The organism is Algoriphagus aquaeductus, assembly GCF_003253485.1.
Taxonomy (GTDB): Bacteria; Bacteroidota; Bacteroidia; order Cytophagales; family Cyclobacteriaceae; genus Algoriphagus; species Algoriphagus aquaeductus.
Genome location: NZ_QKTX01000022.1, coordinates 1 through 57,671 on the forward strand (window position 1 = coordinate 1; position 57,671 = coordinate 57,671).

53 protein-coding genes and 1 rRNA gene (1 of these 54 running past the window's edge) are annotated in these 57,671 nt (G+C 43.5%); 22 read left to right on the top strand and 32 right to left on the bottom strand.

All coding sequences use genetic code 11. The features are described 5' to 3' along the window. The 6 genes from CLV31_RS19970 to rpmH all read right to left on the bottom strand — a co-directional run. Positions 1-72: ribosomal RNA gene (locus CLV31_RS19970) — 16S ribosomal RNA — on the bottom strand; the annotation flags it as partial. Between the two features lie 353 nt (positions 73-425). Then, complete coding sequence (locus CLV31_RS19975) at positions 426-935, bottom strand: DUF2480 family protein (RefSeq protein ID WP_111394857.1); 510 nt, start codon at positions 933-935, stop codon at positions 426-428. Next, positions 932-1,621, bottom strand: coding sequence for a tRNA (adenosine(37)-N6)-threonylcarbamoyltransferase complex dimerization subunit type 1 TsaB (tsaB, locus tag CLV31_RS19980; RefSeq protein WP_111394858.1), 690 nt, complete (start codon positions 1,619-1,621; stop codon positions 932-934). The genes CLV31_RS19975 and tsaB overlap by 4 nt, the downstream gene beginning before the upstream one ends. A 2-nt stretch (positions 1,622-1,623) precedes the next feature. Then, entirely contained in the window at positions 1,624-3,285 is a 1,662-nt protein-coding gene (locus tag CLV31_RS19985) for a S41 family peptidase (protein ID WP_181452677.1), read from the bottom strand. Beyond that, positions 3,269-3,661: a ribonuclease P protein component gene (rnpA, locus tag CLV31_RS19990; RefSeq protein WP_111394859.1), complete on the bottom strand. Its 393-nt coding sequence runs from the start codon at positions 3,659-3,661 to the stop codon at positions 3,269-3,271. Before rnpA ends, CLV31_RS19985 begins: the two co-directional genes overlap by 17 nt. 48 nt (positions 3,662-3,709) lie before the next feature. Continuing rightward, the gene (gene rpmH / locus CLV31_RS19995; RefSeq protein WP_111394860.1) at positions 3,710-3,868 is read right to left on the bottom strand and encodes a 50S ribosomal protein L34; all 159 of its coding nucleotides are present in this window, start codon (positions 3,866-3,868) and stop codon (positions 3,710-3,712) included. A gap of 138 nt (positions 3,869-4,006) precedes the next feature. On the opposite strand from rpmH, the gene CLV31_RS20000 reads away from it, so the two are divergent. Beyond that, positions 4,007-5,656: a M61 family metallopeptidase gene (locus CLV31_RS20000; protein ID WP_146250943.1), complete on the top strand. Its 1,650-nt coding sequence runs from the start codon at positions 4,007-4,009 to the stop codon at positions 5,654-5,656. Between the two features lie 56 nt (positions 5,657-5,712). On the opposite strand, the gene CLV31_RS20005 is transcribed toward CLV31_RS20000, so the two are convergent. The 8 genes from CLV31_RS20005 to rimO all read right to left on the bottom strand — a co-directional run bounded on the left by CLV31_RS20005 (position 5,713) and on the right by rimO (position 14,620). Continuing rightward, positions 5,713-6,444, bottom strand: a complete 732-nt coding sequence (locus CLV31_RS20005; RefSeq protein WP_111394862.1) for a LolA-like protein — start codon at positions 6,442-6,444, stop codon at positions 5,713-5,715. 68 nt (positions 6,445-6,512) lie between these two features. After that, on the bottom strand, positions 6,513-8,558 hold the full coding sequence (locus tag CLV31_RS20010; protein WP_111394863.1) for a M16 family metallopeptidase: 2,046 nt from the start codon (positions 8,556-8,558) through the stop codon (positions 6,513-6,515). A 26-nt stretch (positions 8,559-8,584) separates the two neighbouring features. Further along, positions 8,585-9,916 carry a M16 family metallopeptidase gene (locus CLV31_RS20015; RefSeq protein ID WP_111394864.1) on the bottom strand — a complete coding sequence of 444 codons (1,332 nt, stop codon included), beginning with the start codon at positions 9,914-9,916 and terminating at the stop codon, positions 8,585-8,587. A gap of 199 nt (positions 9,917-10,115) precedes the next feature. Further along, on the bottom strand, positions 10,116-11,111 hold the full coding sequence (locus CLV31_RS20020; RefSeq protein ID WP_111394865.1) for an adenosine kinase: 996 nt from the start codon (positions 11,109-11,111) through the stop codon (positions 10,116-10,118). A gap of 176 nt (positions 11,112-11,287) precedes the next feature. Then, on the bottom strand, positions 11,288-12,451 hold the full coding sequence (locus CLV31_RS20025; protein ID WP_111394866.1) for a hypothetical protein: 1,164 nt from the start codon (positions 12,449-12,451) through the stop codon (positions 11,288-11,290). A gap of 309 nt (positions 12,452-12,760) precedes the next feature. Then, on the bottom strand, positions 12,761-13,015 hold the full coding sequence (locus tag CLV31_RS20035; RefSeq protein WP_220084360.1) for a type II toxin-antitoxin system RelE family toxin: 255 nt from the start codon (positions 13,013-13,015) through the stop codon (positions 12,761-12,763). Continuing rightward, positions 13,015-13,224: a hypothetical protein gene (locus CLV31_RS20040; protein ID WP_111394869.1), complete on the bottom strand. Its 210-nt coding sequence runs from the start codon at positions 13,222-13,224 to the stop codon at positions 13,015-13,017. Before CLV31_RS20040 ends, CLV31_RS20035 begins: the two co-directional genes overlap by 1 nt. Positions 13,225-13,306: 82 nt before the next feature. Further along, a complete protein-coding gene (gene rimO / locus CLV31_RS20045) occupies positions 13,307-14,620 on the bottom strand; it encodes a 30S ribosomal protein S12 methylthiotransferase RimO (RefSeq protein WP_111394910.1) in 1,314 nt (437 codons plus the stop codon). Positions 14,621-15,104: 484 nt separating this feature from the next. On the opposite strand from rimO, the gene CLV31_RS20050 reads away from it, so the two are divergent. Beyond that, positions 15,105-17,108: an alpha-ketoacid dehydrogenase subunit alpha/beta gene (locus CLV31_RS20050; RefSeq protein WP_111394870.1), complete on the top strand. Its 2,004-nt coding sequence runs from the start codon at positions 15,105-15,107 to the stop codon at positions 17,106-17,108. Positions 17,109-17,265: 157 nt separating this feature from the next. After that, a complete protein-coding gene (locus CLV31_RS20055; protein WP_111394871.1) occupies positions 17,266-17,760 on the top strand; it encodes a GNAT family N-acetyltransferase in 495 nt (164 codons plus the stop codon). Between the two features lie 148 nt (positions 17,761-17,908). Here CLV31_RS20055 and CLV31_RS20060 read toward each other — a convergent pair whose 3' ends face one another. From CLV31_RS20060 to CLV31_RS20070, 3 genes are all read right to left on the bottom strand, one after another. Continuing rightward, positions 17,909-18,307: an endonuclease domain-containing protein gene (locus CLV31_RS20060; protein ID WP_111394872.1), complete on the bottom strand. Its 399-nt coding sequence runs from the start codon at positions 18,305-18,307 to the stop codon at positions 17,909-17,911. Positions 18,308-18,492: 185 nt separating this feature from the next. Then, positions 18,493-20,031, bottom strand: coding sequence for a sulfatase family protein (locus tag CLV31_RS20065; RefSeq protein WP_111394873.1), 1,539 nt, complete (start codon positions 20,029-20,031; stop codon positions 18,493-18,495). Between the two features lie 47 nt (positions 20,032-20,078). Then, complete coding sequence (locus CLV31_RS20070; RefSeq protein ID WP_146250944.1) at positions 20,079-20,855, bottom strand: tRNA pseudouridine synthase A; 777 nt, start codon at positions 20,853-20,855, stop codon at positions 20,079-20,081. Between the two features lie 83 nt (positions 20,856-20,938). Here CLV31_RS20070 and CLV31_RS20075 point away from each other — a divergent pair, with 83 nt between their 5' ends. The 6 genes from CLV31_RS20075 to CLV31_RS20100 all read left to right on the top strand — a co-directional run bounded on the left by CLV31_RS20075 (position 20,939) and on the right by CLV31_RS20100 (position 23,861). Beyond that, the gene (locus CLV31_RS20075; protein ID WP_111394875.1) at positions 20,939-21,511 is read left to right on the top strand and encodes a hypothetical protein; all 573 of its coding nucleotides are present in this window, start codon (positions 20,939-20,941) and stop codon (positions 21,509-21,511) included. Positions 21,512-21,541: 30 nt separating this feature from the next. Beyond that, positions 21,542-21,820, top strand: coding sequence for a hypothetical protein (locus tag CLV31_RS20080; protein ID WP_111394876.1), 279 nt, complete (start codon positions 21,542-21,544; stop codon positions 21,818-21,820). A 5-nt stretch (positions 21,821-21,825) separates the two neighbouring features. Further along, complete coding sequence (locus tag CLV31_RS20085; protein ID WP_146250945.1) at positions 21,826-22,278, top strand: PIN domain-containing protein; 453 nt, start codon at positions 21,826-21,828, stop codon at positions 22,276-22,278. A 66-nt stretch (positions 22,279-22,344) separates the two neighbouring features. Continuing rightward, a complete protein-coding gene (locus CLV31_RS20090; RefSeq protein ID WP_111394911.1) occupies positions 22,345-22,635 on the top strand; it encodes a nucleotidyltransferase family protein in 291 nt (96 codons plus the stop codon). A gap of 28 nt (positions 22,636-22,663) precedes the next feature. After that, positions 22,664-22,981, top strand: coding sequence for a HepT-like ribonuclease domain-containing protein (locus CLV31_RS20095; RefSeq protein WP_262510289.1), 318 nt, complete (start codon positions 22,664-22,666; stop codon positions 22,979-22,981). Beyond that, positions 22,962-23,861 carry a restriction endonuclease gene (locus tag CLV31_RS20100; RefSeq protein ID WP_111394879.1) on the top strand — a complete coding sequence of 300 codons (900 nt, stop codon included), beginning with the start codon at positions 22,962-22,964 and terminating at the stop codon, positions 23,859-23,861. Before CLV31_RS20095 ends, CLV31_RS20100 begins: the two co-directional genes overlap by 20 nt. A 149-nt stretch (positions 23,862-24,010) precedes the next feature. Here CLV31_RS20100 and CLV31_RS20105 read toward each other — a convergent pair whose 3' ends face one another. From CLV31_RS20105 to ilvD, 12 genes are all read right to left on the bottom strand, one after another. Then, positions 24,011-24,601 (bottom strand): hypothetical protein, encoded by a 591-nt coding sequence (locus CLV31_RS20105; protein ID WP_146250946.1) that lies wholly within the window; start codon positions 24,599-24,601, stop codon positions 24,011-24,013. Between the two features lie 274 nt (positions 24,602-24,875). Next, a complete protein-coding gene (locus CLV31_RS20110) occupies positions 24,876-25,964 on the bottom strand; it encodes a 6-bladed beta-propeller (RefSeq protein ID WP_111394881.1) in 1,089 nt (362 codons plus the stop codon). 56 nt (positions 25,965-26,020) lie between these two features. After that, positions 26,021-26,236, bottom strand: coding sequence for a hypothetical protein (locus CLV31_RS20115; RefSeq protein ID WP_111394882.1), 216 nt, complete (start codon positions 26,234-26,236; stop codon positions 26,021-26,023). A gap of 510 nt (positions 26,237-26,746) precedes the next feature. Further along, positions 26,747-27,814, bottom strand: a complete 1,068-nt coding sequence (gene leuB / locus CLV31_RS20120) for a 3-isopropylmalate dehydrogenase (protein ID WP_111394883.1) — start codon at positions 27,812-27,814, stop codon at positions 26,747-26,749. After that, complete coding sequence (locus tag CLV31_RS20125) at positions 27,783-29,363, bottom strand: alpha-isopropylmalate synthase regulatory domain-containing protein (protein WP_111394912.1); 1,581 nt, start codon at positions 29,361-29,363, stop codon at positions 27,783-27,785. Before CLV31_RS20125 ends, leuB begins: the two co-directional genes overlap by 32 nt. A gap of 75 nt (positions 29,364-29,438) precedes the next feature. Then, the gene (gene leuD / locus CLV31_RS20130) at positions 29,439-30,029 is read right to left on the bottom strand and encodes a 3-isopropylmalate dehydratase small subunit (protein ID WP_111394884.1); all 591 of its coding nucleotides are present in this window, start codon (positions 30,027-30,029) and stop codon (positions 29,439-29,441) included. Between the two features lie 41 nt (positions 30,030-30,070). Next, on the bottom strand, positions 30,071-31,477 hold the full coding sequence (gene leuC, locus CLV31_RS20135) for a 3-isopropylmalate dehydratase large subunit (RefSeq protein WP_111394885.1): 1,407 nt from the start codon (positions 31,475-31,477) through the stop codon (positions 30,071-30,073). A 2-nt stretch (positions 31,478-31,479) separates the two neighbouring features. Next, complete coding sequence (locus CLV31_RS20140; protein ID WP_111394886.1) at positions 31,480-32,988, bottom strand: 2-isopropylmalate synthase; 1,509 nt, start codon at positions 32,986-32,988, stop codon at positions 31,480-31,482. A 20-nt stretch (positions 32,989-33,008) separates the two neighbouring features. Then, the gene (gene ilvC, locus CLV31_RS20145; RefSeq protein ID WP_111394887.1) at positions 33,009-34,052 is read right to left on the bottom strand and encodes a ketol-acid reductoisomerase; all 1,044 of its coding nucleotides are present in this window, start codon (positions 34,050-34,052) and stop codon (positions 33,009-33,011) included. Positions 34,053-34,184: 132 nt separating this feature from the next. Continuing rightward, positions 34,185-34,685, bottom strand: a complete 501-nt coding sequence (ilvN, locus tag CLV31_RS20150) for an acetolactate synthase small subunit (RefSeq protein ID WP_111394888.1) — start codon at positions 34,683-34,685, stop codon at positions 34,185-34,187. Positions 34,686-34,694: 9 nt separating this feature from the next. After that, positions 34,695-36,377, bottom strand: coding sequence for a biosynthetic-type acetolactate synthase large subunit (gene ilvB / locus CLV31_RS20155; protein WP_111394913.1), 1,683 nt, complete (start codon positions 36,375-36,377; stop codon positions 34,695-34,697). Positions 36,378-36,391: 14 nt separating this feature from the next. Further along, positions 36,392-38,080: a dihydroxy-acid dehydratase gene (gene ilvD / locus CLV31_RS20160; RefSeq protein WP_111394889.1), complete on the bottom strand. Its 1,689-nt coding sequence runs from the start codon at positions 38,078-38,080 to the stop codon at positions 36,392-36,394. Positions 38,081-38,608: 528 nt separating this feature from the next. Between ilvD and ispE the strand changes: the two genes are divergently transcribed. From ispE to CLV31_RS20175, 3 genes are all read left to right on the top strand, one after another. After that, positions 38,609-39,415 carry a 4-(cytidine 5'-diphospho)-2-C-methyl-D-erythritol kinase gene (gene ispE / locus CLV31_RS20165; protein WP_111394890.1) on the top strand — a complete coding sequence of 269 codons (807 nt, stop codon included), beginning with the start codon at positions 38,609-38,611 and terminating at the stop codon, positions 39,413-39,415. A gap of 69 nt (positions 39,416-39,484) precedes the next feature. Continuing rightward, the gene (locus CLV31_RS20170; RefSeq protein ID WP_111394891.1) at positions 39,485-39,727 is read left to right on the top strand and encodes a ribbon-helix-helix domain-containing protein; all 243 of its coding nucleotides are present in this window, start codon (positions 39,485-39,487) and stop codon (positions 39,725-39,727) included. Between the two features lie 7 nt (positions 39,728-39,734). Beyond that, complete coding sequence (locus tag CLV31_RS20175; protein WP_245943455.1) at positions 39,735-40,046, top strand: type II toxin-antitoxin system PemK/MazF family toxin; 312 nt, start codon at positions 39,735-39,737, stop codon at positions 40,044-40,046. Between the two features lie 3 nt (positions 40,047-40,049). Here the strand turns inward: CLV31_RS20175 and CLV31_RS20180 are convergent, their stop codons facing one another. From CLV31_RS20180 to tgt, 3 genes are read right to left on the bottom strand one after another with little or no spacing between them, the layout of a single operon-like run. Continuing rightward, entirely contained in the window at positions 40,050-40,964 is a 915-nt protein-coding gene (locus tag CLV31_RS20180) for a DMT family transporter (protein ID WP_111394893.1), read from the bottom strand. Then, positions 40,965-42,038: an LptF/LptG family permease gene (locus tag CLV31_RS20185; protein WP_111394894.1), complete on the bottom strand. Its 1,074-nt coding sequence runs from the start codon at positions 42,036-42,038 to the stop codon at positions 40,965-40,967. A gap of 3 nt (positions 42,039-42,041) precedes the next feature. After that, on the bottom strand, positions 42,042-43,172 hold the full coding sequence (gene tgt / locus CLV31_RS20190) for a tRNA guanosine(34) transglycosylase Tgt (protein ID WP_111394895.1): 1,131 nt from the start codon (positions 43,170-43,172) through the stop codon (positions 42,042-42,044). Between the two features lie 123 nt (positions 43,173-43,295). Here tgt and CLV31_RS20195 point away from each other — a divergent pair, with 123 nt between their 5' ends. The 10 genes from CLV31_RS20195 to mnmH form a co-directional block, all read left to right on the top strand. Further along, entirely contained in the window at positions 43,296-44,435 is a 1,140-nt protein-coding gene (locus tag CLV31_RS20195; protein ID WP_111394896.1) for a glycosyltransferase, read from the top strand. Further along, positions 44,426-45,037: an RNA polymerase sigma factor gene (locus CLV31_RS20200; RefSeq protein WP_111394897.1), complete on the top strand. Its 612-nt coding sequence runs from the start codon at positions 44,426-44,428 to the stop codon at positions 45,035-45,037. Before CLV31_RS20195 ends, CLV31_RS20200 begins: the two co-directional genes overlap by 10 nt. Then, entirely contained in the window at positions 45,037-45,681 is a 645-nt protein-coding gene (rsmG, locus tag CLV31_RS20205) for a 16S rRNA (guanine(527)-N(7))-methyltransferase RsmG (RefSeq protein ID WP_111394898.1), read from the top strand. Before CLV31_RS20200 ends, rsmG begins: the two co-directional genes overlap by 1 nt. Positions 45,682-46,369: 688 nt before the next feature. After that, the gene (locus CLV31_RS20210; protein ID WP_111394899.1) at positions 46,370-49,183 is read left to right on the top strand and encodes an outer membrane beta-barrel family protein; all 2,814 of its coding nucleotides are present in this window, start codon (positions 46,370-46,372) and stop codon (positions 49,181-49,183) included. A 28-nt stretch (positions 49,184-49,211) separates the two neighbouring features. Further along, positions 49,212-49,955, top strand: coding sequence for a GLPGLI family protein (locus CLV31_RS20215; protein WP_111394900.1), 744 nt, complete (start codon positions 49,212-49,214; stop codon positions 49,953-49,955). 110 nt (positions 49,956-50,065) lie between these two features. Next, entirely contained in the window at positions 50,066-50,347 is a 282-nt protein-coding gene (locus CLV31_RS21890; RefSeq protein ID WP_111394901.1) for a hypothetical protein, read from the top strand. 139 nt (positions 50,348-50,486) lie between these two features. Continuing rightward, positions 50,487-54,782, top strand: a complete 4,296-nt coding sequence (dnaE, locus tag CLV31_RS20225; protein ID WP_111394902.1) for a DNA polymerase III subunit alpha — start codon at positions 50,487-50,489, stop codon at positions 54,780-54,782. Between the two features lie 131 nt (positions 54,783-54,913). Continuing rightward, positions 54,914-55,234 (top strand): thioredoxin, encoded by a 321-nt coding sequence (gene trxA, locus CLV31_RS20230; RefSeq protein ID WP_111394903.1) that lies wholly within the window; start codon positions 54,914-54,916, stop codon positions 55,232-55,234. A 543-nt stretch (positions 55,235-55,777) separates the two neighbouring features. Next, positions 55,778-56,824 (top strand): BF3164 family lipoprotein, encoded by a 1,047-nt coding sequence (locus CLV31_RS20240; RefSeq protein WP_111394905.1) that lies wholly within the window; start codon positions 55,778-55,780, stop codon positions 56,822-56,824. Between the two features lie 149 nt (positions 56,825-56,973). Beyond that, a protein-coding gene (gene mnmH, locus CLV31_RS20245; RefSeq protein WP_111394906.1) for a tRNA 2-selenouridine(34) synthase MnmH crosses the window boundary here: on the top strand, positions 56,974-57,671 show its 5' portion. 349 nt of this gene lie beyond the right edge of the window; the window shows 698 of its 1,047 coding nt (coding positions 1-698); its start codon is at positions 56,974-56,976; its stop codon lies off the right edge, out of view.

Genomic DNA, 57,671 nt, shown 5'->3' on the forward strand with positions numbered 1-57,671 from the left:
TTGCCGCTCGACTTGCATGTATTAGGCCTGCCGCTAGCGTTCATCCTGAGCCAGGATCAAACTCTCCATTGTAAAGTTTCTATTTTATAAGTCGTTCTACCAGTAAAGTATACCGGTAAAACCCCTCTACTCAGGTTATTTCTTTTTCGCCTTACATCACTTCAAAGAACTTGTCTTTCTCATTAGAAAGATTGTCGGAATCGTTATTCCGAAAGCGAGTGCAAAGATCGGATTTTGTTTTTTCTTTCCAAAAATCCTCGAGAAAATTTTCTCGTTTTTTTCTTCGCTTTGAACTCTTTTTTCAATTTGTTTCAGGCCTTGTTCCTGAATGGGAGTGCAAACATAGAAGAGCAAAGCGGATTACGCAAGCCTTTACCAAACAAAAATTCCAATCTTTTTATCCTTTAGATTTTATCCTTTAAAAATCAGGACTTTCCTTTTTTGAAAAGCGGAACAGTACTACACGGCTCTCCAAACATTAGGCTTTTTGCTTCCTTTTGCAGAAGAGAAATCAACCGTCCATAGGCAAAAAGTGGTATCGGGAATTTTGAACACCCCTTAATCACTACGGGGCGATCTTTGAAGTCAGTAGGATCAATAGCCATTAAAGTAAGTTCGGCAATATGCTGCTCAAGACTATCCAACTCTCCTACGCAATACCCTTTGGCCACATCTTCCAGGTAGGTACAGACAAGCATATAAGCCCAGGTAGGAATGATAGCATCTACTGAACAAGTGACGGCAACCCACTTTTCAGAATAAACTGACCAATCAAAATCCTTCAAGGCTTGACGAAACTCCTTTTCACGTAAGATCAATTGTTGGAAAAGGAAATCCTTTAAATCAAATATTACCCTCTCCTCCTGTGGGTAGAACTCCTCCATATTCAGCGATATGATAGAACTGCTTGCCACTCGGTTGATTATTTCACTCATAAGCTTAGTAGAGGATTCTTTTTGGAATGGAGAGCTTTAAACTCTTTCAAATAGTTTGGAACGAAGTACGCAATATCTTCAAATGATTTTTCCGAAAATTTAGCATAAGCTAATTTTCCAAGATTCTTTGCTGAGACCGCTGGGGTTTCTAAAAAAACAGCATTTTGATGCATAATCACACTCCTAACTTTGGAAACTGCATCTCCGGAAAAGTAAACTTTCCCATTCTCCAAAAAGTCTTGATAAGCAAATTCATCTAAAACAACAGATTCGATAGAACTCAATTCTGCAAGATTCTCTCCAAAGACTTGGCTAAACACCTCCATCCTACGTGCATCCAAAACGGCAATACCAACTTCTCCCTGTGCATAGGTATGACCCGAGGCAATTGCCTGCAAGGTATTGATTCCTATTAAAGGTTTCCCCAATGCGAAAGCCAATCCTTTAGCGGTAGAAACACCGATGCGCAATCCCGTATAGGAACCCGGACCTTCAGATACAGCAATCGCGTCCAATCCATTATAACTAAGCCCTGCCTCAGAAAGAACTAGATCAATCAACCCCATCAGCTTCTCTGCATGCGCTCCGGATTCATTCAATTCCTTCAGACAAGTCAAATTCCCAGCATTATGCACTGCAACTGAGCAAACGGAAGTCGATGTCTCTATGGAAAGGATTTTTCCCATGATTATTTTGCAGAGGCAGTAAGGGTCTTAATGTATTTTGAAGATGTGTTGAGAAAGCTTTTTGCCAACTCGACTGCCGGATCTTCATCTAAGCCGGCTTCTATCATTCCTTCTTGGAAATAATATCTGGACACAATCTCTTCGCTTAGAATTTTCCGGATCTCCTTTTTGTGGGTATCGACATCATTTTCCTTACTGTGATTTACTTTGGCCTTGATAGCTTCCATCTGAGCCTTAATTTCCTCGTAGTAAGGTTCCTTCTCCACATACTTTTCCAAATCACTCAGAGATTTCTCAGTGTAGGTGGTATAATCGTAATCCTTGCCAATAAGAAACTTCTTAAAATCCTCATAATCCTGGTCGGTAATCTGGAAGGTCATGGGATTGGAAATTGACTTGTTTTTATAAAAATACTGAGTGGCAAAATCAAAGATATGATTTCCAGCCACAAGTGTGTAGGAGATCGGCGCATAGGTTATCTCCGAGACTTTTTCGTCAGGTTCGATGCCAGCCCCGTCCAATACAACTCTTCCATTAGCTGTCTTAAAAGCCTTACGCAAAGAATCCGGTACCGTAGTCACCGATCCATTTTCTCTTGACTGAGCATAATCGATCGCCTGAATACATCGCCCGCTGGGGATGTAATACTTTGCTGTGGTAATTTTTGCCTGGGCATTATAGGTCAATGGGATAGTCGTCTGTACAAGCCCTTTTCCAAAAGATTTTCTTCCCACCAAAACAGCCCGGTCATAATCCTGAAGTGCGCCTGCGACGATTTCGGCCGCCGAAGCACTTCGCTCATTGATCAACACCACCAATGGAATTTCTTTATCGATGGGAGTCTTGGTCGTTTTGTAGGTATAATTCACATTTTGAAGCTTTCCGATAGTTTTTACTACCTCTTTCCCTTTAGGAATAAAAAGATTGACTATTTCAACCGCTTCATTGAGCAATCCGCCTGGATTATCCCTCAAATCCAAAATCAATCGGTCAGCCCCCTGCGCTTTCAGAGCGACCAATGCGTTTCGGACTTCGGAAGAAGCATTGGTCGTAAAATCTGCCAATTTGATATATCCAGTTTTATCGTCAAGTTTTCCGTAAAAGGGAACATTCTTAAGGCTGATTTTCTTTCTGATCAATGAAAATTGAAGCGTATCCGTATTCCTTTTTACAGTCACCTTTACAGAAGTATTCGCAGGACCTTTTAAAAGCTCTGATACTTCCGAGGTAGATTTCCGAGCCACATCGATACTGTCAATCTTGATGATGAAGTCTGCGATTTTCAAACCTGCATTTTGAGCTGGAAAACCCGTATACGGCATCAAAATCATATTGCCCCCACCTCTATTTCCGATCAGGGCGCCTACACCCGCATACTCCCCAGTTGTCAACATTCTGAAATCATCGGATTCCTCCTCAGGAATAAACTCCGTGTAGGGGTCCAATTCTTCAAGCATGGCATTGATACCAATGGTCACCAATTCATCCGGATTGATCTCATCTACATAATAGGAATCTAGCTCCCGAATGAGTGTTGCGAAAATATCAATGTTCTTTGCCAAGGCAAAAAGCTTGTCATTCTTGACTTGAAATGCCAGAATTCCCGAAAAGAGGACCAACACAACCGGGATCCAAACGACCGGTCTCTTAAATTTTTGAATCATGCTCAGAGTGATTTTGGGATATTTCCTTTTGGAGTTTCTCAAGTGCCAGTTTCATTTTTGGCTCAATTTCTGAAAAACTCATTTCGGGATTTCCAACAAATATCAAGCCCAGCAAAATCCCATTTGAAGACAGAATTGATTTATTGAGTCGATATGCCTCTCTCATTCTCCTTTTTATGAAATTTCTACCACTGGCCTTTTTTATTTTCTTCTTGGAAACGGAAAACATTACCTGATTAGTTTGGCCATCAAGCTCTTTTTTGTTCAGAAAAAGAACTTTGAAAGGGTACAAAAAAAAAGAGGAACCTTCGTTAAAAAGTTCCTTGATAAGCTTTTCGGCATTAAGCCGCTCTGATTTTGGAAGTTTGAAATTCATCGCAAGGACTAGACTCGTATGTGAACATACGAAATGCCATCCAAAGAATTACTTCTTCAATGTCTTTTCGTCAGACACGGTCAACTTATGTCTGCCTTTTGCTCTTCTGGCTCTGATTACTCGTCTACCATTAGCAGTAGCCATTCTTTCTCTGAAGCCGTGCTTGTTTTTTCTTTTTCTGCGAGAAGGCTGGAATGTTCTTTTCATGATCGAATATCGTTATCTATTTGCTTCTATTGACTTTACCCCTTGGCATTGACCCCAAAAAGGACTGCAAAGATATGTACCATTTTCTTAAATACAAATCGGCTCTCTACATTTGTTTTGAGCATCAATCAGAAAGGCATGATTCATTATAAATTTTCCTGTTCCAACCCTTCCAGTCAGTTCTTAGAAATCGAGCTTTCCCTGGATTGCAAGGCAAATGAACACATTTTCCTCCAATTACCGGCTTGGAGAGCAGGGAGATATCAGTTGGCAAATTATGCCCAGAATATCAGGAGATTTAGGATAAAAGATGCCCAAGAGGAAAATGTTCTCTTTGAGAAAGCTTCCAAAGACCGATGGGAATTCCAAACTACAGAAAGCGGAAAAGTAACCGTTTGCTATGAGTATTGGGCAGGTAAAATGGACGCAGGGAGTGCTTGGGCAGATGAAGAGCAGATCTATGTCAATCTGATCAATTGCTGCTTTGAAGTATCGGGAAGGAGTGAGGAGGAGATCGAAGTTTCTTTGGATCTGCCCAAATTTCCAGAGCTAGTAAGTACTCTTTTGCCCAATGGCGCCTCAAGATGGAAAGCAAGAGACTTCCAAATGCTGGCCGATTCCACCATTTTGGCTGCTAAAAGCATCACCCATTGGAAGTATCAAATAGAATCAACTCTATTTCACATCTGGATTCACGGAGAGGTTCATTTTGACCAACAGCTTATTCTCAACCGATTTAAATCCTTCTCAAGGAAACTGATAGCTGATTTCGGAGAATTCCCGGAATTGGAATATCACTTTATCTTCCAACTCCTACCCTATGCCCATTACCATGGCGTGGAGCATCGTCGTGGTACGATCATCACATTTGGTCCAGCCGAATCCTTGATCGACCCAAATCAAATGGAGGAACTTTTGGGGATCAGCTGCCACGAGCTTTATCACGGATGGAATGTCTGTAGAATTCGTCCCCAGGAACTACTGCCCTATGACTTTTCAAAAGAGACTTACACCCGTACAGGCCTCATACTCGAGGGAATCACCACCTACATGGGGGATTTATATTTACTCAAATCAGATGTCTACGATTTACCCACCTACCTCAAGCATCTTGAAAAAATAATCGCCAGGGAATCCTCCAATTTTGGATGGAAAAATTACAACATCCTGGAATCCTCCTATGATTTATGGCTTGATGGATATGTGCCGGGGATTCCTGACAGAAAGGTAAGCATCTATACCCGTGGAGCTCTTTTAGCCTTGGGAATTGACATTCTTCTGATCAAAAACGGAAGTTCCCTAAGTGAAGTCATGAAACTACTTTGGGAAAAATTCGGCAAGCCGTTTATTGGATACCACTGGGAAGATTTTGAAAGTCTTATTTTCGGATCTTTCTCAGACCCTACAGAAATCCAAAGGTATTTTTCTGATTTTGTCTACGGATACCAAGACCTTTTTCCACAACTAAAATCACTGCTTGGTGAAATCGGATTGGAATTGAATGAAAAAAACGGAGAAGACAGACTGCTGCATAATTGGGGAATCCGAACCAATAAAGAGGGGCAGATCACCCAAATCCATCCTGATTCCAAGGCTTACTCCTCTTTGATGAGAAATGACAGGATTCTTGGCTATTCCGAACATGATACCCCATCCCTTAATTTGAAAATTGACCGATTGGGAAGAGAACTTCCTATAGAAATCCCCTTTGAAACCGGAAAATTTTTCCCTGAATTCAAACTGGAGATAGCCGAAAAAACAGCGCTGAGAGAAACATGGGGAAAATAAAAACAGCCTTCCAAATTGGAAGGCTGCATTACTCTTGAAACCGGAGTCAGAAAATCTTACTGGAAATCTGCCTCAGTAAGGGCCTGATTGAATTTTACTGAGGTCATTTGGGTAACTAGGGCCTCAGGGAGCATAGGATTCTTAATTTTCAATGTCATTGGAAATTTTACTCCATCTACCTCCTGGTAATTGCTATAGGTCACATCTCCTGTAGCGTCAGAACTAGTCCGAATTTTCAGATTGGATTCTGCTGAATAATACTCGAAAGTGACCATTCCATTTGGAGCAGAAATCTTGATTTTATGCGTCACCTCTTCTTCAATCTCTTCTGTCCCTTCATAAGAAAGTTCATATCCCATTTCTTCATATCTGGGTTCTGGAAAAACATAGGTCTGTGTTTTGATCATAGCAGTCAATTCGTCTGGAACCTCTTGGACCTGACCCATAGCCATAATCTGGGCTTTTCCATTCATCAATACGGTCTGCTGCATTACATTACCTCCTACCGAGGTTGACTGTAAAAGCCGTTCATTTTCACTGTCTGCCACGGTCTTGATGGTGATGGATTGTCCCATAAACGACGCTTCTCCAGTCATCGTCGCATTCTTGATAGAGGCAACCTTCTCCTTACCGCCCACAGCTTTGATGTAGTTGGAGATGATGGTTTGAGGATCGTTTTCTAGCAAGGGTTGCACAATCCCATTTTCAGCATTGGGCCCTTTGGCAAGAAGATCGCCTTGGATCGCAGAGATCAGCAAGGCTGAGACTAAAAGTGATTTGATATTCATAAGAGTTTAAATTAGTTGTCAAACAAAAAAACAAAAAGAGAGGAAAACCCTCTCCTTTTGACCTTAAATTAATTGATATCGCTGTCAGCAATTGGGACGTTTAGTTCCATCTTAGTCACTTTTGCCTCAAGAGGAACAGGGATCATGGGTGATTTGATGGTCCAAGTCATTGGCAAAAGGACTCCTTCTTTTTCCTGATAGTCGGAGTAGAAAGTATCACCTGAAGCAGGATTTTCATATTTGATTTTCAATCCTGACTCTTGAGCATAGTAATTGGTCAATTTGGCACCCGAAGCACTGGCTATGATGACCTTATAAGCAGGAGTACCGTCGACATCTTTGAGTCCATCAAATGTCAAGGAATACCCCATATTCTGGTAGATGGCCTCCGGAAAAAGGAAAGAATTCAACACCGCTTCTTCATATTGAGCAGGTTGCATTTCCTGATTTTGTCCCTGCATGGTCAGTGCGCCTTTACCATTTTCAATTTTGGTTTTAATCAGGACGTTACCACCAACAGACTGCTTCTGCGCATAGCGCTTGTTTTCCTGATCGTACACAAAAGAGATGTTTAGCGCAGTGCCCATCACACTGGCATCCATGGAGATTTTTGCCGTTTTGATTTGGGAGACTTTTTCTTTCCCGCCGATTGCCTTCAGGTAGTTTTCGATCACCTTTTCCGCAGTCATGTCTGCATCAGCTACCAACTGTTTGGCAGGCTGTCCCATGTTGTCATACTCAATGACTTCACCAAATTGAGCCAGTTTTTCTCTAATCTCGGAGCCATTGCCCACGGTAGTGATAATGAATTTGTCCGGATCGATCAGTCTCTTGGCTGTAGCGTTGATCTCATCGACCGTCAAGGCATTCAGTTTTTGCAAATAAGTGGCATAGTAATCTTTAGGGAGCTTGTATCGCTCCATATTCAAAGCAAAGTTGGCTACAGTGGCCGGCGACTCGAGCGATCTACCGAAGCTTCCAGCCAATTCAGCTTTTGCTTTTTGAAGCTCATCTTCGGTGACCCCTTTATCAACCAGATTTCGGATTTCGTAGATGAATTCATAAACAGCCGAATCCGTCACCTCTGTGCGCACCGAGGCACTGGCTGAAATGGTAGCCACCAACTTGTCCGCTCCGATGGAAGAATAGGCCCCGTAGGTATAACCTTTGTCTTCACGCAGATTCATAAAGAGCCTGGAAGCCGAACCGCCACCCAAAATCTGATTCAACACGCGGCTGGAAATGTAGTCAGTATCTCCGATTTTCATCTGAACGGGTTGAGTTACATTGATCACGGACTGCACAGATGAGCTTCGGTCCACCAAAGCCACCGCCTGCTTGGCAGCCCGCTCTGGCATAGGATAGGTGAAGGTAGGCACGTTTCCTTTTTCCCATTTCCCAAAGTATTGATTGACTACTTTTTCGGCTTCAGCCTTGGTCATGTCACCGACTATAGCCAAGTAGGCGATATTGGGTTTGAAATAGGTTTGGTAATATTTTTTGACGTCATCGACCGTGATGTTATTGATAGTCGCTTCTGATTGTGACTCTCCATAAGGATGATTCGGTCCGTAAAGTACCGCTCTGGAAAGTCTTCCAGAGATTGCATTTGGATTGTCTTTGCTCTGTGCCAATCCTGTCAGCGCCTGCTTTTTTAATTTATCTAATTCCTCCTGGGGAAAAACCGGATTATAGAGCACATCGGCCATCAGTTCGAGTATTTTTCCCTGATGTTTTTTCAGTGAAGAGGCAAACATTGATGTGGAAGAGGCACTGAGGCTCGCACCGATAAAGTCAATTTCCTGATCAAGTTGATCTTTAGTTCGGTTGGTTGTACCTCCCATCATCATTTCTCCGACAAAACTGGACATTCCAGCCTTGTCTTTTTCCAAAATGGGGTCCCTTTCCAACACTAGGGTAAATGATACACGGGGAAGTTTGGTATTGTTGACTACAAAAACCTTCAGGCCATTTGCCAAGGTAAAGGTTTCGGCGTCTTTGATTTTGATTTCAGGAGCAGGTCCTGCCGCAGGAAACTTGCTTCTGTCCACTTGCGCCATCAGGCCAAAAGAGACAAAAAGCAGCATTACAAAAGATATAGCTAATTTTTTCATTCTGATTTTTCGTTAAGTCCAAACAATTATTCAGTGGCTGGTTGAGCAGATTTAGGCAGGTAGTAAAGAACCACTCGGCCGTCCAAGTTCATATATTCCTTGGCCACACGCTGGATGTCTGCTTTGGTTACTTTGGCAAACTGATCCATCACCTGATTGATGTAATTGGTGTCACCGAAGATAACTTTGGCTTCAGCAAGATTTTCTGCCACACCAGCAATGGTCGAGTTGCTGCTCACTAGATCATTTTCAATTTGGTTTTTCAGCTTCGCAAAATCCTCATCGGTAATTCCGTTTTCCTGTACTTGCTTGAGCAATTTATCGATTTCCGTTTCGAGATCTTTGGCCTCCACTCCCATGTTGGCGATCCCGTACATCAGGAATAGGCCTCCATCTTCCAATTCCAAAGGAATAGCTGCTACTGCAAGTGCTTTTTGCTGCTTATCCACCAATTCTTTAGTCATCAACGATGAGTTACCACCGGTCAGGTAAGTCGAAAGCATGGACATCGCGTAGCTGTCGGGATGGTTTCTTGGAGGTAAATTGTAAGCTTGGATGACCGCAGGGATCTGGATATTGTCGTAAACGATGTCCCTTACTTCAGCCGTTTTCTTAGGCTCGGTCACGTTTGGTCTGTAGATTTCTTTGGCTCCTTTTGGGATTTCGGCGAAATATTTTCTCACCAAGTCCTCCGTCTTTGCATAGTCAATGTCTCCTGCGATCGTCAATGTCGCATTATTTGGCACATAGAAATCCTTATAAAACTGCTGAAACTCCTCGATGGTAGCTGCATTCAAGTGATCCAAAGAGCCGATCGGTGCCCAACGATATGGGTGTACGGTGTAAGCTCGGGCCAAGGTTTCGGTCAAAATCGAGCCATAAGGCTGATTGTCAATTCGCTGACGTTTCTCTTCTTTGACGACTTCTCGCTGTGTCTCCACACCGGTGATATCCACTTTGGAATGAAGCATTCGCTCGCTTTCCATGTAGAGCGCCAATTCCAGTTCGTTGGAAGGAAGCAACTCATAATAGTACGTGATGTCATTGGAAGTATAGGCGTTAAGTGTGCCTCCACGACCCTGAATGGTCGTCATAAACTCGCCCCGACCGATATTTTCAGATCCTTCAAACATCAAGTGCTCGAAAAAGTGTGCAAAACCTGTTCTTTCGGGGTTTTCATTCTTTGAACCTACATGATATAGTACCGAGGTGACCACGATCGGGGTGGTATTATCTTGATGCATGATTACATGCAGTCCATTGTCCAAGGTAAATTCCTTGAAATCAATCTTGTTTTGGGAGTAAGAAGGCCAAGCAAAAAGGCCTACCAACAATCCCAGAAGTATAGTTTTTTTCATGGTAAAAAGATTGGGTTAGTTATTCTCAAAAGGATAATACTGCAAGAAGCAATTTTTTGTTTAATTACAACTAAACATCCTTGTTAAGTTTTGATACAAGTTGGAAGGATTAATCTGAATTCTAAATTCCAAATCCATCATTGCAGAAATCCAAGGACAAGCGAAGAGGCTGCCCTTTTGAGAACAGCCCCTTTGAAAATTACGGATTAAGTCTGGCCAAAATCTCTTTGGCTTCATGCCATTTCAGTCTCGGCCCAAACTGACTTACTATTTTAGAGCTCGCCATAGAGGCCAGTTTTCCGCTCGAGGCATAGCTGTGTCCGTTGGTAATCCCATATAGGAAAGCTCCAGCAAACATATCTCCAGCCCCGTTGCTGTCTATGGCGGTGGTTTTGTAAGGCTCGATATCAATAAAGGTGTCCCCATCAAAGATCATTGCCCCGTTTTTACCCATCGTGATCACAAAATGCCTCGCATATTTTTTCATTTCTTCCCGTGCTTCAGCCAAGTTGTCTTTACTGGTGTAAAGCATCGCTTCTTCCTCATTTGCAAAAAGCAAATCCACACTTGGGCCAATCACATCATCAAAGTTGGCTTTGAAATACTTCACCATGGCAGGATCGGAAAAGGTGAGGGCGACTTTGGTGCCTGCTCCCTCCGCCACTTTTTTAGAGTAAAGCATCGCCTCTTTTCCATTGGGAGAAGTCACCAGATAACCTTCTATAAAAAGGTATTTGGAGTCTTTGATGGCAGATTCATGCACATCTTTAACCGAAAAATTTTGAGTAATCCCCAAAAACGTATTCATCGTCCGTTCGGAGTCTTCGGTTACCATCACCAGACATTTTCCCGTTATTCCATTTTCCAGACGCTCTGGAACCAAGGCAATATCCACTCCTGAATCATTCAGGTCCTGTAGATAAAAATGTCCCAATTCGTCATTGGCAACCCGGAAGCAATAGAAGGACTTTCCCCCAAACTGACTCACTGCCACGATGGAATTGGCCGCAGACCCACCGGCCTGCTTCTTAGCTTCGGTAGCATTTATGACATTCATCAGGGAGTTTTGGCGCTCTTCATCGACCAAGGTCATCAGGCCTTTTTCCACTCCGTTTTCAAAAAAGAACTGATCTGTGACTTTGAACTCAATATCTACCAAAGCATTTCCGATGCCTGTTACGTCGTATTTTTTCATTTATGTTTAATTGGAAAATTTAAAGATTGCAAAATTGGAAGATTGGTCAGAAAGCTGGGTTTTACTTCATAATTCGAAATTCGATGTTCGCTATTCGACATTAATCTTGGTAAGCTCAATTAGGAGAATCAGGTTTGAGGTTCGAAATTGTGTCGTAAATCGTCCTTCGTAAATCGTCAATCAAAGATCGGGTGTCTTTCAAACGGCTTTTCCCGATCAAACAAGTATCGATAGGTATGATGAGTCTTGTAGATCGTTGCCAGCAGCTGTTCACAAACCCGCATCATCTTGGGATTGAAGTCCCCGATCCAGTTCATTTCGATGGTTTTATAAGGGAAAGACGACTTGCCACTCATCTTGTCGTAGCTGATGATCATGGCGCTTTCCACGCCTTTGCCCTGATGCTCCGGCACTACGCCAAAGACCAGACCGAGCATTTTATTGGGCGGAAAAAATGTCTTGTACCAAAGGAACTTCAGCTTTCCGATCAGGTCCATTTTTCCATTCACATGCTTGAAAATCTGATTGATCTCAGGGATTTGGATGAAAAAGCCCACCGGTTCCCCTTTGTGAAAAGCAAAGTAGATCAATCGCGGATCGATGATCGGTTTCATCTTGCCAAACATCAATTGGGCCTCCTTCAAGGCGATCGACTTGCCCATGTGGCGAGCCCAAGCTTTGTTGTATACGGTCATGAAGTACTCCGGTGCTTTTTCCTGAAGCTCTTTTCCTTGGATGTACCGAAAGGAGTAATCCGGATTAGCCATGATGGCATTGGCCCGCTGGATCATTTTCTCATCAAAACCCAAATCCTGCACCGGACGCATGTAGGTGTACTGCTTAAAATAGAGTTGGAAGCCGTAGTCCTCGAAGAACTTCTGGTAGTAGGCGAAGTTCCAAGGCATGTTGTAATTCGGTTCGGAAAATCCATCGACCAACAGCCCCCACCACTTATCCCGCTCTCCGAAATTGATCGGACCATCCATCGCCTCCATGCCTTCGCTCTGAAGCCAAGCTTTTGCGGTATCGAAAAGGAGAAAAGCAGCTTCCTGGTTGTCGATGCATTCGAAGAAACCCACACCTCCTGTAGGCTGCTTTTCCTTCATCTTGGGATTGATAAAGGCGGCAACTCTGCCAATAACTTGTCCCTTTTCATCCTGTAGTAACCATCTTTTGGCTTTGGCTCCGTTTCGGAAAAGTTTGTTGGTCTCGGGTTGAAAAAGTCCCTCAATGTCATTGTCTAGCGGTCGGATCCAATTTTTTTCATTCTTGTAAAGCCTCACCGCCATTTCGATAAACTCTTTCTGATGGGCGGGAGTGGTGACTTCGATCAGCTTCATTCGGGGGATTTTAGATCGGCTAAATTAGGAGATCGGGGGGAAAGGGCAAAAAGTAAGTACTAAGGTTGGCTTGCTTCTACAGATGCATGACTAAGTCAATTCTAAAACCAAATCAAAATAACCAACTCTCTCATTACCATAATCAGACCACATGCCATCAATGCGTAGATGAATGCATTTCTCTGGAATTTGTATAAGAAATTGAATTTGTGAAATCCTACTTTATCGGGCTTTATGACCTGTCTATACCTATAATAACCCCAGCCGAAAAGAACTAATCCAATTAAGATTTTTAAAAAAACAGGAAGATCATTCATAAATATCCCTTCGATGTCCAATAGCAATAACCTCAATGGTTAGGATGCTATCCTCTATTTCATAAATAATTCGGTAATCCGATACTCGAATTCGAAAGGCGTCTCTGCCTTTCAACTTTTTATATCCTACAGGTCTTGGATTTTCAGCCAAATTATAAATGGCCTCTTTTAAGCTTGAAAAATAAGGTTCTGGAATCTTGGAAAGAGATTTAATCGCAGACTTCTTTATGGCTATTTGGTAAGCCATTATTTTTCTTTTCGGAGAGTTTCGATCATTTCAAAAGCCTCGTCAATGGGAAGGGAGGATTCATCGGAATTCTTGACTTGGTCATAAAGTTTGATATCCTCCAATTCTTCGATCTTTTCAACCATTGCTTCAAACTCTTTTAAAGAAATCACCACGGAAATCTTATTCCCTGCATGGTCTGTGATGTATTTAGGATTGATTATCAGCATGATGAAAGTTAGCAATTTTGCTGTATACTCCTAAAACGAAAAAAGGGAGAATTCAGCTCCCAATTCTCCCTTTTCTTTTTGTTTATTCCTCCACCGTCGCATACAGATCAAACTCCGTCGCATCAAATACCTTGGCTTGCACAAAATCTCCCACTCGGCAATAGAACTTGGAGGCATCGATCAGCACTTCATTGTCCACTTCGACAGAGTCAAATTCGGTTCGGCCGACGAAGTAGCCTCCTTCTTTTTTATCGATCAGGACTTTGTAAGTTTTGCCGATTTTCTCTTGATTGAGGTCGTAGCTGATTTGCTCCTGCACTTCCATCAGGTGATTAGCGCGGTCTTGCTTTTCTTCCTGTGAAAGTTTGTCTTCCATCGAGTAGGCATGGGTATTTTCCTCATGAGAATAAGTAAACACACCCAATCGCTCAAATTTCATCCGCTCCACAAAGTCCACCATCTCCTGGAATTCTTTTTCACCCTCACCCGGATGTCCGGCAATCAGAGTCGTACGAATCGCAATCTCCGGAATCATCTCGCGGATGCTGTGGATGAGTTCTTCCTGCTTCTCCCGGGTGGTACCTCGACGCATAGCCTTCAGCACATCAGTCGAACCGTGCTGCAAAGGAATATCGAGGTACTTGCAGATATTCGGACGCTCTTTCATCACCTCGATCACATCCATCGGGAAACCCGTCGGGTAGGCATAGTGAAGGCGAATCCAGTCGATTCCCTCCACGTCGGAGAGGTTGCGAAGGAGTTCGGCAAGATTTCTTTTTTTGTAAATATCCAAACCGTAATAGGTGGAATCCTGGGCAATCAGCAATAATTCCTTGGTTCCATTGGCGGCTTTGTGCTGGGCTTCTTTGACCAATTCCTCGATGGGTCTGGAGATGTGTCCTCCACGCATCAAAGGAATCGCACAGAAGGAACATGGCCGATCACAACCTTCGGAAATCTTCATGTAGGCGTAGTGGGCCGAGTGAGTCAACAGACGCTCACCCACCAACTCATGCTTGTAGTCTGCCTTAAATTTTTTCAAAATCGCAGGCAAATCACGCGTGCCAAAAAATGCATCCACCTGAGGGATTTCCTTTTCCAAATCGTCCTTGTAGCGTTGAGAAAGACAGCCGGTCACGTACACCTTGTCCACCAAACCCTGCTCCTTGGCATCCACATACTGGAGGATGGTATCGATCGACTCCTGCTTGGCATTGTCGATGAATCCGCAGGTGTTGATAATAATGATGTTGTTGTCATCGGAGTTGGACTCGTGGCTGGCGTTGATGCCGTTTCCTCTGAGTTGGGTCAGCAGGACTTCGGAATCCACCAGATTTTTGGAGCAACCCATGGTGATGATATTGACTTTGTCTTTCTTTAATGTTCTCGCTTTCACAGAATTCGCTTCGATTTGGGTGGGCAAAGGTAATTAAAAAAGGGTTGAAAAGGTTCGCTGGTTCAAAAGTTCTGAAGTTGCTTCGTCCTCAGAGCATAGCAATTTTCCAATATTTCAATTTTTCAATCTTCAAATCCTCCCACTTAACACTTTGATAAAACAAGCTTAACGCAAGATGTCGTACTCGGGGAAAAGCTTTGTCTAATTTTGAACCGTACAGCAAATACTTTTTAACTCCTTGCATTTACTTTTTGCCCCGATGTGAATCGGGGCGCTATGCAAGGGAGTTTCGATTTCGGATTTTTTGATTTCGGATGTCGGATTTTAACTACCCAAACAACAAAATTTAAATCTGTGTAAATCTGTGACTTTTTCTGTGTCCATCTGTGGGAACCCCTGGCCTATCAATCTAAAAATCTACAATCCCAAAAATCTTTTGCCGATTTCGGGGCATAGAGTACCTTAGATTCCCAAATCGAATCGTATGGAATTCACTGCCCCAAATGCCCAAATACTGACTTTTGACAGAAAAAATTACTCCGACCAAACCCTCCTCAAGCTCTACGAATCGCTGATCATGCCCCGTCGGATTGAGGAGAAAATGCTTATTCTCCTCCGTCAGGGAAGAATAAGTAAGTGGTTTAGCGGATGGGGACAGGAAGCCATCTCCATCGGTGCGGTGAATGCCTTGGCGCCCGATGAATTTATCCTGCCCATGCACCGAAACTTAGGAATTTTCACGGGTCGGGACATGCCTTTGGAGCGGTTGTTTGCACAGTTTCAGGGGAAAAAATCAGGCTTCACCAAAGGTCGGGATCGCTCGTTCCACTTCGGAAGTATCGAGCACCACATCGTGGGAATGATCTCCCACCTCGGTCCTCAGCTAGCCATCGCAGATGGGATCGGTTTGGCACATAAACTTACCGAGGAAAAGAAAGTAACGCTGGTCTTCTCCGGAGACGGGGCAAGTTCAGAAGGTGACTTTCACGAAGGATTGAATGTGGCGGCAGTTTGGAAATTGCCGGTGATTTTTATCGTCGAGCACAATGGCTACGGACTTTCCACCCCTAGCGAGGAGCAGTTTGCCTTCAAATACTTCACCGAAAAAGGCCCTGGCTATGGCATGGAAGCAGTTCGGGTGCAGGGAAACAATGTCCTGGATGTCTATGACACCATTCTAAGATTGGCGGAAGACATCCGCGAAAACCCAAGACCTGTTTTGGTCGAAGCCATCACCTTCCGAATGCGTGGCCATGAAGAAGCTTCCGGTACCAAGTACGTACCCAAACACCTGATGGAAGAATGGGCTCAACTCGATCCGGTGGACAATTACGAAGCCTATTTGGAATCCATCGGGGTTCTCGATGCTGCGACCAAAGAGAAATTGAATAAAAAGGTCAAAAAAGCGATCAATGATGCCTTGGAGATCGCCTTTGCCGAGGAAGCCATCACGCCAAACTTGGAGGAAGAACTGGCAGATGTCTATGCACCATTTACCCAAATAGTCATCGCTCCGGAGGGCCCAAGTACCGAAAAGCGCTTCATCGATGCCATCAGCGACGGACTTCGTCAATCCATGGAAAAATATCCCAATCTGATCCTCATGGGTCAGGACATTGGAGAATATGGAGGTGTGTTCAAAATCACGGATGGCTTCAAAGCCCAATTCGGAGGTGAACGGGTCCGCAATACGCCACTTTGCGAAAGCGCCATTATCGGTGCTGGACTCGGGCTCTCGATCAAGGGCTACAAAGCCATGGTCGAGATGCAATTTGCAGACTTTGTGAGCGTGGGCTTCAACCAAATCGTGAACAACCTGGCCAAAATCCACTATCGTTGGGGCCAAAATGCAGATATGGTGGTTCGGATGCCAACCGGTGCCGGAACGGCTGCAGGACCGTTTCACTCTCAATCCAATGAGGCCTGGTTTTTCCATACTCCGGGATTGAAAATCGTCTATCCCTCCAATCCACACGATGCGAAAGGCCTACTCAATGCGGCTTTGGAGGACCCCAACCCCTACCTCTACTTCGAGCACAAATTGCTTTATCGTTCCATCTCGGGACCTGTACCGGAGAGCTACTACACCGTGGAAGTAGGAAAGGCAGCTTTGGCACAAGAAGGCACCCAAGTTTCCATCATCACCTATGGCATGGGCGTACATTGGGCGATTAAAGCAGTCGAGGAACTCGGGATTTCAGCAGACATTTTGGACTTGAGAACCCTCCTGCCTTGGGATCAGGAAGCGGTAGCTGCGACGGTGAAAAAGACCGGAAAGGTGATTTTCCTCCACGAAGACACCTTGACGGGAGGCATCGGCGCGGAGATCTGTGCATGGATTTCCGAGCATTGCTTCCGCTGGCTGGATGCTCCAGTGATGCGGGAAGGTAGTTTGGATACTCCTGTACCTTTTGCTCCGAGTTTGGAAAAGCAGTTTTTGCCGGCGGAGCGGTTTAAGGGGAAGTTGAAGGAGTTGCTGGAGTTTTGAGAGTTGGGAGGTTAGGAAGCATTTTTAAATTTTCAATGATCAAACTCAATGAACAATTAACAATGAATTACCTTGAAAATTGAGAATTGGTGATTGAAAATTGGACATTGAAAATTGGTCATTTTGTCCGTCGTAATTCTAAAATCGTAAATCGTACATGATAATCAGACAGCTATCCAAAGAAGAACTCACCAAAGTTCAGTCCATCGCTCTCCGCACCTGGCCATCGACTTTTGCCAATATTCTGAGCACGGAGCAGATCGAGTACATGCTCAATTGGATGTATTCGATCGAAATGCTGGAATCACAGTTTGAAAAGGGACATACCTTTTTGCTTGCTGAAGAAGATGGAAAAGAACTCGGATTTGCGGGTTTTGAACTGAATTATGCTGAGGGACCAAAGGCCAAGCTGCACAAAATCTATCTTTTACCGGAAGCGCAGGGAAAAGGAGCCGGAAAGGCCTTAATCCTCGAAGTAGCCGACCGGACCAGAAAAGTAGGTCAAAAAAGCCTACTCCTCAACGTAAATAAGTACAATCAAAAAGCCATTGATTTTTACTTGAAAATGGGTTTTCAGGAGATTTACAAAGAAGTAATCGACATCGGAAACGGCTATGAGATGGATGATGTGGTCATGGAGCTTGATCTTTAAGGCACTTATTTATGCTACTTCTCCGAAAGCAGAATTTTCATCCAGTTTCCGGAAAAGCAGGGCTTCCATAAAAAAGGTTTGAAGGCAAGAAAAAGGTTGAAATCTGAATGGAGCCAACTCCCCCTTTTCAAGGGGGCAAGGGGGATTTTTAAAGAAATGAAGTTTTATCTACCCTATTCCTCAACTCCCAATCATCGATAAAACTGTCAATTTCCCTTAATACCAATGGCATTGATTTCTTTACTTCGATATCCAAAAATCTCAAAAACGACAATCCCATACTTTCAAGAATTCGCTGCCTCTCCAGATCCTCCCCTACTGTTTCTTCATAGAAATGCGAGTCTCCATCAATTTCAATTACCAGATTGAGTTTTCGACAATAAAAATCGACAATGTAGTTACCCAAAGGTTTCTGACGATTGAATGAATACCCTCTGAATTGACTTGCTCGAAGCTTTTGCCATAATAGAATTTCAGCCAAGGTGGAATGAGACCTAAGCTCCCTTGAAAAATCCTTTAGGTTTTTGTTATAGGGTAAAAATTGCATGGAACAATTTAAGAAATGTGGCTTAAAATCCCCCCTAGCCCCCTTGAGAAGGGGGAATTGCCTCGAACTGAACTTCAAGAATAATTGAAAGAATCAATCATTTATTCAATAAAGTCAATATCTCCACACATAGTTAAAGCTGCCAAAAAAAGCCCGAGAGTCTCAATTCCCGGGCTTTTGCTTTTTTACTTCAACTCTACCTGCTCGATCTTACTGTTATCTCCTCTGATCTCCTGATACTTTTTCTTCATTTCTTCCAGTTTTTCGGGGTTGGATTGGGCAAGGTTGGTTTTCTGTCCTGGATCTTCTTTAAGATTGTACAGCTGATAATCCGGAGAATTCCCCATTTCGATATTGACATTCTTCTCTACGGCTGGTCCCGGATAGGGAGGAATCATCACCCAATCTCCCGCTCTCAGGGCAGTTTTAGTGTAAGCTTCTAACACAAAGGAATCCCTTCCTTTTTGGCTTTTGCCCATAAATACTTCCAGCAGGTTTTGGCTATCTGGACCAATTTCTTCGCTCCCCACCAGAGCAGCCAAGGAAGCCAATAGATCAATCTGCGTCACCAACGCATCTGATACCCCATGCTGGATGATTCCTTTCCAATAGGTTACAAACGGAACACGTGTACCTGCTTCGTACAGGGAATATTTACCTCCTCGGAATGGCCCTGCAGGAGTGTGATCTCCAAGCTTTTCTACGGCATCATCGTAGTAGCCGTCATTCAATACGGGACCATTATCGCTGGAGAAAATAATCAGGGTATTTTCCAAAACCCCTTCTTCTTCCAAGGTCTTCAGCATTTCTCCAATTACCCAATCCGCTTCCAAAATCACATCCCCACGAGGTCCCATCCCGGATTTCCCTTCAAATCTCGGATGTGGAGTTCGCGGTACATGTGGCTGCTGCATGGGGAAAAACAAGAAAAACGGTTTGTCAGATTTAGCTTTTTCATGGATATACGCTTTTCCCTTCTCAAGAAAATGATCCGCCATATCCACATCACTCCACTTGGCACTGTCGCCTCCTTTCATATAGCCGATTCTTGGAATACCATTCACGATGCTGTTATTGTGGCCGTGATGCCACTTCATGGTTAGCAGTTCCGGATTGGAAATAGCCGTAGGTTCGCCATCAAAGTTTTTGTCGTAATCTACCTGAATTGGGTCTTTAGGATCCAAATTCACCACACGACCATTTTCGATATACACAGTAGGAACCCGGTCCTGAGTCGCTGCCAAAATATGGGAATGATCAAATCCCACATGGTTGGGACTTGGGGAGATTTCCTGATTCCAGTCCACGAAACCAGTACCTAAACCTAGGTGCCACTTTCCGATCACGGCAGTTTCATAGCCCTGTTCTTTTAGCATTTTTGGAAGCGTCATCTGAGCCGTATCGATGATCAGAGGGGCTGTGCCGGGGAGAATTTTGGCATCTTGATTTCTCCAAGGATAAGTTCCGGTCAAAAGTGCATAGCGGCTGGGCGTACAGGTTGCGGATGAAGCATAGCCGTTGGTGAATCTCAATCCTCCATTGGCCAAGCGGTCCATATTCGGAGTCTGAAGTGTACCTACTCCATAGGCGCTGACATCGCCATAGCCAAGGTCGTCGAGGTAGATCAACACAATGTTTGGTTTTTGCTGGGCATTAGTTTGGATGACTAGAATAAAGAAAAAAATAAGAGCAGGAGACAAGTTTTTTCTGATCCATGAAAGCATAAATTCTGAAGGTTATTTTGGGAAAATGATCTCCCTAAATTGAATCTTTAACTATCCAAATCCAATACCGTCTCCCAAAGTACCAAACCATTCGCGGAAGCAGTAGGAACCGTCTCCCATTCGTGAGTAGGATTTTCTAGACGACTTTTGATTTCTTCTAGGGAAAAATACCAAATGGCATAAACCATTTTACGGACTTGGTGATAGAGAAAACCCGTTCCAGTCACTTCAAAGCAATAGATTTTTTCGGGTGAAAACTCAGTAGAAAAAGCTTCGGTCTCGAAGATTTTGGCTTCTAAGATTTCTCTGGTGAAATCAATCTTATTTCCCGAAATTCTGCAGAAAGCTCTGAAATCATGCTTTCCCACAAAAAGCGAAGCATTTTCCTGCATTCGTTCCAATGAATTGATCTGGGAAACCGAAGTCAAAAAAGCTGAGGCAAATGGATGAAAAGATTCAGAATCTGAGAAAAAGTAACGGTACGTTTTCTGTTTGACCGAGTGGATCAGATTGAAGTCTCTGGGAATTGGCCGAACTGAATTGAATCGGATTTCTCCATTCAAATTCAGGTTCAAGGCTGCCAAGATCGGTTCAAAATCCACCTCTTCCCGAAGGAAAATCTGAACAAAACCCTGCCTACAACTCACTCCTGAATCGGTCCGACTCGATCCGATCAAGCGTAAATCCTCGTGACCCAACACAAAGCGAACCACCCGCTCCAATTTCCCCTCCACTGTGGGCTGCTCTTTCTGCTTGGCCCAACCCTTGAATCGGGCACCGTAATACGAAATGGAAAAAAGGTAGGAGAAAGGACGAGAAAGCATTTGAGATAAGGAGATGATTTGGGCGGAGAATTTTATTTCCCTCTGATCTTGGGTAACTTGGAACAAACCCAAAAATACGCGCTATGAAAACATTTCTCAGCCTCCTGCTCCTTTTTATCGGTTTTTCAGCATTGTCCCAAACTGTACCAAGTAAAGACATCCAAATCAAACTGGCTGTCCTGGCAGCTCCGGAAGATCAGCGGGCCGGTGCCACGGTGTATGCCTTTGACGGCGCCTTGCTTCGAAAAGGCACCAATCAAACCGTTTGCTTAGGTGATGACCCCGGCCGAGAAGGTCTTTCGGTTTCCTGCTACCATAGCAGCGCACAGCCCTTTATGGAGCGAGGATGGGCGCTCCGAAAAGAAGGCAAAACTGCGGATGAAATTTTCAAGATTCGGGAAGCGGAATCCAAAGCCGGGAAACTCAAACTACCCGATCAGGGAAGCTTGCTCAATGCCTTGACTGCCGAGCATGCCGATGTCAACTGGACTACCGGTGAAGCCAAAAACACCTACACCCGCTCGGTCGTCTATATCCCATGGGCCACGGCCGAAAGCACCGGATTGCCACTGAAACCAGCCGGTCCCGGTTTACCTTGGATTATGGATCCGGGCACACATCGGGCGCATATTATGATTAATCCGGCGAGGGATTGAGTTATTCGTTAAATTTGAAAAAATTCGATTATGGAACTTTCATTAAAAGAGGTATTTGAGGCGTCCAAAGGTGTGCTGTCCGAAATAGTTGATCTTTCAGACCCTGACTTCAGATTAGAACAGGTTGAATTTAAAAAAGATGAAAAAATTTGGGATGTAGTTGTCTCATTTTTAGTCGCAAACAAAAATAAACCTGTTGGAATTACTCCAATAACTTTTTCTTTCCCGGTTGAGCGAGTTTACAAAAGGCTAAAAATCGATGAAAACAAAGAAGTGCTGGGGATTTACATGTTTTCAGAGGCAGGATGATTTTTGTGGATACGAATGCGCTGATCCTCTTAGTAGTCGGACTTATTGATAAGTCTCTAATTTCATCGCATAAACGTACTTCTATTTTTGAATCGATTGATTTTGAGAATTTGGCTTTTCTGATCGGTGACTTGGAGAAAGTGGTAACTACTCCGAATGTTTTGACAGAAGTGGATAATCTGCTGAATAATTTTCAAAGAGGCCATCGATGGGCCTATTACCAAGTAATAAGAGAATTGATAGCAAAGTCAACAGAGAAATTTCTTGAGTCTAAAAAAATGATGGACTCCAATGCTTTTTTTGAACTAGGACTAACAGATTCAGGAGTTCTGGAAATTTGCAAAGAGTGTGATTTTTTGATTACCGGAGATTCCAGACTTTCAGACTATGCCAATGCTTATGGTATAAAAGTGATAGACTTAAAAAAAATCAGAAATGAGCGATTAACTTCACTTTGATTCTGAGGAGATTGTCATCTCATGATTTTGAATCTACTTAGGGAAAAAAATTATTTAGGTTTCATTATGAAAAACTTCAATCAAATCAAATCCAAACTGGAAATCCACAAAAAGGAGCTTTTTGAAAAGTATCCGATCAAGGACTTGGCGATTTTTGGTTCCTATGCCCGCAATGAACAAAAAGAAGCGAGTGACCTGGATTTGATGGTAGAGTTTCATAGCCGTGTAGGTTCAGAGTTTATTGAATTGGCGGATGAACTGGAGGAAATCCTTGGAATCAAAGTCGATTTGGTCTCCAAAAAAGGAATCAAAGAGCGGTATTTTGAGCGGATTAAAGGGGATTTGATTTATGTCTAGGAGAGACATCGACTTGCTTCTCATGGACATGAAGGAGTCCGCAGAGAAAATTTTGAAATATACAGAAGGGCTTACCTATGACGATTTTTTAAGGGATGACAAAACAATCGACGCGGTAGTTAGAAACTTCGAAATTATTGGAGAAGCATCAATCCGGATTGAAGATGATTTCAAACTTGATCATCCGCAAATCGAATGGAAAAAACTACGGGGATTTCGAAATCGAATCGTTCATGAATATTTTGGAATCGATTACGAAATAGTTTGGTCTATCATTGAGAGTGACCTTGAAGAATTGATTTTTCAACTTGAAGAAATTTTAAAAAATGGCAAAGAAGAAAAATAGTAAAGCGGAATTCATAAAATATTTCGGGCCAGTCCTTGAAGCTCTAAAAGCTTTAGGGGGCTCTGCAAAACCAAGAGAAATATCTGAATGGATTGGTGACCATTATCAATTACCGGATGAGGTATTAAATGAAAAATATGAAAAGTCCGGTCAATTAAAATTTCCTAATCAGATCGCTTGGGCAAGACAATATTTGGTATGGGAAGGTTTACTTGATTCGTCAAAACATGGGATTTGGGCTTTAACCGAAACAGGATGGAAAACTAGCTTGGATGAAAAACAAGCGTATGATATTTTTTTGAAATGGGTTAAGATTTTTCAAGACTTAAGGCAGAACAAAGAATCAATTGATCAAGAGGAGAAAAATATAGAAAAAGTGATAGAAACTACTGAACCGGAGGAAGGACAATCAGTAGTAAAACCAACACTATTGGAAGTTTTACAAAGCATTTCACCAACAGGCTTTGAACATCTTTGTGGTCGACTACTAAAGGAATATGACTTTGAAAATATCGAAATAACCCAACGTTCCAATGATGGGGGAATTGATGGCTACGCAACCTTGAAACTAAATCCATTTGTCAGTTTGAGCGTTTTCTTTCAATGTAAAAGATTCCAAGGTACAGTACCGACTGAGAAGGTTCAGGCATTTATTGGCGTTATGGAAACCAATAAAAGAAGTGTAGAAAAAGGATTAATAATTACTACTGGGAATTTTGCTAAGGCGGCACACGAGATAGAAAAAGCTAACATTAAATTAGAACTTATTGATGGGGCAAAATTGGTGGAAATGTTTGAAAGAAAGGAACTGGGAGTAATTCCAAAAACCATTTACGACCCTGACATGAAGTTTTTCGAGAGATATAGAGAAATGAAGTAGGGCAAAGAAACCACCCCATCCCTGAGGTGGTTTCTTTGTTTACACAGCTAAATTCTTACCCCAAAACCATGGCTATCAGCCAATTTTGCAATTAACAAGATTAAAAGCATTTCATTGATTCCCTTAGCTTAATTGTTAATTAAATTTATTCACTCTTTCAAAAAGGTTAACTCAACAGCAGGATGGAACTTATCAGAATTGAAGACTCCAATTTCACCTCCGGTTATATAGAAACCCAAATCAATATCTTTACTGACACCTTGATCTGCCAATGCAAATTTGGATTTGGGTTCATTTTCCAATAAATCAAACACAATAAATAAGTCTTTCACTCCCTCCGGTATAAGTACGGATCCATCTAAATTCACCTTCATCCATCCTGGTTTAGATACTTCTACCACTTTATTACCCTGCAATAATTCCGAGAAGTCTTTAATTGAATTTATCTTACCCTGGTAAATTTGAAAGCCTTTTTTGGGGACTAGTATCCGAATTGATACATCTACTTTTTCTTCCAAAACTTTAGACACATAAAACTTAATTTCATCCAAATAAAGCTGTTTCTTCTTCGGTATTTTGACTCTGATGGTGTATCGATAAAACTCTCCCTTGGAACCTCTCACTGTTACTATGGGATTTGATACCTCCCGTACCTTACCTGAAGCATTTCCAATTTTTAGCTCACTTAGGACAGTTGAGTTAATGGCAATCACCGGAAGTTCAAATTCCTTGGCTTTCAAAAAAATCGCGCCCACCTCCCAAATCCTCTTTACAGAAAGGAGAGTATCATTGATCCCATAGCCTGAAATGTTGATCAAGGAGTTCTCTGGGATTTCCTTTTTTAGGTATTCTAGTTTACCAGTCAAATCAGTAAACCCCATGAAACTCCCTCCCTCCACCTGTACCCTGAGATATGCAAGAGGCATGCGCTCATTTGAAGAATAGAAATAGGTAGTACTTCTCTCTTGCCCAAAAGACTGAACGAAGATCAAAAAAAACGGAACGATCAAATATTTATTTGCCGATTGTATAAGACACCAAAATGGGTTTTTCATAGTCAACTTCAGTTAAATCTAATAGCTCAATGACCTGCTCATCATACTCACCTGGCAATAGAACAGTATGAAATAAACCTTCGCGAACAGCTATTGGCTTTAAGAAAATCTCTTTTAAGTCAGAATCAATCGAAAAACGGAAGGCTTGTCCATTTTGAATTAATCCAAAATTTACATTGTCTATAGTTTCGTTGAAAAAATTAAACCCAATCGATTTTTCACCAATTAATAGATTATGAGGAGCAAAATAATAGGTGCCATTTTTTAAAACAGCCCAAAAATCCTCTGCATCCACAACCTCCGATGTTTTTTCTGGTATTTTCTTTACTCCAAAATCAATTTTGAATTTGACTGATAAGGAATCACTGAATATTTGAAACACACTATTGCTAAAAGGCTGCACCAAAAACGAATTCCCTGAAAAAAAAGAAATACTCTGTGCTAAAAATGCCTCTATATTTCCCGAAAATTGAGGTTTATAGTTTGAATTGGCTAATTCTGCATCAAAAAACCCGTATCCCTTATATACTTCACCTTCCAGTTCAGAATCTGAAACCAAAAAAACTCGATCCTCGGCAAGACCGCCTATTCCTCCCAAGAAATAATCTTTGGCTTTGTATTCCTGAAAAACAGAAAAGTCTGATTTTAAATAGTTGATAAGCTTTTGGTAAGACCGATCATAAACTAGAATCGAGTTTTCTCTTAATACAAAAAACTCAATTTTGGAATACTCACCTGGCCCTGTCCCTAATTTTAAAAGTTGCTTTTTAAATCTTCCCTCCCTGTCGAAAAGAAGAATGGAGGAATTTATTCCGTCTTCAAGTACTAATATATCAGAATCAGAAAACTCAACTTGCATCACTTTACCAAAAAGAATTGAATCGTAAACGTCCAATTGTGTAGTTGATTCAATTTTTATCCATTCTTCAATTTCACTTTCCATTATTTTGGAATTTGAGAAATTAAGAAGTTCTATGTTATCCGCATTTTTTTTTAAAGAGCAGGAAAATAAGAACGGCATTATTAATAAAAAGAATTTTGTCTTCATGGAGAAAGAAAAGTTGCCCCAAACGAACCCATTTGGGGCGAAATATTCAACATTTATTATAAACTAATGTCTGGGACATTTGGCTGGTCACAACGCAAGAGGCATCTATATCCTTCTTTGGGCTTACAACCTGAAACTAAAAACTGTTTCTTTTCATTCGGATAGGCCTTATCACAATCCCCAGGTTCAGCATTTACTTGTGTTGGCATCACTGAAAATGATAAGATCCCAGTCATCAAAATGGTAATAATTAAATAGACTTTCTTTTTCATTTTTTAAAACGATTTAAGTAAAACAATGATTAATAGGCCTTTAATGTGCACACCAAAAAATACTCCCCCCATATTTAAATTGTCAAGTGGAAACCTAAAGAAAACTTAATAAAATTTACAACTAATTGATAATCAGAAATAAAAATTAATTTTTGAAATCTATAGAATTTACTTATAACCCTGTAAATCAACCTATTATATAATTTTTTCTTATGTTACACATAAAAATTCACCAACAAGTAAGCCTGAGGTGGCTACCTTAATTTACCGGGAAAAAAATCTAATCCTAAAATCTTGGCTGCCAGCCATCCAAAACCCGATTTAATCTGAATCTAAGCAGCTTGGATGATCGAAAGAATTTTTCCAATATGCTTACTTCAACCTAGTTTGAAAAAGCTCAGGCCTCTGATAGGTATTAAACACCGACATGACATAAACGGGTTTATCAATCATCGAATAAAAAAACCACCCCATTCCTGAGGTGGTTTCTTCCTACATAAGTAGAAAATCTTATCCCAAAATCTTCGCTGCCAGCCAGTCTCCTACTTCAGAAGTCTTGTAAGCTTTGCCGTCTTCTGCGATATCTTCTGTCACCACTCCTTCTGCCAATGAAAGATTCACCACATCACTGATCAGTTTGGCTTCTTCCGCCAGTCCAAAGGCATAATCAAACATCATCGAAGCTGAAAGCACCGTTCCCAACGGATTGGCGATATCTTTTCCTGCTGCCTGTGGATACGAACCGTGAATCGGTTCGAATAGCTTCACTTTGGAACCCAAGGATGCCGAAGGCATTAAGCCCATGGAACCGGAAATCACTGATGCTTCGTCGGTTAGGATGTCGCCGAATAGGTTTTCGGTAATCAACACATCGTAAGCTTTTGGCCACTGGATCAATCGCATCGCTACCGCGTCAACGAATTCGTATTCCACTTTCACATCCGGATACTCAGGCGCAAGTTCCTGCACGGTTTCTCTCCACAGTCTGGAAGTTGCCATCACGTTGGCTTTGTCCACGCAGGTCAGGAGTTTTCTTCGCTTCTGCGCAGCTTCAAAGCCCATTCTCGCCAAGCGCACAATCTCTTCCTTGCTGTACACATTCGTATCGAAGGCTTTGGTACCCTGCTCATTTCGGCCTCTTGGCTCACCAAAGTAAACTCCGCCGGTCAACTCTCTAAAAAACACCAAATCCACGCCATCCACTCGGTCGAGCTTCAATGGAGACTTATGCACCAAAGAAGGGAAAGTAAAGGTTGGTCGCACATTAGCGAAAAGACCCAACTTCTGTCTCATTCTGAGCAAACCTTGCTCAGGGCGGACTTTGGCTTTGGGGTCATTGTCGTATTTGGGATCACCGATCGCTCCAAAAAGGACTGCATCCGACCCTGCGCAAATCTCATGGGTAGCATCCGGATAGGGATCTCCCGTAGCATCGATAGCGCAAGCACCGACTAGTCCTTCTTTGAAAGTAATCGTATGACCAAACTTTTTTCCTACAGCTTTCACTACTTTGACCGCCTGGGCGATGACCTCAGGACCGATGCCGTCACCCGGCAATAACGCGATATTCATTTCCATAATAGGTGGATTCTTCTTTTTCTGGTTGGTAAGTCATGTTTTCGATGATGTTGAGCATTTTCTCAGTGGCCATCATCGCTGCCACGGTTTGGTCAGGGTCAAGCCCCTTGGTTTTGAAGATTTTGCCATAATCCCAGGTAATCACCGTTTCCACAAAGGCATCGGTTTTACCTCCCGGAGGAATAGACACATGGTAATCCGTCAATTTGGGGAGTTCCCGACCGAGTGATTTGTAGATCTTTTTCAGCGCACGCATAAAAGAATCATACTGCCCATCTCCGGTGGCACTTTCATCATAAAACTTACCATGGATATTCATCCGTAGTTGCACGGTAGGCTTTAATCCCTTGGAATGGGTCATGTGATAGCCTTCGATGCTGATCGTTTTGGCAATGGAGTTGTTTTGGAGCACATCGGAAATGATGTAAGGCAAATCCTCTGTGGTCACCCGCTCCTTTTTGTCCCCCAATTCAATGATTCGTTGGGTCACTCGGGTGAGTTCCTCTTTTTCCAGGGAAATACCCAACTCCTCCAAATTCTTGAGAATATTAGCTTTGCCGGAGGTTTTTCCCAAGGCATATTTTCGCTGGCGCCCAAATCGCTCGGGCATCAGGTCGTTGAAATAGAGGTTCTTTTTGTTGTCTCCGTCGGCATGAATTCCGGCAGTTTGAGTAAAGACATTTTCGCCCACGACCGGCTTATTGGCAGGAATATGATGACCGGAAAACTGCTCTACCAACTTGGAAACGCGGTAGATTTTCTGCTCCTGAATTCCGATATCGAAATCAGTAAAATCCTTGATCACCGCCACGACGGATTCTAAAGGAGCATTTCCTGCTCGCTCCCCCAAACCGTTGATCGTGGTGTGGATTCCAGAAGCTCCATGATTTATGGCCTCCAGGACATTGGCAACCGAAAGATCATAGTCATTGTGCGCATGGAAATCGAAATGAACTCCCTGAAATTTTTCCGTGATCTGTGTCAGGAAAGTTTTTACTTCTTCTGGAGAAAGCAATCCCAAAGTGTCTGGAAGCATGATTCGCTTCACGGGCTGCTGAGTGAGAAACTCGATCAGGCTGAGCGTATATTCCGGAGAATTTCGCATGCCATTGGACCAGTCTTCGAGGTACACATTGACTGCGATTCCCTTTTCCTGGGCATAGGCAATGCTTTGGGCGATTTCGGCGAAGTGTTGTTCCGGCGTTTTTTTGAGCTGATGAACCAGGTGATTCAAAGAACCTTTGGTCAGCAGGTTGAGCACTTTGGCACCCGACTCTACGATCCAATTGACGGAAACCGGGGTATCCACAAAGCCCAATACCTCCACGCGGTCGAGATATCCTTTTTGTGCTGCCCAGGTTGTGATTTTCTGGACTCCTTCCAGTTCTCCTTCGGATACACGGGCCGAGGCAACCTCAATACGGTCCACCTTAAGCTCCTCGAGAAGTAATTTGGCAATCTGGAGCTTTTCCGAAGGCAAAAAGGAAACCCCTGAGGTCTGTTCGCCATCCCTCAGCGTGGTATCCATGATTTCTATGCGTCTGCCCATAGAACCCTCCAAGGGTTTGAAACCCTTGGAGGGTCGGGATGCATGATTTCCTGTTGCCTCCATTTTAAGCATCATTTATCTGGATGCAGCAAATGCATCGATTTCAGACGACATGTTCAACAGGTAATCGATGTCATCGAAGCCATTGGTCATGTTGTCTTTTTTGTATTCATTGATATCGAAAGATTCAGATTCTCCTGTAGCGAGGAGCTTGATCTTTTGCTCGGGAAGATTGACCTCGATTTCGGTCTTAGGATCGGCCTCGATGGCAGCAAAAAGTTTTTCGGCAAATTCAGGGGAAACTGTCACCGGAAGGACTCCGATATTCAGACAGTTATTTTTGAAGATATCTGCGAAAAAGCTGGACACCACACAGCGGAATCCATAATCATAGATCGCCCAGACGGCATGCTCCCGGCTGGAACCTGACCCGAAGTTTTTGCCGGCAACCAAGATTTTCCCAGAGTAGGTTGGATTATTTAGGACAAAGTCCTTCTTTGGATTGCCCTCTACATCGTATCTCCAGTCGCGGAAAAGGTTGTCTCCAAAACCTTCCCGCTCCGTTGCTTTCAGGAATCGGGCAGGGATGATCTGATCGGTGTCCACATTTTCAGTCGGCAAAGGAACTGCTGTACTGCGTAGGACGGTGAATTTATCGTAAGCCATTGTTTCGAATTGTAAAATTGAAAGATTGGAAGATTGAAAAATTAATTTTCAAAGACTTCCCTAGGATCGGTGATTCTGCCGGTGATTGCGACCGCTGCCACAGTCAAAGGTGAGGCAAGCATAGTGCGGGCACCTGGTCCTTGACGACCTTCGAAGTTTCTGTTGGAAGTAGAAACCGCATATTTCCCTGAAGGAATCTTATCATCGTTCATCGCAAGGCAAGCAGAGCAACCCGGTTGACGAAGTTCAAATCCCGCTTCTTCGAGGATTTTCACCAAACCTTCTTCGTGAGCCATTTTCTCTACTTCACGAGATCCAGGTACAATCCAAGCAGTGATGTTATCTGCTTTTTTATGCCCTTTTACAAATTGAGCAACTGATCTAATGTCTTCAATTCGGCCGTTGGTGCAGGAGCCTACAAAGACGTAGTCGACGAGTTTTCCTTTGACCGGTTCACCCGGAGCAAAGCCCATGTAATCCAAAGATTTGAGGTATGAAGTTTTATTGGAACCTTCCATTCCCTCGGTAGAAGGGATATTTCCCACTACTTTGATTCCCATACCCGGATTGGTGCCGTAGGTAATCATTGGTTCGATATCCGCTGAATCGAAAACCAATTCTTTGTCGAAAACTGCCCCTTCGTCGGTTTTTAAAGTTTTCCAATAAGCCACAGCTTTGTCCCAATCCGCTCCTTTTGGAGCATATTGTTTTCCTTTCAGGTAGTTGAACGTCGTCTCGTCAGGAGCAATCAGTCCACCTCGTGCACCCATTTCGATGGACATGTTGCAGATGGTCATGCGGGCTTCCATGGAGAGATTTCGGATGGCCGAACCGGCATATTCCACAAAGTAGCCTGTGGCTCCAGCTGCAGAAATTTTCGAGATGATGTAAAGAATGATGTCCTTGGAAGTCACTCCTTTTCCGAGATCACCTTCCACCGAAATCCTCATTTTCTTGGGTTTGGACTGCATGATACATTGAGTTGCCAAAACCATTTCCACCTCAGAAGTACCGATACCAAATGCAATCGCTCCAAAAGCGCCATGAGTTGAGGTATGGGAATCCCCACACACGATGGTCATGCCAGGCTGAGTCACTCCGAGTTCAGGACCGATCACGTGCACGATTCCATGGTGGGCAGAACCCAAGTCATGAAGCTCGATCTCGTATTTTTTGCAGTTTTCTCGGAGCTTTTCCACCTGCATGCGGGAAAGCTTATCCTTGATCGTCTGATCCTGATCTACCGTAGGCACGTTGTGGTCAGGAGTAGCGATTGTTCGGTGAGGATATTTTACTCCGATTCCTCTTTTCTCCAAGTTGAGAAAGGCCACCGGAGAGGTGACCTCATGGATAAAATGTTTATCGATGAAGAATACATCCGGGCCGGCAGGGACAGATTTCACCACGTGAGAATCCCAGATTTTATCAAATAATGTTGTCTTTTCCATAATTAAGCAGTCGCGTATTCTTTGACTGGTATTTTATTGAGTGCATCGACAAAGGCTTGGGCAGATGCCAGGACAATGTCTTGATTGGAGGCAAAACCGTAGTAGGGTTTGTCGGATTTGATCAGGCGCATGTGAACTTTGGCCACATCATCACTTCCGTGAGTGATCGCCTGAATGAGGAATTCTTCCAAATCAACCTGTGGCTTCACGATTGTCTCGATTGCTTTAAGCACTGCATCCACCGGACCAACACCTGATGAGGAAGCTTGATGGGTTTCATTGCCTATTTTGAGCGTTACTTCAGCGTTGACCGAGCCATTGGATGAATAGCTGACCTTTTCCAGTTCGATGAAATTGGACTCGTCTAGGTATTTACCGACCAATTCCAACAGGTCCTTTCTTCCGATATCACGCTTGGAATCAGCCAAAACCAAGAATGCTTCATAGACTTCTCTCAGCTCTTCTCCCTCGAGTTCGACGCCCAAAGCGTCCAAATGGTGTTTCAAAGCAGCGCGTCCTGATCTTGCGGTCAATACGATGGATGACTCCTCTACCCCAACCTCTTTCGGATCGATGATTTCGTAGTTTTCTCGATGCTTCAATACCCCATCTTGGTGAATTCCGGAAGAGTGCGCAAACGCATTTCTTCCCACGATCGCCTTGTTGGGTTGGACCGGCATATTCATCAGCTTGGATACCAAACGGCTGGTTTGGTAGATTCTCGGAGTGACGATATCGGTATAAACAGGAATGGATTTATGACATTTGATCGCCATGACCACTTCTTCCATAGAAGTATTTCCCGCTCTTTCTCCGATTCCGTTGATGGTCACTTCGACCTGCCGGGCACCATGCTGTACGCCGGCTACGGTATTGGCAGTAGCCATTCCGAGGTCATTGTGGCAGTGGGTAGCGATGATGGCCTTGTCAATGTTTGGCACATTGTTTTTCAGACTGGCTATGATCGCACCATATTGCTCGGGAAGGCAATAGCCTGTGGTATCTGGGATATTGACAACCGTGGCGCCGGCTTTGATGACTTCTTCGATGATTTTGCAAAGAAAATCAGGTTCGGATCGTCCGGCATCTTCCGCATAAAACTCCACATCCTCCACAAAGCGCTTGGCAAATTTTACCGCAGCGACACCACGCCGGATGATTTCATCCGGAGTAGAGCGCAATTTGTATTGAATATGATAAGGAGAAACCCCGATTCCGGTGTGAATTCGGCCCTTTTTGGCGTATTTGAGTGCAGCAGCGGCTACTTCGATGTCCTTTTCTACAGCTCGGGAAAGGGCACAAATGATCGGATTGGAAACGGCCTTCGAAATCTCCTGCACGGAATTGAAATCTCCCGGACTGGAAATCGGAAATCCCGCCTCAATAATATCCACGCCCAGCTCCTCGAGGGCCTTGGCTACGATGATCTTTTCCTGGGTATTGAGTTGGCACCCGGGCACTTGCTCCCCGTCACGCAGGGTCGTATCGAATATCCACAGCTTATCACTCATTATATTTCGGGTTTGGGTTTTTAATTATTCTCTGGTCTCAACTGACGGACGACCGCACCGGCCTGCCACATTTCAGACTCACGCAATTCTTTCAATTCAGCTTCAAGCTTCTCTCTGTAATCCGGCTTGGAGTTGGAATCGATGGATTTTTGAGCTTCCACTCCGGTTTTTACTGAGTTGTAAAGCGCCTCGAAAACCGGCTTGGTTGCATCACGGAAAGGCTTCCACCAATCTAACGCTCCGCGCTGTGCGGTAGTAGAGCAATTGGCATACATCCAGTCCATGCCGTTTTCAGCAACCAACGGCATCAAAGACTGGGTCAATTCTTCTACAGTCTCATTGAATGCTTCGGAAGGAGTATGTCCGTTTGATCTCAACACTTCGTATTGAGCTGCGAAAATGCCCTGGATTGCGCCCATCAAGGTTCCTCTTTCTCCGGTCAAATCGGAAGTCACCTCGCGATAGAAATCTGTTTCAAAAAGGTAACCCGAACCAACACCAATACCCAATGCCACCACGCGGTCTTTAGCTTTGCCGGTAGCATCCTGATAGATGGCATAGGAAGAGTTCAAACCTCGACCTTCCACAAACATTCTTCTCAATGAAGTACCGGAACCTTTTGGAGCGACCAAGATCACGTCCACATCAGCAGGAGGAATAATGCCTGTTTTCTCTTTGTAGGTCACTCCAAAACCGTGAGAGAAATAAAGTGCTTTGCCTGGAGTCAGGTGTTTTTTTACCGTTGGCCAAAGAGCAATCTGACCCGCATCAGAGAGCAAAAACTGAAGAATTGTACCCTTTTGACAGGCTTCCTCGATCTCAAAAAGCGTCTCACCTGGAACCCAGCCATCGGCAATAGCCTTGTCCCAAGTTTTGGAGCCGCTACGCTGGCCGACGATCACGTTGAAGCCGTTGTCTTTCAGATTAAGTGCTTGTCCAGGTCCCTGTACACCGTAACCAATGACAGCAATGACTTCGTCTTTGAGCACTTCTCTTGCTTTTTCCAAAGGAAATTCTTCCCGGGTAACTACGTTTTCTTCAACGTTTCCAAATTTCAATTTCATAAGTCTGTAGTTTGATTTTTAAAGGCCTTATGGAATCTCGCCTAGCAAAAGAGCAGCCTAGCGGCTGAAAACTTCGGCAGGTTTGATTTCATAGTGTTGGATTTTTAGATTGTATAAACAGGTTTGAGATAATTATTTAATAAACGATTCTATGGTGAGCATTCGCTTGGCCACGGCCACACGACCCGAGCGGGCAAATTCCAGCAGACCATAGCCTTTGAGAATTTCGAGTAGTTCTTGTGTTTGTTCTTTGTGTCCGGTGAGTTCGAGCACCACAAAATCCGGCTCAGCCGCGATGATCTTGGCATTGTGCTGCCGGATGATTTTTTCCAAGCCTCCATCCAATCGGGAAACCGGAATCTTGTAAAGCGCGATTTCCTGATAGACCACGCCTTCATCTTCATGGTAGAAAGCTTTGATCACGTCGATGATTTTTTCGATCTGATTGACGAGTTGGATGACCGTGTCTTCGTTGACCGTTACCTCGATGGTGATCCGGTGAATTCCCGGAATTCGACTCTCAGAGGCCGTGAGTGCATCGATATTGATTCCACGACGGGTAAAAATGATCGTGATGCGGTTGAGAATTCCGATAAAGTTCTCGGTAATGACGAAAATGGTATATCTCTTCATAGGGTTGGATTAGCTAAGTCTGACTTCCTCCACGGAACATCCGGTGGCGATCATAGGGAATACATTGTCTTCTTTTTCTACGACCACTTCAAGGAAAAATGGGCCATCATGGATCAGCATATCTTCTATGGCTTCCTGAAGATCTTGACGCTCGGTTACTTTCTGAGATTTAATGTTGTACGCCTCGGCGATCTTGACAAAGTCAGGATTATCCAGCTCGGTGAATGAATAGCGCTTGTCAAAAAACAACTGCTGCCACTGCCGAACCATACCGAGATAATTATTATTGAGAAGAACAATTTTGACCGGTGCCTTGGTCTGCATGATGGTGCCTAGCTCTTGAATGGTCATCTGGATTCCCCCATCTCCGACTACGCAAATCACCTGTCGGGAATAATCGTACATCTGAGCTCCAAGTGCTGCCGGCAAGGCAAAACCCATCGTGCCCAAACCTCCAGAAGTCACCTGAGTTCTGGGCTTTTTGTAATGGAAATACCTCCAGGCAATCATCTGATGCTGACCAACATCCGTCACCAGCACTGCATCATCTGCCTTGTACTGATTAATCTGATGGATGACTTCACCCATGGTCAATCCCACTTTGGTAGGGGTAAGATCATGCTGAACAACAGCCGCTTTTTCCTGCTGCTCGAGTTCACGGAATTTACCCATCCAAGCTTCATGCTTTTTTGCTGTGATGGCCTCAGTCAGCATGGCTAAACTTTCCCGGCAATCTCCCTGAACAGCCACGGTAGCTTTTACATTTTTATTGATTTCTGCCGGATCAAGTTCTAAGTGAATGACTTTGGCCTGCTTGGCATATCGTTTTAAATCACCGGTTACGCGATCATCAAACCGCATTCCCACGGCGATTAATACATCGCACTGATTTGTTAAAAGATTGGGCGCATAATTACCATGCATTCCCAGCTTTCCGACGAAATTAGGATGTTCTTCAGAAAGTGCACCTGAACCCAGGAGTGTGGAAGCAGCCGGAATTCCGGATTTGTCCAAGAAAAACTTGAGCTCGGATTCTGCTTTTCCCAAAACTACCCCCTGACCAAAAAGGAGATAAGGCCTTTCCGCCTGATTGATCAGTTCGGCAGCTTCTTTAATGGCTGACTGATCTATAGGGTGATGAGTTTTATACGATCTAAAGCCCAAACAAGGCACATAATTGAACTCTCCGAAATCGACCTGGGCATTTTTGGTAATATCGATCAACACAGGCCCGGGACGACCGGATCTGGCTATATAAAATCCTTTGGCAATCGCCGGTGCAATATCTTCCACCCTTCTTACCTGAAAATTCCACTTTGTACCCGGCATAGATATCCCGACTACGTCAGTTTCCTGAAAAGCATCGGTACCCAATAAGTGTGCGGCCACCTGACCGGTGATACAGACTAAAGGTGTGCTGTCAATCTGCGCATCAGCCAAACCCGTAATCAAATTGGTGGCGCCGGGGCCTGAGGTAGCAAGGCAGACTCCGACTTTGCCTGAGACTCGGGCATAACCTTGAGCAGCATGAATGGCTCCCTGCTCGTGGCGGGTGAGCACATGCTTGATCTGATCATGATAGTCATACAACGCATCATAGACCGGCATGATTGCACCTCCGGGATACCCGAAGATCAGCTCGGCCTGCTCAGCGATCAGCGAGCGCACGACGATGTCGGCTCCTCTCATCATGTCCTTCATAGGCTTTAGAATTTATCCGTAACGCACCCTTCGGATGCAGTAGCTACTAGTTTGTTGTACTTCTTGAGGGTTCCCTGAAGTCCCTCGATCGGCTTGGGAGACCAAGATTTTTTGCGTTCCGCAAATTCTGCTTCGGTGACCTCTACCGATAGCTTGAAATTGTCCGCATCGATCGTGATGATATCCCCATCCTTCAGCAGACCAATCGGCCCACCACACCAAGCTTCGGGCGTCACGTGGCCCACGACAAATCCGTGAGTGCCTCCAGAAAATCGCCCATCTGTGATCAAGGCCACGTCCGAACCCAACCCTGCACCAATGATCATCGAAGTAGGCTTTAGCATTTCCGGCATCCCCGGTGCTCCTTTTGGACCGACATTTCGGATGACTACTACATCGCCTGCTTTTACTTTATGATCCCGGATGGCTTCATTGGCTTCCAATTCAGAATCAAAAACCACCGCAGGACCTGTGAAAGCCGTCCCTTCTTTTCCGGTGATTTTGGATACCGCACCTTCTGGGGCGAGATTTCCTTTCAGAATACAGAGATGACCTGACTTTTTGATTGGGGTCTCCAGTGGATGAATCACATTGACCATCGATGGCACAATAGGATCGATGTTCGCTAGGTTTTCTGCCACGGTCTTCCCGGTCACGGTGATGCAATCCCCATGGAGAAATCCATTGTTGAGCAGGTATTTCATAAATGCAGGAAGCCCGCCTTGCTCGTAGAGATCCTCCATCATGAATTTGCCCGAAGGTTTGAAATCACCAATGAGTGGTGTTTTGGCATTGATTGCTTTGAAATCTTCCAGGGTGAATTCTACACCTGCGGTACGAGCAATCGCCAGGATGTGCAAAACAGCATTGGTACTTCCGCCAAGGGCAATCGCAACTGTTACCGCATTTTCGATGCTTTTGCGTGTGACGATATCTTTTGGTTTGATATCTTTTTCCAGAAGGATACGCATATACTTATTGACATCCTGACACTCCTTCAGCTTTTCGGCTGAGTTTGCCGGATTGGAGGAGGAATAAGGAAGAGACATTCCCATGGCTTCGATCGCAGAGGACATGGTATTGGCCGTGTACATTCCACCGCAGGCCCCTTTTCCCGGACAGGAATTACGGATCACCCCATCATAATCTTCATCGGAAATAGTGCCTTGGATTCTTTTCCCAAAAGCTTCAAAAGCGGAAACGATATTGAGTTTTTCACCTTTGTAATTTCCGGAAGCAATGGTTCCCCCATAGACCATAATGGCCGGCCGGTTAATTCTCAACATCCCCATCACTGCGCCGGGCATATTTTTATCGCAACCCGCTACTGCTACACAACCATCAAAGGAGTGTCCCAGAATAAAGGACTCAATCGAGTCAGCAATGATATCTCTGGAAACCAACGAATACCGCATCCCAAGCGTACCCATGGAGGTGCCGTCAGAAATCCCGATGGTATTAAAAACCAAACCGGTCAGATCATATTCCTGAGAGGAAGCTTTGATCAGACCGGCAAAGTCATTGAGGTGCATATTGCAGGGATTGCTTTCATAGCCGCAGCTCGCTATCCCCACAAAGGGTTGTTTCATTTTTTTATCTGACAAGCCAGTGGCATACAGCATGGCTTTTCCTGCCGGATGCTCGTCGTTGTCGCTGATTTCCCAACTGTACTTTTTGAGATTGTTCTGGGTCATAGGTCTGGTAAATAAAAAAAGTGCCTCAGGTTAGTGAGGCACTTTAGATTTTATATGCTGGATAGTATATGGTCTAGTGCCTCACTTCGAAAATCCGATGAGAATAATAAAGCTTAGCAGGACGACCAATGGATACATAGCGTGGTTTGAGAGAATATGCTTCGTTGACGAATCACATGACAATATTAAAACTCAAATCCGAGACTTACAATATTTAATTCTTCACTTAGGAATATTTACAGTTAATAAAATTGGGCTTAAAGTTTTTTTTTGAAATTTAATTTCTTTTTTTAGTAAAATTCAAAATCATTATTTAGAAATTCTTGCAATTTCGGGCTAAGACCAAAATTTTGTATCGATTTTCTTATTCTTCAAATTTTTCTAAAAAAGACCTGCTTTTTTTTAAGATAAAAATTGATATAATGTCAATTTTCCAATAAATACAGAAATGATTAGAGAATCTTCAATATCCATTTGAGAGTATTCACAGCCGATAATTCGGTTAATTTTGTCCAAACTGATTAATCGATGATTTCATTTCCAAACGCCAAAATCAACCTAGGTCTCCATATCACTTCCAAAAGAAAGGATGGATACCACGAAATCGAAACCTGTATGGTGCCGATCCCACTTTTTGATGCGTTGGAAATGATTGTGGACAAGAAACCAAGCTGGTCCTCTTCGGGATTATCTATCCCTGGAGAGCCCAAAGACAACCTGATCCTTAAGGCCGAAAAACTGATCAAAAAAGACTTTCAAGGTTTACCCAATCTCAACATCCATCTGCACAAAAACATCCCCATGGGTGCAGGGCTCGGAGGAGGCTCGGCCGATGGTGCTTTTGCCTTGAAGTTGATGAACAATCTCTTTGACCTGCACTTGGATGATTTCTTTCTGGAAGAATATGCCGTCGAACTAGGAAGTGACTGCCCTTTTTTCATCGAAAATACGCCAAAGATCGCCCGCGGCCGAGGTGAAATCCTGGAGTCCATCGACCTTTCATTAAAGGGAAGCTATCTCGTTTTGATCAATCCGGGTATCCACGTAGGTACCAAGGAAGCTTATGCAGGGGTTACTCCCGCGCCTCCAAAAGTAAAACTCGAGGAGGTATTGTCGGACCGAAGTCGCTGGAAAGCTGAACTGGTGAATGATTTTGAGCCCAGCATTTTCAAAAACCATCCGGAAATCGCCGAAATCAAGAAAAAAATGTATTCCGACGGAGCATATTATGCAGCCATGTCCGGATCGGGATCGAGTGTGTTTGGATTATTTGACAACCAACCTTCTGAAATAGAATTTTCAGATCAATATTTTAGATTTGAAAGTTTTTTGTAAATATCTCAAGACTAATTGGTTGTAAATTGAAAATGATTTTATATTTGTAATCTATAAATATAAATCACAATGGCCACCTTCACCAGTACACTACCTGACGATCTCCTTCAGCGACTTGCTGACTACGCCAAGAAGCTTTCTCTGCCCAAAAATAAATTGATAGAGAATGCACTGAACCTCTACCTGGATCACCTCAAGAGGGCCGAGTATGCCAAATCTTATCGACAGGCAGCACAGGATGAAGACATTCTGATGGTAGCTGAAGAAGGAATGGACGACTACTTGAAGCAGATCGAAGATGAGGCAGGGTGAAATCTGGATGTCAGATCTGAATCCAGTCATCGGATCTGAACAAGCTGGCAGAAGACCAGTAGTCATCCTAAGCGGCAACTTGATGAATAAATTTCTGCAAGTGGTGATTACAGCGCCTCTTACTTCCAAAATCAAAAACTATCAGGGAAATCCTATTTTAACTCCTTCTCCTGTGAATGGGCTAAAGCTGGAGTCTGAACTGATGGTTTTTCATATCCGATCCCTTTCCAAAAATAGATTGATCGAAAAAATCGGAGAAATCTCCAAAGAGGAATTGCAGAAGGCACTTGCTACACTTCAAGATATCACGACGCTTTGATTTTCAACTAATTACTTTGGGGGTTTTTCTCCGCTTGTTCCAGTAATTCAATACCGGATAGATCAGAACCGAGATCAGAATTATCAAGGTGCCCAAATAAAACTGAGGAGTCATTTTTTCACTTTCTCCAAAAACCATCACCGCCAGCAAAATCCCATAGACTGGCTCCAAATTGATCGTCAAATTGATCGAGAAAACCGGAAGGCGCTTCATTAGGTCCACGGAAACCGAAAAGGCATAGACCGTACAAACACCTGCCAAAATCAACAACCAGAACCAATCCATTCCTCTCCAAGCCCACTGAATCGGAGTTCCATCAGTAAGAAACGCGGCATAAATCGGCATAAAAAGCAGGGCAAAAAGGGACGCTGACGCCATTTCATAAAGCGTGATTTGATACGGCGTATGACGCAAAGTCAATCGACCATTCAGCACGGAGAAAAGAGCCCCCAGAAAGGCTGACATCAAAGCCATGGACAATCCGACCCAATAACCTGTCTCAAATTGAAAAATCACCAGCAAGCCCGAAATCACCATCAGTCCAAGCGCGACCTCATACCACTTTATTTTGGTTCGGTTGACCATCGGTTCCACAAAGGCAGTCCAAAGGGAAGTAGTGGCCATACCTGCCAAGCACACTGAGGCAGTCGAAAGTCGTGCTGACCAGAAAAAGAAAATCCAGTGGAGCGAAATCAACACCCCTACTCCGGCGATTTTGAGCAATTCGGGTGGGGTGACGATCATGGATTTTTTCCTTAAAATCATGACCAAAGCCACGCCAATGGTGGCAATCCCCGTCCTGTAAAACACCAGCTCCAATGAAGGCAAACTGATGAGTAATCCCAAAATGGCGGTAAAACCCCAAATCAATACAATAAAATGGAGAAGCAAATAGTCTTTGAAAGATCCAGACTGCATCTACCTCGGAACTGTTTTATAGAGCAGCAAACCCGTGAGCGCAAAAACAATATTGGGAAGCCAAACCGCCAATATCGGAAATTGGGTACCGGCCTCGGCAAATGTCCTTGAAAGAATAAATAAGAGAATATAAATAAAGGCCAATAAAAATCCCATTGCGATTTGAAACCCAGAACCCCCGCGTGTTTTTCTGGCAGACATAATTACCCCGATAAAAGTAAGAATTAGCGCAGCGAATGGGGACATAAACCGAACATAGCGTTCGATTCGGTAATAACTCACATTATCGGCGCCACGGTCCTCCAATATTTTGATCTGCTTACTTAATTCCGGAAGTTTTAACGTCTCATGATGATTTTCGGGCAAATTGAAATCTGTGGGAGTAATAGAAAGAACCGTGTCTAATTCAGAGCCAACTTGATAATCCTCTCCGTACTCCTTTAAAACGCGAAGCCTCCAGTTTTCGAGCCTCCATACATTTTTCGCTGTATCCCACTGGATCCGATCAGACGAAAGCTTGGACAGCAGTTGGCCATCACGGATTTCCTCCAAGGTAAATTGGTATCCCGTATTTCCATGTCTATAAAATCTACTGATATAAGCATAGGCATCTGGTCCTACTTTGATATGAATGTTCGGATCAGTGGAAGCCTGTCCTTTTTCAAGGTATTGAATTTTAAAAGCACTTACTCCTGCTGTAGCACCGGGAAGCACCCATCCATTCAATAAAAAACTGATTGCTCCGATCATAGAGGCGGCTATCAAGAAAGGCCGAAGCATCCTCATAAAACTCACCCCAGAACTCAAAATGGCAACTATTTCAGTTCTACCGGCCATTTTGGAAGTTATGAAAATCACTGCGATAAAGACCGTAATGGGTGTAAGCAGGTTATTAAGATATAACCCATAATTCCCCATGTACATCAGGATATCCTTGGTCGGTACTTGATTCCGAATGTAGGTGTCATTTTTCTCTGTAAAATCCAAAACCAATACCACCAGAATCAGCATGACCACTACAAAAAAATAGGTCTTCAAAAATTCCTTAATGATCAGTTTGTCGAGGATCTTCATATATCAGAGTCGTGTACTAACCTTCTTTACCATCGCATCCTTCCAAACGCCAAAATCTCCCGAAAGGATATGTTCACGTGCCTGCCCTACCAGCCATAAGTAAAAAGATAAGTTATGAATGGAGGCAATCTGAGCCGCAAGAATCTCTTTGGAAACGGTCAGGTGCCGAAGATATGCTTTGGAATAAAAGGAACTTGCATAATTCCCAATCAACGGATCGATTGGACTGAAATCATCCTTCCACTTCTCATTTCTGATATTAATGATGCCTTCGGAGGTGAAAAGCATTCCGTTTCGGGCATTTCGGGTCGGCATCACACAGTCAAACATATCGACTCCCAAGGCGATGCATTCAAGAATATTGGCCGGAGTGCCTACCCCCATGAGGTACCGTGGCTTGTCAGCTGGCAAAATCTCTGTGACCAACTCCGTCATTTCGTACATCATTTCGGCTGGTTCTCCCACGGACAATCCCCCTATAGCATTGCCCTCTCTACCTTGGGCGGCAATGAATTCAGCACTTTGCTTACGCAAATCTTTGTACACCGAGCCCTGAACGATCGGAAAAAGCGTCTGATGGTAACCGTACTTTCCCTCCGTAGCATCAAACCGATCGATGCACCGCTTTAGCCAACGATGAGTCATATCCATGGAATTTCGGGCATAGCCGTATTCGCAGGGATAAGGCGTGCACTCATCAAAAGCCATGATAATATCCGCTCCAATAGTCCGCTGAATATCCATCACATTTTCCGGAGTAAAGTTATGCTTGGATCCGTCTATATGTGATTTGAAGGTCACGCCTTCTTCTTTGATTTTACGGGTTCCGGCAAGGGAAAAAACCTGATAACCTCCCGAATCTGTCAAAATCGGCCGATCCCAACCATTAAATTTATGAAGTCCGCCTGCTTTTTCCAGAATATCCAATCCAGGACGTAGGTAGAGGTGATACGTGTTTCCCAGAATAATTTGAGCCTGAATATCTTCTTTCAATTCCCGCTGATGGACCGCCTTCACAGTACCCGCAGTACCTACCGGCATAAAAATCGGAGTATTTATAAGTCCATGATCAGTTTGAATCTGACCGGCACGAGCCTGGGATTGGGAATCTTTTTTCTCTAATGTAAACTTCATTCTAATAATAATCAGGACTGTAGTGATGATCTACAACTTGCCCGGTTTAGCCTGCAAAAATATCCACTTATTCTTAAATGACTTGCTGAAATTGATTTTATATTTGCCCAGCAAAATCGACCTATGGGCCTATTTTTACTTTGGTTTTTCTTTGGCATCGGCGTTATCATTCAAGGGGTTTACCTTTTAATGATATTTGGACGGACGGCCTGGTTTAAATCCACTTCCAAGTCATCATCTAACCAGCAACCTGAAGAGGGAGTAACTGTCCTTGTGGCTGCCCATAATGAATTCCAAAACCTCAAGACACTCATCCCCAAGCTTTTCGAACAGGATTACCCCAAGTTTGACGTGATGATCGTCAATGACCGAAGCACCGATCGGACCAAGCGATTGCTTGAAGAAATGATGGCCAAGTACCCAAAACTTCGATCAGTCACCATCAAATACACCCCCAATCACGTCACTTCCAAAAAATTTGCACTTACACTTGGTATCAAAGTGGCCAAAAATGACGTCATACTCCTGACAGATGCAGACTGTGTCCCTAATTCTGATCAATGGATAAGAAAAATGACCGCACCGGTAAGGCAAGAAGGAAAAACATTTGCGATTGGCTATTCAGGCTATCAGGAAAAGTCTGGGCAGCTGAATCGTTGGATTCAGTTTGAAACTATTCTTACTGCATTGTTTTATCTGTCATTTGGTCTTTGGAAAGCTCCATTTATGGGTATTGGCAGAAACCTTTGCTACCGAAAAAGTTTCTTTATGGAAGTTAAGGCATTCAAAGGTCTCTGGCATTTGGAGGGTGGGGATGATGATCTTTTTGTGAATAATTATGCGACCGGCAAAAATGCTGCTATCGTCATCGATCCAGCCGCAACGACGGTGTCTGTTCCTAAGGAAACCTGGAAAGAATATTTGGTTCAGAAAAAACGCCATCTTCACGCCGGGAAATATTACCGAGGAGAAGACAAACGAAAAATCGGCATCTTTTCCATGTCCCATGCACTATTTTGGGTAGGAGGATTCGGATTGCTGATTTATTTTGGAATCGGCATGCAATGGGAACATTTTTCGGCTGTTTTGGGTATTATTCTTCTAAGGTCTGTTTTGATGATGAGTGTTTTCAACTCTGCAGCCAAAACGATCCAGGGAAAAGCTCCCAAAATGAATCCAATCCTGAATGACCTTTTTTACTTAGGTTATTTTTGGGTTTTAGGATCTGTATCCTATCAGGCAAAAGATATCCAATGGAAATAAACGAGCGCGGTTTTTCAAATAAAGCACTAGAAGACTTTGACTTGATCGACAAGGCAGTCCTAGAAAAAGATCAATCAGCCTACGCCACGCTGATGAAGCGGTATAAAAAGGCCGTTTATTTCATGATTCTCAAGATGATCCGTGATGCAGACGATGCCGAAGATCTGACCATGGAGGCTTTTGCCAAGGCTTTTCGGAATCTGGAGCGCTTCAAAAAGGACTACACTTTTTCCACTTGGCTATTCCGGATTGCGACAAACAACACCATCGACTTTATCCGAAAGAAAAAGCTCAAAACCATGAGTCTCAATACCACCATGTCTGATGATGGAGGTAATTCGGTCAATATCGATGTGGAAGACGACGACAACAATCCACAGGATGAATTTATCCGCTCTCAGCGAATCGAGATGGTGCGGATATTCGTCGATAAACTCCCTGCCAAGTACAGAAAACTCGTTCAACTTCGCTATTTCGATGAACTTTCTTACGAGGAGATCGCCCAAGAACTTGACAAGCCCTTGGGAACCGTAAAAGCGCAGCTTCACCGCTCAAGAGAACTTCTGTACGAAATTGCCTCCGGCAAAGAAAAACACATCTGATGAATTCTGGCACCCATTTGATTTTATCCTATTTTCCTGACCTTACTGAAAAGCAGGTCTTGCAGTTTGACCGTTTGCAAGAACTGTACGAGGACTGGAATGCCAAAATCAATGTAATCAGCCGCAAAGACATGGAGCAGTTTTATGTGCACCATGTACTTCATTCCTTGGGGATTGCAAAAGTGATGAGATTTCAGCCGGGCACCAAAGTCCTGGACATCGGTACAGGCGGTGGTTTTCCGGGGATCCCTTTGGCAATTCTTTTCCCAGATACGCACTTCCACTTGGTAGATTCCATTGGAAAAAAAATCAACGTCGTCAAGGAAGTAGCCAAAGCGCTCAAACTTGGCAATGTGGAGGCACAGCAGGCCCGAGCAGAATCTTTGGTACGAAAATATGACTTCGTGATCAGTCGGGCGGTAACCCGCATGATCAATTTTTATCCCTGGGTCAAGGGAAAAATCAAGCGGGAAGACTTCAACGAATTCCAAAATGGGATCCTTTACCTGAAAGGTGGGGATGTAGATGAAGAAATGGAAGAACTCGACAAATCCTATGTCACCTATCACCTAAGCGACTACTTCAAGGAAGAATTTTTCGAGACTAAAAAAGTGGTCTATATGCCTTGGGAGGATAAGAGGTAAAGATTCTTTTTTTTTATTATATGATTGTCCGCAATTATGCCAGTTGCATTATTTTATTTGTTAAGCTGGTTGGAAGACCGATGACCGAAGACCGAAGCTTCCGATTCTGATCCTTTTAGCGGTCAATTAGCCGTATTTTTGTTGATACTGGTAAGAAAGCGGATTAACAGCTTCCTTTTTTTAGCTCCTTTCTAGAATGATTTCTTCATCATTCACTTCTCAGAGCGATGCACTTGTTGCTTCCCTAATAGTATCATTTCCTCAACAATTCTACTCCAATTATTTTTCCAACATTATTTAACAAAATAGTCGTTCTATTTTTGAAAAATAATTACTAAACTTCAAGTATCAAAGTGACCATCAGTATATCATAAGGTAACTGTCGATTTTTATCGAAAGACCCAACTTGGATTGAACGAATTTTTGATTTGATCAGGATCAGAACCAGGCGAAGAAAGTATTGATGACACCGCATTTTCTTAAAAATATTGATAGCCAAAAGTCAGATGTGATTTAAAGTAACAACACGCAATTTTCAACCTAACAGGATTCCTAATATTTCCATTCAACCCTAGGCATTTTCATCTTTTCAATGAATCCTACACACAAGGATGATCTGGTCATGAATTTTGAATGGATTCCGGTTTTAGTCATTGATTTTATAGTTTAAAAATAGACCACTGAAAAAATGAAATTTCTACTTTCATTCCTTCTGCTTGCCACCACTTTTGCTTTGCAAGCCCAATCCAAACTTACTATTCGGGGAACGGTGAAAGACACCACCAATCTCCCGCTTGACTACACCTCTGTCCTGCTACTCAGTCCCACAGACTCTGCCTTGGTGGCTTACACTTTGACAAACAAGGCAGGAGAATACCAATTCAAAAACGTCGATCGGCAACCCCTATTGATCAAAGCGACTTATATGGGCTACATCCCCTTCCAAAAAGAATTGGCACTACCTCAAACAGATGTTTTGGACGTGGAAGAGATTACCTTAACGCCTATTCTTCAAGAACTCTACGAGGTGGTAGTGAAAGCTGCTAAGGCGCCCCTCATGATGCGCGGAGACACCCTTGAATATGATGCCAGCAAATTTAAAGTGCCGCCTGGAGCGACTTTGGAAGACCTATTGCGCAAGCTACCCGGAATTCAGATCGATGTAGATGGAAATATTGTAGCCCAAGGACAGCAAGTTCAGAAAGTAACGGTGGATGGGAGACGGTTTTTTGGCGGAAATACGAAAATGGCCACGCAAAACTTGAATGCAGAGTCGATAAGCAAGCTTCAGCTTTTCGATGACAAGTCAGAACAGTCAAAACTCACCGGAGTCGAGGATGGGGTTAAAGAAAAAACCCTAAACGTCGAGCTGAAGGAGGAAGCTAAAAAAGGAGGTTTTGGGAAAATTTCTGCGGCTGGAGGGACAGACGGGCGATGGTCTTCAAATGCATCTTATAATAAGTTTGACAAAGTAAACCAGTTTTCAATCATCGGATACGGCAACAATGTCAACCAAACAGGACTGAGTTGGGATGACCTTCAGGAGTTTCGGGGGAGCGGAGCGTTCCAATTTGGCGATACTGGCGATTTCGGGTTTAATGGAAGTGGTGGTGTGACTTTTATTTCCTTTTCGGGAGGGGACCGGGAAGAATCCTTCGAAATCCCGTTCAATAACCTCAGCTCTGGTTTTTCCAATAACCAAGCGATCGGAGTCAATTATAATCGCCTGAAAGACAAAAAAGATTTCAGCGGCAACTATTTCTACAGCCGAAGTGACCAAATCATCGAAAGCTTTAATAGCAGAACCAACTTTCTTCAGAACAATGCCTCCTTTACATCCACTGACCAGAGTTTACAAAACAACGTTGCCGGTCATCATCGGGCAAATCTTCGTTTTCAAAACGAACTTGACAGCGCCAATACCCTCACCATTAATGCAAAAGGAAGGTTTAGCACACTCACTACCTCCTTGGCCAGTTTTCAGGAGCTGATACGCAGTAGTACAGAGCAAAGTCAAATGGAGCGTGACAATCAATCGAACAGGTGGTCAGGTGCCTTTCAGGGTACTGCAATCTTTAGGCATAAATTCCAGAAAAGCGGCAGAAACTTTGCCGCAAGTATGAGTAACACCTACAGCAACGCAGACCAGGATGGAATCCAAAAATCCATCGTGGATCTCGTCAACTCCACAGACCCAAATACTTATTTTAGAAATTTAGACCAGGTAAACCAAGCATTGAATAGTTCCAACGTGTTCAAGTCAAGTTTGCTTTATGTGGAGCCTATTAAAAAAATCTTTTTTTGGGAAACCTTCTACAATTTCAGCCAATCTATAAGCGAAATAAACCGGAAAGTATTCGATTTGGAGTCCAGCGATACCCGGGAGCTGAATCCTGATCTTAGCCGGTTTTTTGACAACACCATCACCTACAACAGAGTGGGTTCCAGTATCCGATATGCCAACAAAGGCTCTAACCTAAGTGTGGGTTTGGCAGCCTCCAACTACCGATTGAACGGGCAGTTTTCAGTCGTAAAAGAGGGTGAGATTCTTGGCCGGGTGGACAAAAGTTACCTCAATCTCACGCCAAACTTGTCCTACTGGAAAACGATGAAGGGCAACAAACGGATCAACGCAGGCTACTCGATGGGTGTCGCTCCGCCGAACATTTCCGATCTACAACCCTTCAAGGACATTTCCAATCCCTTGTATATCCGTGAAGGAAATCCCGATCTACAGCCGGAAGTAACCCATTCTTTCAATACCGGCTACAACATGTATGATCCTGCAACCTTTATAAATTTCCAGTTTTCATTGAATTCGACTTTCTACCAGAGCCAAGTAGTCCAAAACCAAACCATAGACCCCGAAACCTTTGTTACGACATTCACTTCGGGAAACGTTTCGGGTGGACAGCGGTATTTTTCCTATATAGGTTTTGGGTTTCCTATCGTGAAAACAAAATTTAACGCATACTTAACAGCCAATCCATCTTACACTAAAAGTCTTGCCCTGATCAACTCCCTGGAGACAGAAACAAATACCCTGAGCCATAACCTTGGCGTAAATTTAGATTTGACTCCAACAGAATGGCTGAGTCTGTATGCTGGCACCTCGTTCCGCCTGAGCAAAACCAAATACGAACAGAATCCCGCCCAAAACCAGGATATCCTTAACCTGAACGCCTACACGAATATGAATGTCAAGCTTCCCAAAAATTTCTACTTTGACATGAAGTTCACCTACAGCCGGTTTGAAAACGAAAGTTTCGGATTTAACCAGGAAGTCCCCATACTAAATGCATTTGTCTATAAACTTCTCGGTGAAGCTAAAAAATGGGAAGTAAGGCTATCTGCCTATGACATCTTCAAGCAAAATCAAACCATCAGTCAGTTTGCCGGGCAAAACTTCGTATCCACCGGACGAATTGAAACGTTGTCAAGATATTTCCTACTCGGAGTGACTTACAACATGCGGGGAGTTGAAGTGAAAAAAAATAGATAATTCAAACTAGCAGGCGACCTTAAAAATCATGAAACTAAAATTTCTAAAAACCATTTTGCTGCTCCTGATTGCTACAGGACTTAGAGCCCAAAATATAGTGGGTGAGGTAGAATACCGCTATAAGATTTTCTATGATAAAATCTATTCCAGTCTACCCCACCTGACCCAGCAGGAAAGGGATAGAATTCAACTCACCTGGAATAATCCTGAAGGCTACAGTACTCGGATGAAGCTTCAGTTTTGGCCAGAAAAAAGTATCTACACCTACGGCGAACCTTATGAAGTGCGCAGCTACTCTTGGCAAGTAGAAGACTATTTCATTGAAAACAATCTCCAAGATCAAACCTTTCTGAAGTACATGGATCAGATGGGCAAAACCTATGTGGTTCGTGGAAATCTAAACCCTCCCAAATGGAGAGTGATGAACGAAATACGGGATATTCTCGGGCATATGTGCATGAAAGCGGTGAGCGAAGACCCTGTCAAAGGCCAAAAGATCACGGCATGGTTTGCCTCAGACATTCCTGTCCCCATCGGTCCTGAGGAACAATTCGGGCTTCCGGGTTTGATTTTAGCCTATGACATCAACGACGGCATGCTCATCGTGGAAGCTGAAAAAATTACTTTCGGGGAACCGGAAAAAATCATCACTCTTCCCAAAAAAATGAAGGGAAAAGAAGTATCCGGTAATGAATATCAAGATCTCGTGAAGAAATTTATTCAAACTTCGATCGAAAGCAAGCAAGCTTGGATGTGGGGATTAAGGTATTGATGAGGCAGTAAAAACTCCAGCATGGATAAAGCATAAAAATTACCGGGCATTATTCCATCCTGTGGACTGAGATTGAAATCTTTCAGGATTATGCGCTATTCTGCCAGTAGATGAATATTCTCCAGATATTAGGCTTGATGCTTCGACGGCGCTCAGCACAAGCGAACGATGTCGGAAGCCCGAAGAAGTCCAAGAATTGGCTTTTACCAGTTCTTTTGAACCTGAAAGAAGGTTACTGGCAAATTTCCGTCCATCCAAAAAATCTTTTCCCAAATTTTAAATTTGATTTAGCTATGGATCCCCGGTTTTTTTGGGATTTCAGACACCTTTACCACGGTAAAAATCTGTACAAATTCAAAATACAACTTGGACAATTTCAAAATTCAATTTAAATATTTATTTGATTATCAAGTACTTGAGTACATTCGCAAGAAAACCAGGTTCTTGGATTTTTATTTGCGACAATTCCCGCCAATCGATTTTTTGCTTGGGCATAATCCCCTAATTTGAGGCCTCATTTCCCCAAGAAGTATGTATATCATTTTTGATACCGAGACCACCGGTTTGCCACGGGATTACAATGCACCCATGTCCGATGTGGACAACTGGCCGAGACTTGTTCAGATCGCCTGGCAGTTGCATGACGCCCGAGGCCGATTACTTTCCAACCACAATTACATCATTAGGCCAGAGGGTTTTACCATCCCCTACAATGCTGAAAAAGTGCACGGCATCTCCACCAAGCGTGCCTTGGCAGAAGGTCACGACCTTAAGGAAATTCTTCAGGTGTTCCGCGAAGATGTAGTTCAGGCCAAATTCTTGGTGGGCCACAACATAGGTTTTGATATCAATGTGGTGGGTTCGGAATATTTACGAGCTGAGCTGGTAATGCCACTTGAAAGTAAAGCCGAACTCGACACCAAGGATATTTCCACGGATTTCTGTGCCCTCCCTGGAGGTAAAGGAGGGAAATACAAGTGGCCGACTCTGACCGAACTCCACAAAAAACTTTTCGGAGTCGGCTTTGATGACGCGCACGATGCGGCCTATGACGTGGACGCTACCGCCCGCTGCTTTTTTGGTTTGATCACGCAGGGAGTTCAAAAACCAGAACCTGGAATTTTGCTCGAGGAAGTCCTCTATGAAGCGCCCAAGCTGGCCGAAGCCAATTTTGTCCAAGCTAAAGACGAGCAAAAAGCGGCCAAAGACATTCTTAAGCAGGCCGGAAAAGCAGATATTTCTGACCTGGCGGAAGTTCCATTTACCCATCTTCATGTCCATACCCAATACTCGGTACTCCAAGCGACCTCCGAAATACCTGCCATCGTAGCCAAAGCTAAATCCATGGGGATGTCTGCCATTGCGATGACCGATCACGGCAACATGATGGGAGCCTTTCACTTTGTGAAAGAGGCAATGGGAAAAGAGCTCAAACCCATTTTAGGATGTGAGTTCAATCTGTGCCGAGACCGGAAAAACAAAGCCAATAAGGATGACGGCTACCAAACCGTCCTGATTGCCAAAAACAAAGCCGGCTACCACAACTTAGCCAAATTGGCCTCTTACGCCAATATTGAGGGATTTTACTACGTACCAAGAATTGACAAAGAGGTACTGGTCCAATACAAAGGAGACCTGATTGCCACCACGGGAGGACTTTGGGGTGAAATTCCCTATTTGATTCTGAATGTCGGTGAAACTCAGGCGGAGGAAGCATTCCTTTGGTGGAGAGAGCAGTTTGGTGAAGACTTTTATGTCGAGCTCAATCGACATGGGATTCCTGAGGAGGAAAAAGTAAACGAGGTTCTCCTTGAGTTTGCGAAGCGATACCAGGTCAAGTATTTCGCTGCAAACAACACCTATTACAATGACAAAGGTGATGCAAAAGCCCATGACATTTTGCTCTGCGTGAAGGATGGCGAATTGGTAGAAAAGCCCAAAAAGTATATCGGAAAGCGGGGCCGGGAATTCCGGTATGGCTTCCCCAATGATGAATTTTACCTCAAGAGTCCCGAGGAAATGAAAAAGCTTTTCGCAGATCTTCCTGAGGCAATCGCTTGTACTCAAGAAATTGTGGACAAATGTGAGGCTTATAAATTAGCGAGGGAAGTCCTGCTTCCCAAGTTTGACATTCCTGAGGAATTTAGGCATCCGGAGGATGAGGTCGATGGAGGGAAAAGAGGAGAAAATGCCTATCTGCGCTTTTTGACTTATGAAGGGGCAAAAAAACGCTACAAAGAAATCACTCCTGAAATCCAAGAACGATTGGATTTTGAATTGGCTACGATCGAAAAGACCGGCTATCCGGGTTACTTTTTGATTGTCCAGGACTTTACCCGCGCCGCTCGGGATATGGGCGTTTCGGTGGGGCCTGGACGGGGCTCTGCGGCGGGTTCTGCAGTGGCATATTGTGTAGGCATCACCAATGTAGATCCGATCGAATACGATCTACTCTTCGAAAGATTCCTCAATCCGGACCGGGTTTCACTTCCCGATATTGATATTGACTTCGACGACGAAGGCCGCCAGGATGTAATCGATTATGTGATCAAAAAGTATGGCTCAAACCAAGTCGCTCAGATCATCACTTATGGCACCATGGCGGCCAAATCAGCCATTAGAGATACGGCAAGGGTATTGAATTTGCCACTTGCCGAAGCTGGAAGGCTAGCCAATTTGGTTCCAGACATCAAACTCAAAACACTTTTTGAATTAGCGAAAAACCGTACTGCTCTCCAAGACAAGCTCAAAGGACAAGGGGAACTTCTCCAAAAAGCGGAAGAATTGTTACGCATTGCTCAAGGTCAAGATGAATCTGCCAAGACTGTAAATCAAGCTGCAGTCCTTGAAGGATCGGTAAGAAACACCGGTATTCATGCGTGTGGGGTTATTATTACCCCAGCTGACATAACCAATTATGTACCGGTGGCCTTGGCTAAGGATTCAGATATGGTCTGTACCCAGTTTGACAACTCAGTCGTGGAATCTGCGGGACTGTTGAAAATGGACTTTTTGGGGCTAAAAACCCTTACGCTGATCAAAGATGCCATTAAGATTGTGAAAGAACGGCATGGAACATTACTCGATGCGGATGTTTTTCCAATAGATGATGTAAAGACTTACGAACTCTTCCAACGAGGTGAAACGGTCGGCATCTTCCAGTACGAAAGTCCCGGAATGCAAAAATACATGCGTGAACTGAAGCCCACAGTTTTTGCTGATTTGATCGCGATGAATGCCCTCTACCGTCCGGGACCTTTGGCTTATATCCCTTCATTCATCAAGCGAAAGCATGGCCAAGAGCCAATTACCTACGACTTGGACGACATGAAGGAGTACTTGGAGGAAACCTACGGGATCACCGTCTACCAAGAACAGGTCATGCTTTTGTCCCAAAAATTGGCGGGATTTACCAAAGGTGAGGCGGACGTCCTGAGAAAAGCAATGGGTAAAAAGCAGAAGGATGTACTGGACAAGATGAAACCCAAATTTGTCGAGCAGGCAGCCGCCAAAGGACATGAACCTAAAAAGCTGGAAAAAATCTGGACCGACTGGGAAGCCTTTGCCTCTTATGCGTTCAACAAGTCCCACTCCACCTGCTATGCGTGGATCGCCTATCAGACCGCCTATCTGAAGGCCCATTACCCTGCCGAATACATGGCCTCTGTACTTAGCAACAACATGAATGACATCACGCAGGTGACCTTTTTCATGGAAGAATGTAAGCGGATGGGAATTCCTGTATTGGGTCCGGATGTCAATGAATCCAAAAGTGGATTTACCGTAAATGCAGCTGGAGAGATTCGTTTTGGAATGGCTGCCATCAAAGGGGCCGGAGCAGGAGCTGTGGATGAAATCATCAAGGAAAGGGAAAAAAATGGGCCATATAAAAACATTTTCGACTTCGCGAAGCGGGTGAATTCCCGTGCATTGAATAAAAAAACCATGGAAGCTTTGGCCATGGCAGGAAGTTTTGACTGCTTTAAGGAGCACCATCGAAGACAATACTTAGAAGCTCCAGACGGGGATGTGACCCTTATCGAAAAGGCTACGAAATATGCTCAAAAGGTTCAGCAGGAAGAAGACAGCGCCCAGGTGAGCCTATTTGGAGGAGGGGGAGGAAATGCTGAAATCCCTTTGCCATCTGTAGCACCAATCGAGCCGTTTTCCCAAATCCAACAACTGAATATCGAAAAAGAAGTGGTAGGACTTTTCATCTCCGGCCATCCCTTAGATCAATATAAGCTGGAAATCGAGTCATTTACGAATACTCCGCTGACCGCTTTGGCCGATTTGGACAGCCTGAAGGGCAGGAATGAATTAAGGATGGCAGGTTCGGTTTCAAGCTTTGCCCACCGTACCACCAAAAACGGAAAACCATTTGGGACACTTACCCTGGAGGATTACCACGGTTCGTTTACCTTTTTCATTTTTGGCGACGACTATGTGAAGTTCAAGCAGTACTTCATGACCGGATGGTTTTTGTTTTTGACTGGAAAAGTCGAACAAAAAAAGTGGGGGAATGAAAATGAAGTGGAATTCAAGATCAGCAGCATTTCACTTCTCAGTGAGGTCAGAGGAAAGATGATCAAAGGGCTCAAGGTCAATATCAATTTGGACGATTTGACTTATGATCTAATGGAAAAGCTAGAAGCTATCACCACGAAATATAAAGGAGATGCAAAGCTTTATATTGAGGTCAATGACCAAAGAGAAAATATTACGCTGGAGCTTTTCTCCAAAAAATACACCATCGATCCGAGTGCCGATATGATCCAAGAGCTTAAACAATTACCTGAGGTAGTTTACAAAGTAGTGGATCGCTAAATTCTGTTGATTGGTTATAGATTTAGTCGATGAGACATAGAGAATTTATTGATTTCGGCAGGAACTTATTCTAAATCAATCGGCTTAAGCTGATATATTTGAAAACAGAACTTTATTAATTCAAGAATACAATGGGAAAAGCAATTGAAATAACCGACGCTAACTTTGAAGAGATCGTCGCAGGGGATAAACCTGTATTGGTAGACTTCTGGGCAGAATGGTGTGGTCCTTGTAAAATGATCGGCCCGGTAGTGGAGCAGATGGCGGCAGAATACGAAGGAAAAGCAGTAATCGGTAAAGTGGACGTGGACTCCAATCCATCCGTGGCGCAAGCATTCGGTATCCGCTCTATCCCAACCTTGCTTTTTTTCAAGGACGGAAAAATCGTCGACAAGCAAGTCGGTGCTGTTCCAAAAGCAGTCTTGGCACAAAAGCTAGACGCACAACTTTAATTCTTAATTACACTTAGATCGAAAGCCGTAAAGAACTCTTTGCGGCTTTTTTTTAACCTTTTTTTCCGAAATCTAATCTGAAAACAGTACAATAGACACCGATTGCTTTTCATTAGGGGTGGTTCTTCTTTTCTTATGTCATCATTCAATAAAGGTATCTTAGCAGATATGCCCATCTCGGGATACAAATCCGATCACGAATAATAAAATCATAGTATAGAAAAAATTAAATAACTAAGGCTTGGAAAATCGAAATACTTTTTTTTTATTACGACCGTTCAACACTTTAACTTATATATTTATAAAAAAACTAAGAATTTTAGCAAAACCACTGTTTTTATTGGTTTTCGTTGGAGCGATGTCGGTGACATTTGGATCGGTGGCAGCGGATTGCTGTCAGGCAAATGACAATGGGTGTTTTGATCGATTTGGTACAAAATACGATTTTGATAGGCCGGGACCAGTTTGTGGGCCTGTAGATGTTTAATCCATTTCAAGTAATTGCGCACGAAATCGTGCGCAATTTTTTCATTTTCACAACATATGAACTTCAAAATTACATTATCAATTATTGCAATCGCCATTATACTCGCTCCTGCTTGCTCAAAAAAACGCACAGAACAGGAAACTATCCAACTCAAATCTGAGAAGATTTACTTTGAGGAATTGAAAATGCCGATGAAAATCCGGTTCAAAAATGGGAAATTGTTGGTTTCTGAAAATTCTCGTATTACTCCTGGTTTACCTCTGATCCATGTATTGGATACTTTTAACATGTCCTACCTGTTTTCACAGGGAAAAACAGGTTTCGGACCGGGGGAGATTTCTAATGCTTCAGACTTTGACCTAGGAAGCAAGGATTCCACATTTTGGGTTTATAGCTCAATGGAGAAGCGGATCAGTGAGTTTTCTCTTTTTGAACAGTCCGACCTTGCAATGCATCAAATCAAGCAGCCAGTAAATTTCTTTAAAGCATATTCCTGCCTGTTTCTCACAGATTCAACATTTTTGGGTACGTTTGTGGATTCCCCTCATCGCTTCGTAGAATTTGGACTTACCGGTGATTTTGAAAGAGGTTACGGATCTTTGGAGAATTTCACCGATCGTACCGACCTAGACAATTTCAATCTTTCCCAGATTAATTCAGGATGGTTCAATTCAAATCCTGAGAAAACCATTTTTGCCATCGCATCTATCTATTATGACAAAATAGATGTGTTTGACGCCAGAACCAAAGAATTCAAAACGATCTATGGACCAGATCCGGAAGTTTTTGAATTTGAACTTCATCAAGAAGCAAGTGGGTCTACAGTTATTTGGGCTTGGGATGCCCCATACCAATACCGGGATATAGAGATTACCGAGGATAGAATTTATGCGCTCTATGGGGGCATTAGTGAGCCAGCGATAAAAAAGACTTCAGAGGTTGCAAAAATCTTACGCGTTTACGACTTGGACGGGAATATGATTGAGCAGTATGAGTTAGATCGATCATTCCGCAGTATTGCCTTAGATATAGAAAATAAAAAATTATACGGTATTACCACAGACTCTGACCCAGGCATTGCCATCTATTCATTGCCTCAGTAATATTTCTTAAGGAGTCTGGAAAGGCAAGCTTGTGAAGTCTTAAATGCTTCCTCAATCCAAAAGCTAGACGCACAACTTTAATTCTTAATTACACTTAGATCGAAAGCCGTAAAGAACTCTTTGCGGCTTTTTTTATATTCATCGCTCAAATGGCCGAGCAACTTATTTCTCTAAACGACTTCTGGAAACTTCGCAAGCAAATCCCCTTGATCGATGCACGAAGCGAGGGGGAATTTGGGCAAAGCCAGATTCCGGGTTCTTTCAACCTACCCATACTGACCAATGAAGAACGGGTAAAAGTAGGAACCCTATACAAAGAAAAAGGCGCTCTGGAAGCTACCTTAAAGGGTTTTGAACTTGTGGGTCCTCGATTTCACCAAATTCAAAAAGAGGCACTGGATAGATTTCCCGGCCGCCAAGCGATTGTCTACTGTTGGAGAGGAGGCATGCGGAGTCAGATCCTATCTTGGCTACTTTCTATGGTGGGCTTTGAAATTTTCAGACTCAAAGGAGGGTACAAAACCTACCGAACCTACACCTTTGAAAAAGTGAGGGAAACGTATCCTTTATTGGTTTTGGGAGGAAAAACCGGGACCGGAAAAACCGTACTACTTAAAAAACTAAAAGAATCCGGAGAACAGGTCATTGACTTGGAAGGTCTCGCCCATCACAAAGGTTCCTCTTTCGGCTCGATCGGCCAATTACCTCAACCCAGTGTGGAGCAATTTGAAAATCATTTAGCAGAGGAATTGCGGACCACCGACTCAAGCATTCCGATCTGGGTAGAAAATGAAAGCAGAAAAATAGGCAGAGTAATCATTCCTGACCGCTTCTATGAGCAAATGAT

Coding starts and splice junctions, on each gene's coding strand:
- CLV31_RS19975 (WP_111394857.1), bottom strand. CDS start 935: ATGAGTGAAATAATCAACCGAGTGGCAAGCAGTTCTATCATATCGCTG.
- tsaB (WP_111394858.1), bottom strand. CDS start 1,621: ATGGGAAAAATCCTTTCCATAGAGACATCGACTTCCGTTTGCTCAGTT.
- CLV31_RS19985 (WP_181452677.1), bottom strand. CDS start 3,285: ATGATTCAAAAATTTAAGAGACCGGTCGTTTGGATCCCGGTTGTGTTG.
- rnpA (WP_111394859.1), bottom strand. CDS start 3,661: ATGAATTTCAAACTTCCAAAATCAGAGCGGCTTAATGCCGAAAAGCTT.
- rpmH (WP_111394860.1), bottom strand. CDS start 3,868: ATGAAAAGAACATTCCAGCCTTCTCGCAGAAAAAGAAAAAACAAGCAC.
- CLV31_RS20000 (WP_146250943.1), top strand. CDS start 4,007: ATGATTCATTATAAATTTTCCTGTTCCAACCCTTCCAGTCAGTTCTTA.
- CLV31_RS20005 (WP_111394862.1), bottom strand. CDS start 6,444: ATGAATATCAAATCACTTTTAGTCTCAGCCTTGCTGATCTCTGCGATC.
- CLV31_RS20010 (WP_111394863.1), bottom strand. CDS start 8,558: ATGAAAAAATTAGCTATATCTTTTGTAATGCTGCTTTTTGTCTCTTTT.
- CLV31_RS20015 (WP_111394864.1), bottom strand. CDS start 9,916: ATGAAAAAAACTATACTTCTGGGATTGTTGGTAGGCCTTTTTGCTTGG.
- CLV31_RS20020 (WP_111394865.1), bottom strand. CDS start 11,111: ATGAAAAAATACGACGTAACAGGCATCGGAAATGCTTTGGTAGATATT.
- CLV31_RS20025 (WP_111394866.1), bottom strand. CDS start 12,451: ATGAAGCTGATCGAAGTCACCACTCCCGCCCATCAGAAAGAGTTTATC.
- CLV31_RS20035 (WP_220084360.1), bottom strand. CDS start 13,015: ATGGCTTACCAAATAGCCATAAAGAAGTCTGCGATTAAATCTCTTTCC.
- CLV31_RS20040 (WP_111394869.1), bottom strand. CDS start 13,224: ATGCTGATAATCAATCCTAAATACATCACAGACCATGCAGGGAATAAG.
- CLV31_RS20050 (WP_111394870.1), top strand. CDS start 15,105: ATGGAATTCACTGCCCCAAATGCCCAAATACTGACTTTTGACAGAAAA.
- CLV31_RS20055 (WP_111394871.1), top strand. CDS start 17,266: ATGATAATCAGACAGCTATCCAAAGAAGAACTCACCAAAGTTCAGTCC.
- CLV31_RS20060 (WP_111394872.1), bottom strand. CDS start 18,307: ATGCAATTTTTACCCTATAACAAAAACCTAAAGGATTTTTCAAGGGAG.
- CLV31_RS20065 (WP_111394873.1), bottom strand. CDS start 20,031: ATGCTTTCATGGATCAGAAAAAACTTGTCTCCTGCTCTTATTTTTTTC.
- CLV31_RS20070 (WP_146250944.1), bottom strand. CDS start 20,855: ATGCTTTCTCGTCCTTTCTCCTACCTTTTTTCCATTTCGTATTACGGT.
- CLV31_RS20075 (WP_111394875.1), top strand. CDS start 20,939: ATGAAAACATTTCTCAGCCTCCTGCTCCTTTTTATCGGTTTTTCAGCA.
- CLV31_RS20080 (WP_111394876.1), top strand. CDS start 21,542: ATGGAACTTTCATTAAAAGAGGTATTTGAGGCGTCCAAAGGTGTGCTG.
- CLV31_RS20090 (WP_111394911.1), top strand. CDS start 22,345: ATGAAAAACTTCAATCAAATCAAATCCAAACTGGAAATCCACAAAAAG.
- CLV31_RS20095 (WP_262510289.1), top strand. CDS start 22,664: ATGAAGGAGTCCGCAGAGAAAATTTTGAAATATACAGAAGGGCTTACC.
- CLV31_RS20100 (WP_111394879.1), top strand. CDS start 22,962: ATGGCAAAGAAGAAAAATAGTAAAGCGGAATTCATAAAATATTTCGGG.
- CLV31_RS20110 (WP_111394881.1), bottom strand. CDS start 25,964: ATGAAGACAAAATTCTTTTTATTAATAATGCCGTTCTTATTTTCCTGC.
- CLV31_RS20115 (WP_111394882.1), bottom strand. CDS start 26,236: ATGAAAAAGAAAGTCTATTTAATTATTACCATTTTGATGACTGGGATC.
- leuB (WP_111394883.1), bottom strand. CDS start 27,814: ATGGAAATGAATATCGCGTTATTGCCGGGTGACGGCATCGGTCCTGAG.
- CLV31_RS20125 (WP_111394912.1), bottom strand. CDS start 29,363: ATGGGCAGACGCATAGAAATCATGGATACCACGCTGAGGGATGGCGAA.
- leuD (WP_111394884.1), bottom strand. CDS start 30,029: ATGGCTTACGATAAATTCACCGTCCTACGCAGTACAGCAGTTCCTTTG.
- leuC (WP_111394885.1), bottom strand. CDS start 31,477: ATGGAAAAGACAACATTATTTGATAAAATCTGGGATTCTCACGTGGTG.
- CLV31_RS20140 (WP_111394886.1), bottom strand. CDS start 32,988: ATGAGTGATAAGCTGTGGATATTCGATACGACCCTGCGTGACGGGGAG.
- ilvC (WP_111394887.1), bottom strand. CDS start 34,052: ATGAAATTGAAATTTGGAAACGTTGAAGAAAACGTAGTTACCCGGGAA.
- ilvN (WP_111394888.1), bottom strand. CDS start 34,685: ATGAAGAGATATACCATTTTCGTCATTACCGAGAACTTTATCGGAATT.
- ilvB (WP_111394913.1), bottom strand. CDS start 36,377: ATGATGAGAGGAGCCGACATCGTCGTGCGCTCGCTGATCGCTGAGCAG.
- ilvD (WP_111394889.1), bottom strand. CDS start 38,080: ATGACCCAGAACAATCTCAAAAAGTACAGTTGGGAAATCAGCGACAAC.
- ispE (WP_111394890.1), top strand. CDS start 38,609: ATGATTTCATTTCCAAACGCCAAAATCAACCTAGGTCTCCATATCACT.
- CLV31_RS20170 (WP_111394891.1), top strand. CDS start 39,485: ATGGCCACCTTCACCAGTACACTACCTGACGATCTCCTTCAGCGACTT.
- CLV31_RS20175 (WP_245943455.1), top strand. CDS start 39,735: ATGTCAGATCTGAATCCAGTCATCGGATCTGAACAAGCTGGCAGAAGA.
- CLV31_RS20180 (WP_111394893.1), bottom strand. CDS start 40,964: ATGCAGTCTGGATCTTTCAAAGACTATTTGCTTCTCCATTTTATTGTA.
- CLV31_RS20185 (WP_111394894.1), bottom strand. CDS start 42,038: ATGAAGATCCTCGACAAACTGATCATTAAGGAATTTTTGAAGACCTAT.
- tgt (WP_111394895.1), bottom strand. CDS start 43,172: ATGAAGTTTACATTAGAGAAAAAAGATTCCCAATCCCAGGCTCGTGCC.
- CLV31_RS20195 (WP_111394896.1), top strand. CDS start 43,296: ATGGGCCTATTTTTACTTTGGTTTTTCTTTGGCATCGGCGTTATCATT.
- CLV31_RS20200 (WP_111394897.1), top strand. CDS start 44,426: ATGGAAATAAACGAGCGCGGTTTTTCAAATAAAGCACTAGAAGACTTT.
- rsmG (WP_111394898.1), top strand. CDS start 45,037: ATGAATTCTGGCACCCATTTGATTTTATCCTATTTTCCTGACCTTACT.
- CLV31_RS20210 (WP_111394899.1), top strand. CDS start 46,370: ATGAAATTTCTACTTTCATTCCTTCTGCTTGCCACCACTTTTGCTTTG.
- CLV31_RS20215 (WP_111394900.1), top strand. CDS start 49,212: ATGAAACTAAAATTTCTAAAAACCATTTTGCTGCTCCTGATTGCTACA.
- CLV31_RS21890 (WP_111394901.1), top strand. CDS start 50,066: ATGAATATTCTCCAGATATTAGGCTTGATGCTTCGACGGCGCTCAGCA.
- dnaE (WP_111394902.1), top strand. CDS start 50,487: ATGTATATCATTTTTGATACCGAGACCACCGGTTTGCCACGGGATTAC.
- trxA (WP_111394903.1), top strand. CDS start 54,914: ATGGGAAAAGCAATTGAAATAACCGACGCTAACTTTGAAGAGATCGTC.
- CLV31_RS20240 (WP_111394905.1), top strand. CDS start 55,778: ATGAACTTCAAAATTACATTATCAATTATTGCAATCGCCATTATACTC.